The sequence below is a fragment of the Arcicella rigui genome, from assembly GCF_034929435.1.
Taxonomy (GTDB): domain Bacteria; phylum Bacteroidota; class Bacteroidia; order Cytophagales; family Spirosomataceae; genus Arcicella; species Arcicella rigui.
Genome location: NZ_JAYFUM010000031.1, coordinates 1 through 57,671, shown reverse-complemented (window position 1 = coordinate 57,671; position 57,671 = coordinate 1). Strand labels below are relative to the sequence as shown.

The window sequence follows — 57,671 nt, the reverse complement described above, 5'->3', positions numbered from 1 at the left end:
TCCACTTCCTGCCTGATACGAAGCCAAACCTTTGGCATGAGCTTTCAACAGATTCAATACTTCTGTACGACCGGGATGGTTTTCTGGTAAAACATCCAATAATTCAACCATCGTAAGAATAGCCCAACCATTGGCACGTCCCCAATGAAATTCTGGATGCGTTTCCATATCTGCTACCCAGCCGTGCATAAATACATTTTTTTGAGTATTAAACATTCGTTTTGAAAACTGCGATACTTGCTTTACGGCATCATCAAAATAGCGATTATCACCCGTTAGTTTTCCCATTTGTGCCAAAGCAGGCACACCCATAAATAAATCATCTAACCAAAGTGTATTGGCTTGCGGACGGTTACGGGCTAAAGTACCATCAGCAAAACGAAACTCTTTTGTACTGATGTAATTGATGTAATTATCAATCAATGGACGTAAATCTACTTTAGGAATATTAGCTCTCGTAGCTTTTATCATTGCCGAGCAGATAGCTCCGCAGTCGTCTAAAGCATGTGGCATAATTACCTGACGAAGCCCTTTGCTATTCGGGTTCAATTTCAATACTTCTTTAAAATAAGGGGCTTTTTGAGCTAAAAACTCCATTCTTTTACGAGCATATTCGCTAAAACGGCTATCGCCTGTGGCTTCGCTGGCTGCCAACATTCCAGAATAAGTAACGCCCCATTCGTAACTTGTTAGGCTAAAAGTACCTCTTTCAACCACTGCACTGGTATCAATTTTTGAAAAATCTGTGATGATTTTATTAGTACTTTTACTGATGACGTTCATTGGTGTAACGGCATCTAAGTACTGATGAATACGATTGAGGGTTTGGGTAATCTCTTCTACTTTGGGCGTAGTATAAGGCACTGGATAATCGGGCTGTGCCGTGTGAAGCATCTCGGAATGTAAAGATTTTTCCTGTGCAAAAGTAGAAAAGCTGGCTATACTGAGCAGTAATAGTGAGCTGGTTTTGATTAATTTTTTCATGTTTATATTATTATGTGATTGCTTTCAACATAAAGACAATTGGTGCAAAAATCTAATGAAGAATATGAGTTTATGTATGAGGTATGAATTATGAAAGATGGATTTTGCTTCAGAACTTCAATTTTATCCATAAAAAAAGACTTGATTTAATCCACAAAGTAGATTGAACCAAGTCTTTTTTAAATATAGTTTGAAAGAAATCTTTTACTCTGAAAGCTCTAACCAACGCAATTCTTTTTCATCAAGTTCGTCCGTAATTTCTTCGATTTGTTTTGCCCAAGCTGCCAAATCTTCGTAGCTACCGCCATTATTGAGTCTTTCTGTCAATTCAGCTTTTTTCTTTTCTAATTTTTCAATGGCTTTTCCCAAATCATCATACTCTTTTTGTTCTTTGAAAGAAAGCTTTCTTTTCGTCGTCGAAACCTGTACCGAAGGTTCTAATTTATGATTATTCGTAGAAACTGGTTCGCTTTTCACTTTTGGCTTTTCGCCTAAAGTAATTTCATTTTCTTCCAACCACTCTCTGTAATCAGTATAGTTTCCGGGGAAATCTCTGATTTGTCCGTCACCTTCAAAAACAAAAAGGTGTTCTACCAATTTATCCATAAAGTAACGGTCGTGAGAAACTAACAATAAACAACCGCCAAAAGCAATCAAGAAATCTTCCAAAATATTCAAAGTCTGAATATCAAGGTCGTTGGTAGGCTCATCAAGAATCAAAAAGTTTGGATTTTTGATGAGTACTTTCATCAATTGCAAACGTCTTTTTTCACCACCTGATAATTTATCAACGGCAGCATATTGTACTTTCGGTTCAAACTTAAAGTGCGTTAAAAACTGACTTGCCGAAATGGTTTCACCCGTTCCGACCGTAACAACCTCCGCAATATCTTTGATAACATCAATTACTTTATCGCCCGGTTTGAAGTCCAAATCGCCTTGAGTATAGTAGCCATACACAACGGTTTCGCCCGTGGTAATACTTCCAGAATCTGGTTGTAAATTTTGGGTAATCATATTCAAGAAAGTAGATTTACCGATACCATTTTTTCCAATAATTCCGATGCGGTCTTTACGTTGAAAAATGTAAGAGAAATTATCCACAATCTTTTGGTTTCCAAAAGATTTATTCAATCCGTCAATTTCCAAAATTTTACTTCCTTGACGAGACATTTTTACATTCAAAGTTACTTTTGAATCGTCTTTGGTTTGCGAAGCCTTTTCTTTTAGTTCATGAAAAGCATCAATTCTGTATTGAGCTTTCGTGCCACGAGCTTTCGGTTGGCGACGCATCCATTCTAATTCTGTACGCAAAGTATTTTTGGCTTTGTCGATACTGGCAGCTTCCGAAGCCTCACGTTCAGCTTTTTTCTCTAAGAAATAACTATAATTTCCACGATAGGGATAAATCGTTCCGTTATCTAATTCGGCAATGTTGTTACACACTCTGTCCAAAAAATAACGGTCGTGCGTTACTAAAAGCAAAGTAATATTTTGTGCCGAAAGCGTTTGCTCCAACCATTCGATAGTTTCCAAATCCAAGTGGTTGGTAGGCTCATCGAAAATCATCAAATCAGGTTCTTCGATTAATACTTTCGCCATTGCTACACGCTTACGTTGTCCGCCAGAAAGCTGAGAAATCTTGCGTTCAAAATCATGGATTCCTAATTTGCCCAAAATTTGTTTTACTCTACTTTCATAATCCCAAGCATCATGTTTGTCCATCATCTCCAAAGCCTCCGACAAAAGGTCTGAATCTTCAGGATTTTCCATTGCCCTTTCATACATTTTCAAGGCTTGGTTGGCAGGAGAATCGCCCGTAAAAAGCGTATCCATTACGCTAAGATTTTCGTCAAAATCAGGGTTTTGGAAAAGATAGCCAACCGAAATACCTTTACGGATACTTACTGTGCCTTCGTCAGAAGGAATCAAACCTGCTAAAATGTTCATTAAAGTAGTTTTACCCGCCCCATTTTGTCCGACTAAAGCTACTTTATCTCCCTTAGAGATACCAAAATTTATGTTACGAAACAACCAACGCTCGTTGTAGTTTTTCGAGATATTTTCTGCTGATAAATAATTCATAACACAAAGGTAGGAAGTAAAGCTGTAAAAGGGTAGATAGTTGGGAGAATTAGAAGATTAGATAACAAAAGTATTGTCTCAATGGATTCTTAAAAACCAAGGTCTAATTTCCCAAATACTTCATTAAAAGGAATATTGATGTCTATGATTTGAAATTGGGGGTTTGTTTCTTTTCGAAGGATATTATAAACACTTAAAGAACGAGCATCAGAGGTAACAAAATAATTGATGGTTTTATCTACGTCTGCTTGTGCAAATAGTTTAGAATCATTCGGAATGATTGTTCTTGGACTTATTGAAGTGTCTTTTGTTTTGCCTTGTGCATTAAATACTATTTTAGCAAACTCGCCAGTTCTTTTGGCATGGTCGAAATTAAAAGGTAAGATTTGGACATTATTGAGAGGCAATTCTGAAACAGAACCTTTTACACAATATTCTGCAATCGAAATGGTAGATATTTTTAATATGATACCTTCTTCGAGAAAATACCGAAAATATCCTTTTGCCTTCGTATGTAGAGGGTCTTCATCGTTTAGTAATCTGATAAAGAAACTGGTGTCGAGTAAAACGCTATACTTCATAAGTTCCTCTTAAATTTTGCAACCACTCATCGGTATCTATTCCATTCCAATTCTTTTTGGCTTTACCAATCAAACCATTCAAGTACGACTCGTCGTATTTGGGATTAAAGTCAATCAACTCCAAAAGGCTCAAAGAGCTTCTGTCAAACTCTCCTGTATCAATATTCTGTTTTCCGTGTACTCTTACTCCGTAACTTTTGTACAATAAGTTGTCTTCATGCCCTTGCAAAAAGCTTTTTGAAGTATCTATTGTTAATGAACCAAAATCAGAAGTGTCAATATGAATATTAGCTTTATTTTTTCCTCCTGCATTGATGAGCGTGCCATAGAAATACAGTTCTGCGTCAACCCAAATGTTATGTGTTCTGACAAAATTTGTCTTTGGATTAATGACCAATTCTGCTTCTGAGGACTCTTTTAAAGAAGTTTTAAAGATAAACTCATAGTTTTTCTGGATTGAAAGAGACTGGATATTCTCAATTGCTTGAGCTGTTTTAGGCTCTAAAAAATCAATAGAATTTACAAGATTGATTTGTGTTAATATAGCACTCAAGCTAATGACCGCTTGTAAACTTGTTCTAAAAATATTTTTGACTGAACCTTCTTCAATGTTGTAACTGATGAGAGGTCTATCTTTTTTGTTAATAGGATAGAGCAAATCTTCAACATTTTGAAGAAGCATAGTAATTTCTTTAATATCATAACTCTCTGGTGAAAGTTTGATATTACCATGATTACCAATAATCGTAATTTCTATGTGACCGAATTTTTCCATCTACTACAAAATTAAAAGATATATTCATCAAGCAATTCCCTTCACAAAAAAAACCTTACTCACAAAAAACAAATTACTGTTTTTTATGAATAAGGTTTATCAAATAAAATATTGTTGCCGAACTACGCTATTTCTAATAAAATCTCCGTAACATTCTCAGGAGAAGTTAAATCTACCCAATGGATATATACTTCTCTGGTCTGATTAGTCGGTTGGTGTCCTTGTGCAAAAAGTTGCTTGAACATTTCTTCATACACAGGCATCACATTACTGAAATCGCCCAAATGCGTATGAGCAAAAGCTTTGAATGCTGGATATTCTACTATTTCATATTTAGGTGGAATACTTACTTCTTCATCGCCAATCGGTAGAGCGATTTCTAATGTAAATGGTTTCGTGAGGTCGCCCGTAGCTCCCCAATAAATAAACTCAAGATTGCCAGCTACACTGAGTCCTAATTGTCCAACAGTGCCGTAAAGTACATCTACTTCACGTTCTGCAATGGCGTTTACATTTAAAAGGGTGGTTTCTGTACGATAAATAAAATACTTCTGTGCGGGTAATTCTTTTACTTGCATGATGAATGAATTTTGAGGTTATATTTTTTGATTAACAGCACAAAGTAAATCATCGTCACTGACAACAGTATGTCAGTGAAAAATCTTTTTTTAAAGATTTATTTTTAAATGCTTTTCTTGATGAATCCGTCCCCAACGTCTGATTTCTTTTACAATTGGATAAAGCGTTTCGCCGTACTCTGTCAGGGCGTATTCTACTTTTAGCGGTACTTCTGCAAAAACTCTTCTGCTCAAAATTCCATCAGCTTCAAGTTCGTCTAATTGCTTGGCGAGCATCCTTTCGCTAATGGTTGGCAAGGCTCTTTTCATTTCTCCAAAACGATTGATTCCCTTTTTAATCAGCACAATTAGCGTTGTTTTGCATTTTCCTTTGAGTACTTTCATAAATACATCCGAAGGACAATCCTGTTCGATATAGTTTTTTTCTACAATCATAAAAATTAAGTACTTGATTATCAGTAAAACTACACTATTTGTAAGTACCTGTAAGGAATGTAACTACTTGACTTTCAATATTTTTTTGTGGAGGTTTACAGCATAAATATAAGTGAATTAACAAAACAAACACAAAACCATGAGCCATTCTTTTAAAGCTTTACAGATTAGCGAAAGTCCCGAGAAACAATATACCCGAAGCATTATTGAAAGAAATATTTCGGATTTACCTGCAAATGAAGTACTCATAAAAGTAACTTATTCTTCTTTGAATTATAAAGATGCTTTATCGTCGGTTGGTAATAAAGGCGTTACCAAGCAATATCCACACACGCCCGGCATTGATGCTTCTGGCATTGTTGAAGCCAGCGAATCGCCTGATTTTCAGGTGGGCGATGAAGTAATTGTTACCAGTTACGATTTAGGAATGAATACTTCGGGCGGTTTGGCAGAGTATATCTCTGTGCCAGCCAAATGGATTGTGAAATTGCCTAAAGGTTTAAGTTTAAAAGAAGCCATGATTCACGGAACGGCTGGTTTAACGGCTGGCTTGTGTATCAACGCTTTGTTGAATCATGGTTTAAGTCCTGCACAAGGGAAAGTATTAGTAACAGGTTCAACGGGTGGAGTGGGAACTTTGGCTGTGGCGATGTTAGCCAAATTGGGTTTTGAGGTTGTAGCTGTAACTGGCAAGCCCGAAGCCGAAGTATTTTTAAAGGAAATCGGAGCAAGTGAAATTGTTAGTCGAGAGGTGGTCAACGACCAGTCGGGGAGACCATTATTAAAATCAACTTATGCGGGAGTAATTGATACCGTTGGCGGAAATATTTTAGCAACAGCGTTAAAATCTTTGGTTTATGGCGGTTCGGCTGCGATTTGTGGTTTGGTTGCTTCTACCGAATTGCACACAACCGTTTTACCTTTTATTCTTCGTGGAAATACTTTGTTTGGGATTGATTCTGCTGAATGCCCGATGCCATTGCGAGCCAATATTTGGCAAAAATTAGCCAACGAATGGAAACCAAACGATTTATCAATACTTGCCAAAGAAATTACTTTAGAAGAAGTACCTGCACAATTAGATTTGATGCTACAAGGAAAAGCCTTGGGGAAGACAATTGTTAAATTATAATTTGATAAACCGTAGCACGAGTTTCCAAATCGTGAATTATGATGATACGATTTGGAAACTCGTGCTACAGTTATTTATTTTTTAGCGTCAATATCTTTCAAAAGTGTATCTACTGCCACTTTCAATTGCTCGTCTGTTCCTTTAGCAATCCAATCTGGCGTATTTTCAACGATAATATCAGGAATGGCTGCACCTAATTCTTGGTTTTTATCGGTTGTTTTAGTGAACCAGCCTCTTCCCGGTAATCTTACAAAAGAGCCATCCATTAAAGATTTCCCTCCCGTAGAAATTACAGAACCATTGGTTGGCAAACCAACTAATTTACCAATGCCCAGAGATTTATAAGCATGCGAGAAAATCTCTGCGTTAGAATAACTTCCTTCATTACAAAGGGCAATGGAAGGTTTTGTCCAAGCGGCATAAACCAAACGCTCGCCGATTGGATAATACTCTCTGAATTTTTTCTTATCCTTTTCTAAATCAGTACTTGCACCTCTTGGAATAGTATAAGCGTGTTGTTTGTAATTCAGAATCGTCATTAAATAATCGGTTGTTGAACCACCACCATTATAACGAACATCAATCAAGATGCCTTCTTTGCCGTAACCAGCAGCCGTAAATTCTCTTTCAACTACTTCAAAACTTGGGAAATCCATTCCTTTAATGTGGATATACCCTAAACGACCATTGGAGAATTTATCTACTAATTTCTTTCTGCTGTCAACCCATTCGTTGTATAAATTATCGCTGATACTTTGTGTAAGACGAACTACAACTTCTCTGTTTTTTCCACTGGCATCGCTAACATTTAAGAGTACTTTTTCATTAGCCAAGCCATTTAATAAAGCATAAAAGTTTTCACTTTCACTTACTGCCTGTCCATTTACTGCCGTAATCACTTCTCCTTCGTTGATTAAGCTCTTACTTTTAGTCACTGGCGTTTCTGGCACTACGTGGTTTACTTTCATGCCTGTTGAAGTTGGAATCAGTTCTGTTCCTAATAAACCTGTAATTTCTTTTTGCGTTTCAGCACGGTCTGGTGCTGTTAAACCCATGTGGCTTGAGTTTAATTCACCCAATAGTAAATTAAACATATCTCTAAAATCATTTGAAGTACTGGCATTAATACAACGCTCTTTGTATTTATCATGCAATTGTAACCAATTATTTCCGTGGAATTTAGGATCATAAAAACCATCACGAATGGTTCTCCATGCTTCTTCAAATACTTGTGTGCGTTCTGCCAAATAATCAATTTTCATTTTCGCCACAAATGGCATCGCCTCAGACACGCCTGTTTTTACCTCAACACGAGAAAGTCCGCCGCCCGTTTTTGTATAATAAATGTACTTGCCTTCTTTATCGAGCGACAAATTGTTAGGGTTACTTCCGCCTTTAGTAATTTCTTTTAATTCTTTGCCATCCCATTTAATACTGAACAAATCTCTGCCTTTTGCCGAGCTACTTGTCGTGGTGTAAAAGAAGGTTTCGCCATCTTTTGAAATCACAAATTCGCTTTCATTACCGGGGAAATTTGTTACTTGTACTACTCTTTCATGAATATTGTCAAAATCAATCACAATGGGTTTTACTCCTTTTTTGTCGGGTTTAGCATCGACTGCTGGTGTTTCTTTTTCTTGCCAATCTTGTGTTTCTTTTTCCCAATCTTCTTTTTTCAACCAAACAAACCAAACATCTGCACTGCGAGCAGCACTTCTTTGTGAAACAAATCCTAATTTAGAACCATCGGCACTCCAAAACGGATTACTGTCGCCACGTGGGTGCATTGTTACGTTGACAGGCTTGCTTGAATTATCGGCAGTTCGGATAAATACTTCTTGGTTGAAATATAAATCCGATTGACTATAAGCCAAGTATTTACTGTCTGGACTCCAAGCAATATCACTCGGGCTGTTCCAGCCTTCGCTTAATATTTTTTCGTTTGTCAATTTTCCATCAGCACTGATGTCGGCTACTACAAAAGTTCCTCTGCCTTTAACGTAGGCTATTTTCTTATTATCTGGCGAAACCACTGGCGAAGATTCATCTTCTGTCGTCTTTGTAATTTGTGTGATTTGATGTTTCAGCGATTTAAAAATATTACGTTCTGAAGCATCAGATGAATTCACTGCATATAAATCAAAATTGCCATTGTTTCTATCACTTGTAAATAATAGCGTTGAATCATTCAGCCAAGCGGGTTCAATGTCACGAAAAGCGTGTTGAGAAACATTGATACTCTTCGTTTTTTCTTTGTCTGCTTCTTTGATAAAAATCTCACCACGAAGGCTATACGCTAACAACTTTCCATTGGGTGATACTTTATATTCTTCCAAGCCAGTCGCAAAAGTTTTTTGTTCGGTGGCATCAAAACGTTCATCGGCATTGATGTTTACATTAATTTTTGCAACCGAACCGCTCGCTACATTGTAAGTAAAAAGCCCCATTTCTTTTTCAAAAACAATGGTATTGCCATCTTTTGAAATACTGAAATGACGAATAGATTCATCCTTGAATTGCGTTAATTTTTTCGGACTTCCTTCCGCTTTTCCATCGCCAGAAATTTTGATTTGATAGAGATTATACGCACCATCAACACTGCTCAAGAAGTACAATAAACCATTTTTTCCCCATTGTGGAATAATATCATTGGTTTCAAACAAAGCAATTTTATTAAAGCTTTTAGCTTTGATATTATAAATCCAAATATCTCTGTTCGAGCTACCATTATAAGCCTGACGAGCAACAGGATTGATGTCTCCACGTACAAAAGCCATTAAATTTCCATCTGGAGAAAGTACAGGCTCAAAGCCTACGGCATCCAACATTCTTGATTCAGTTCCTCCTTTAGGATTGATTGCATATACTTCTTGCGGACGTTCGATTTGCTTAAATTCACGACTGGTAGAGAATAAGATTTTATCTGCCTGCGTCCAGCTTGCTACTAAATCCTGAGCCGAATGGAAAGTCAAACGTTTGGGTAAACCGCCCGTTGAAGGCATTACAAAAATATCATTATTGCCAAAGCGAGTACCCGAAAAGGCGATTTGCTTGCCATCTGGACTAAAAATTGGATTACTTTCATAAGCTTCGTGGATAGTTAATCGAGTAGCGTTTCCTCCCGTACTGGGTACTGTCCAAATATCTCCTTGATAAGAAAAGGAAACAACAGAACCATCATGATTAATACTTGGCTGGCGAAGTAATAATGGACTTTGTGCCAATGTACTGCCTGCTGAAAGCATTGAAAAAAATAGAAAAAGATGTTTTTTCATGGATAAAAAATCGTTTGATGAAGATTGAAGCTACAAATAAGTAATAATTTGCTGAATTATTAAAAGATTATTCGCCAAACAGCATTATTGGAATCCCGTATTGGTCAGTGAAGATGTTTCAACTTTATTCAGGTTGATAAATAGGCTTAATAAATCTGCTGAATCGTATTGCAAGAATAAAATTTGACTTAATAAAAACGACGAAGAACTGGCTTATAAAACTACTAAAACAATTACTAAAGTGATTGAGAATTTTGGCTTTATTAAATACTTTTTTGAACGTTTTTTAGTTAATATAATTAATTACACTCAATTGCTGAAATCAAAAAACTCAAATTCTATTAGCCTTTAAACCTTCGTAGCGTATTAATTTTCATTTGAAAATCATACCCTTTGCCTCAAGCCTTTTTTACTGTTTGTAAAAGTTTTTGTGTATTATTTATTTTTTTGCAGAAGTGATGAATACAATTTACTAATGCTTTTTGTGATATAAATGATTGATTGTTAGGATAGTTGCTAATCACTATTTAGCAATCAGGATTTACTGATTAATAAGCATTAAATTTATTGTAAATTTGTCATCTTTGTATCTATCCATTAATCTTTAAAATCAAGATGTACAGGCAGTTTTCTTTGTTTTTTCTCACACTTATCGTTCTCTGGCTGGCATTTGAAATGCCCGTAAGCGGAGAGTTTAACAACACGCTTTTACATTTCTTTAAGACTGAAAAAAAAGTATCAAAACCCCATAAAATCACGCACAAACATCATCAGCTAAACGCTCCAAGATTTATCAGCAATAGCCAGTTAGCGGAAAGTCTGTGGGTCGATAGCGTTTTTGCTTCGATGGACAACGACCAAAAAATTGGTCAGTTTTTTATGGTGGCAGTAAATCCCACACAAGGCGAAGCACACTTTAAAAAACTTGAGAGTCTCATTCAAAATAATTATATCGGCGGTTTGATTTTCTTTCAAGGCGAAAGCAACACTTTTGCGAACCTCAACAATCGTTTTCAATCTACTACCAAAATTCCTCTTTTGGTGGGCGTTGATGGCGAATGGGGTTTGGCAATGCGTGTAAATGCCACGATGGCTTTTCCTAAACAAATTACTTTAGGGGCAATCCAAGACAATGCTTTGATTTATGAAATGGGAACAGAGATTGCCCGTCAATGCAAACGTTTGGGCATACACCTCAATTTTGCTCCTGTGGTGGACATCAATTCTAATCCGCTGAATCCTGTGATTGGCTTCCGTTCTTTTGGTGAAATTCCCGAAAATGTAGCCGCCAAAAGTAGTGCCTACATGAAAGGAATGCAAAACAATCACCTTTTGGCTTGTGCAAAGCATTTTCCCGGTCATGGCGATACCCATAGCGATTCACATTTTACTTTGCCACAAGTATCCTATGATTTCGACCAAATGCACGACGTAGAATTGATTCCCTTCAAAAAACTGATTAGTGATTCTATCAAAACTATGATTGTAGGGCATTTGCAAGTTCCTTTTTACGACTGGCGACCTGCTACGCTTTCGCAGAGTATTATTACCAATCTTTTGAAAAAAGAAATGGGTTTCAAAGGTTTGGTGATTACCGATGCGTTGAACATGAAAGGCGTTCGTAATGGAAAAAATGTGACTTCTGCCGATATTGATTTGCAGGCTTTTATTGCTGGAAATGACATTTTATTGTATTCAGAAAATATTCCAGAAGGTATCAACAAAATCAAAGAAGCTGTTCAAGAAGGTATCATTCCACAAACTGAAATTGACAATCGAGTAAAGAAAATCCTTCATGCTAAGTACTGGGTTGGTTTGAATCAGGTGAAGTACATCGAAACCGCCAATTTGTATCAAGAATTACATACCAAAGAAGCCCAACAAATTAAAGAGACTTTGTTTGAAAATGCCATTACATTGGTAAAGGATACGCCTAAATTATTGCCTTTGAGCAAAGAAAATAAAAAAATGATTGCTGTGTCATTAGACATTGCCAGTAATAACCGTTTCCAACAAGAATTGAACAAGTACGGTACTTTTCAACATTTTACAAGTGCCTCGAAAACGGATGAAAGTTTCTATAATGAAGTAATGCGTAATGTGGACTCTTCGGCGACCGTTCTTGTGAATGTGCATAATGTGAACAAAAAATCAGCAAGTCGTTTAGATTTGAGTTTTTCTGTGCAAAATTTCATTAAACGATTAGAAAAGAAAACGCCTAAAGTATTGGTTTGTGTTTTCGGGAATCCATATAGTTTAAAATACTTTCCCGAAGTACCAAGCCTTGTTTGTGCTTATGAAGACGACGACGCAGCCTATTCAGCCGCCGCAAAGATTTTATTCGGACAAATTCCTGCTTTGGGAAAACTGCCTGTTTCAATTGAAAATTCCTATAAAGCAGGCGAGGGCATTACGCTGAACAAACAAATAGGGCTTATTAAAGCCACGCCCGAAAGTGTAGGCATGAACAAAGAAGTACTTGCCGGCATAGAACCGATTGTTCAGAATGCCATTACGCAAAAGGTTTTTCCGGGATGTCAAGTATTAGTTGCCAGAAAAGGGAAAATCGTTTACAATAAAAATTTTGGTACGCTTGGTTACGAAGCCAACAGTCCTGCCGTAAACGACCAAACCGTTTATGATTTAGCGTCAGTAACGAAAGTATCAGCTACGCTTCAAACGGTGATGTATCTTTTCGACCAAAAAGGCTTGACATTAGACGATAAAATCGTGCGTTATTTGCCCGAACTCAAAGGCACAAACAAAGAAAACATAACGATACGTGATATACTTTGGCATCAGGCGGGTTTGGTAGCTTATATTCCTTTTTGGGAAAAAACCAGAATTCCTTTGGGTTGGAAAAAAGAGTTTTACAGCAATACTCAATCAGCAGAATATCCTTTGCAAGTGGCAGATGGAATGTACGCCAAAGCAAGTATTCGAGATTCTGTTTGGAAATGGGTTATCAAATCGCCACTTATCAACAAGCGTGAAAAAGATGGTTCATATAGCTATGTGTATAGCGACTTGGGCTTGATGATTATGCAACAAATTGTGGAAAGAATTTTAGGACAAAGTTTAGATACTTTTACTTCTTCTTATTTCTACGAACCTTTGGGTATGAAAACCACAGGTTTTAATCCTCTGCGGAAAATGGATAAAAGTATCATTGCCCCAACTGAGGATGACCGACTGTTTAGAGACAGAGCTTTGCAAGGAACAGTACAAGACCAAACTGCCGCAATGCTGGGCGGAGTGTCGGGTCATGCAGGATTGTTTAGTAATGCCAACGATTTGGCAAAGCTTTTTCAAATGAATCTACAAAAGGGAGATATGAATCAATTCAATTTTTTTAGCGAAGAAACCATCAAGATTTTTACCAATAGTATTTCTTCAAAAAGTAATCGTGCTTTAGGTTGGGACAGACTCCCTGCCGATGGCGATAGTAATTATATCTCCGACAAAGTATCTTCCACTTCTTACGGACATTCGGGCTATACAGGCACATTGGTTTGGATAGACCCACAAAAAGAATTAGTCTTTGTATTTCTTTCCAACAGAGTACATCCTTCTGCCTCCAATAACAAAATCAATAGCCTAAAAATCAGGAGAAAAGTAATGGATGTAGTATATCAATCCATCAATCAGTAACACGGGTTTCCAACCCGTCAGGAAAAAAATAGATTGATTTGCAAGCCCTTAACACTCACGAGTTGGAAACTCGTGCTACGGTTTACCGTTTAATAAAATTAAGACAATATTATTTTATTTGAAAAATCATTTTTGTAGATTCATCTGCTAATCATCCGCTAATCAAATATTATAATGAGTCTTAATGTTCCTAAGATAGTTGAAGCCATTAAAGCCAAAAAATGTATCCTTGTTCTTGGCCCAGAAATTTGCTCCTTTAATCATCAAATCTTTTCGGGGGATACTCCACAGGATTTTGATAAGTCACTCGAAATGGCTTATCATTACTACAATACGAATGGTTTAGATGAAGAACTTGATAAAGACGGGCTTACTATTCATCCGATACAATTTTTTGAATACCCATTTTTAAAAGAGAATCTGCTGACCAATAACTTAAATGATGATGAGAATCATCTTTATAATTTTGTAAAATGGTATTTTAAGCAGACAAAAGACTGGGAACAGCCCTTTGCCAAAATTTCTCAAATACCTTTTCCACTTGTTTTATCGCTTTTGCCAGATACACATCTTGAAAAGTCTTTTGATAAAACCTTTCAGAATAACCCCAACGGTTATATGCTAAGTAGGTATTCAAGATTAAACAAAGAAGTACCTGCTATTGCTGCAAAACCCACTTGGGAAAAACCCTTATTGTATAAACTCTTAGGAGATTTAGAAGAAAAAGATTCAACCTTTACATTTGACCATTGGTTTGATTTTTTCAATCAGATTTTTAAAGATGAACCCGCCTTACCCACTCATGTAATAAATACCTTGAAAGAAGCTTCTATGATTTTATTTCTGGGTGTTCGACTTGAAAAGTGGTATATCCAATTATTGATTAGATTACTTTTTTCTTTAGGTTCTGTAAAAGGGAAAAAACTTGCCTTTGTGAATATGAAAGAAAATAAGATGGAAGAATTAGCCAAAAAAAGATTCAATTTGATATTTGATGAACAAAAACCTATTCAATTACTCAACGAACTTTATCAAGTCTGTCAACAAGAGGGATTATTAAGAACTACTTCAGAGACCACAAATCTTATCAATACAAAAGTTTTTATATCATATAATCATGCCGATAAAGCTTTAGCAAACCGACTAAAAGATGATTTAGAAAAAATAGGTATTGAAATTATTATTGATAGCGATAATCCTATCGGTTTTGATATTCCGACTTTTATTAATCAAAGTATCAATAAAGCTGAATTTGTCTTACAATTGATTTCAGAAAACTTTCTGAGTTCTGCTTGGGTGGCTCAGGAATCTATCAAAGCCTTTACTTTAGCTGAAATCACAGGCAAAGTAGTGTTGCCTTGTGAAATAGATGACGTTTTAAATAATAATGAATTTAGAACCCAAGCCATGAATAAGTTTGAAAGTCAACTTGGAAAGCTAAAAACTGAAATTGGTGAAAGACTTGATAAGGGAGAAAGCTTTGAAGATTTACAAGCTCAGTACCAACGAATTTTAGAATTAAAGAATAACTATGATAAAACTATTGCTGAGTTTAGAAAAAAGAACAGAGGCGATTTGCGTGGGAACAATTATGAAATTGGTTTAAAACAAATTATCAGCTCTATCAAAACCTATCAAGCAGGCAATGTCTAAAGCAAAAAACATCTATCGCTATCCCGGAGCAAACTCTTTTACTACTGAGCAAGCTCACTTGTTTATGGGACGTGAACAAGATAGGGAAAATCTTTATCAGCTTATTTTAGCCAGACAAATCGTAGTATTGTATGGAAAGAGTGGTTATGGTAAAAGTTCATTAATCAATGCAGGTATCATTCCGATGTTGGAGCAAGAGAGCTTTGAGAAACCCAAACACTTCTCTATCCGCTTGTACAACAAAGAACAAAGCATTGATGCTTTTTCAAAATCTCCCCTTAATACTTTTATAACAGCACTTTCGACAAATACAGAAGAATTGGCTTGGATGCAAGATTTTAAAAAGAATGCTTATCCAAGGGGGCTTTTGTGGTATTGGATAAAGCAACATCAAATTCAACAGCCAGAAGCTCCTATTATTTTATTCTTTGACCAATTCGAAGAACTTTTTACCTATTCTGAACAAGAAATAGAAGCATTTGCTGCGGAATTAAACTTATTGTTGTATCAGAGAATGCCCGACTTTTTGAGTAAACGAGAATACTTTACACAACTTGATAATCAGCAAACCAACTTTATTTTTACGAAACCTGATATAAAAATTGTTTTTTCTATTCGCTCAGACAGGATGTCTTTGTTGAATCGTCTTGCCAAATATTTGCCTAATATCCTAAAATTCAATTATGAATTAGATGCCCTTACTGAAAGCGAAGCCAGACAAGCCATTATCAAACCTGCTCAATTACAAGGGGAAGAATTTATCAACCCCACTTTTCGCTATGAAAACGCTGTAATAGATGCCATTATCAACAGAGTAAAAAATAGCTATGATGATAAAATAGAAACTGCCACTTTGCAGATTATCCTCCGCTTTATAGAAGAGCATAAAGTGCCTAAATTGGAAGGGAAGCCCATTACATTAGAACTTTTGGGGAATATCAAGGATATTTTCAAAGACTTTTATCAAACAAGCCTTAATAAACTTAGCAAAGAAGAAAAAGCCATTGTCAGCCAAACGATTGAGGAAAAGTTTATCCAAAACAACCAGCGTATCCCTTTTGCAGGCGACCACCTCAAACAAGAGTACCATTTAACAGATATTATGCTGGAGCAATTAGAAAAAAGCACCCTCCTCCGCAAAGAAAGAGACACCGCAGGACGCTTTATTTATGAAATTGGACATGATACCTTGATAGAACCAATTTTAGAATTTGCTAAGATTAGAGAACAAGAAGAAAAGCAAAAACGATTGCGTAAAAACATTGCCATTGTAGGAGCGATTGCTTTGGCATTTTTATTCATTATTTTTTATGTACTGCGTTTGACACAAAAGGCAGAACAAGCAAAAGAAGAAGCCCAAGAAGCATTATACCAATTGTATTACCAACAAGCCCAAACCGTAAAAGACAATGGCGATAATATTTTGCGAAATAAGGATACTATGACAGCCCAATATTATTATGAATCTGCCAGCGTAATATTAGAAAAAATACCCGAAACTGATAGCATAGCCACAGAGCTAAAAAGTGAACTACAAAAATTATTAAAAAAATGAGAATAGCCTTGATAATCCTAAGCATATTGCTCAACATGGCTGTATTGGCACAAAAGCCAAGTAAAAAGCCTAACAAAATTAGCTTTGAACATAAAATACAATTAGCCGATAAGCTTTTTAAAGAAGGCAAAACCATAGAAGCCATACAAAGCTATAATATAGCCCGTATTTTGGCTGGGACTGATAATGCTAAACATACAATTGTAGATAAAAGTATTGAAAAGGTATTTAATGCTATTGTTGAGCAGAAAAAAGATGCCATTGCCTATGAAAAAAGAGCAAAAAAAGCAGAAATAGAATCAAAAAATAATGAACAAAAAGCAAACTTAGCCAACAACAATGCAAAAGCTCTATTTTGGACGACACAAGCAAGTAAATTAAATCCTATACAAGGGTTAAGATTATTAGAAAAAGCCTCAAAAAAAACAAAAGATTCAAATACAATAAATAATATTAGGGAGGAAAGTAAAGCAATCTTTCAACAAAGTAATACTCATCAATGGAGAGAGAAGAAAAGATTTAATCAGAGTATTGTAGAAGTTAGCTTTTCTCCAGACACTCAATTGTTAATAACTAAAGATGAGAATAATATTTACAAAGTATGGGAGGTAAAAAGTGGTAAGAAGTATGATTTCTTAAAAGAAGAAAAAGGCATTATAGAAGTTATCTTTTCCCCAGATACTCAATGGTTAATAACTAAAGATGAGAATAATATTTACAAAGTATGGGGGGTGAAAAGTGGTAAGAAGTATGATTTTTTAAAAGAAGAACAAGGTATTCAAGAAGTCACTTTTTCTCCAGACAATCAATGGTTAGTTACAAATGATGCAAATAACATTCACAAAGTATGGGAGGTAAAAAGTGGTAAGATGTATGATTTCTTAAAAGAAGAAAAAGGTATTATAGAAGTTATCTTTTCCCCAGATACTCAATGGTTAATAACTAAAGATGAGAATAATATTTACAAAGTATGGGGGGTGAAAAGTGGTAAGAAGTATGATTTTTTAAAAGAAGAACAAGGTATTCAAGAGGTCACCTTTTCCCCAGACAATCAATGGTTAATAACCTTAAATGAGAATAATATTTACAAATTATGGGAAGTTAAAACTGGTAAATTTCCAGATTTTTTAAAAGAAGAACAAGGTATTCAAGAAGTCGCTTTTTCTCCAGATTATCAATGGTTAATAACCTTAAATGAGAATAATATTTACAAAGTTTGGGAAGTAAAAACTGGTAAAACTCCAGATTTTTTAAAAGAAGAAAAAGGCATTAAAGAAGTGACCTTATCCCCAGACAATCAATGGTTAATAACTAAAAATGAGAATAGTATTTACAAATTTTGGGAAGTGAAAACTGGTAAAGTTCAAGACTTTTTAAAAGAAGAAAAAGGCATTATAGAAGTGACCTTTTCCCCAGACAATCAATGGTTAATAACCTTAAATGAGAATAATATTTACAAATTTTGGGAAGTGAAAACTGGTAAAGTTCAAGACTTTTTAAAAGAAGAAAAAGGCATTATAGAAGTGACCTTATCCCCAGACAATCAATGGTTAATAACCTTAAATGAGAATAATATTTACAAAGTTTGGGAAGTAAAAACTGGTAAAGTTCAAGACTTTTTAAAAGAAGAAAAAGGCATTATAGAAGTGACCTTTTCCCCAGACAATCAATGGTTAATAACTAAAGATGAGAATAGTATTTACAAATTTTGGGAAGTGAAAACTGGTAAAACTCCAGATTTTTTAAAAGAAGAAAAAGGCATTAAAGAAGTGACCTTTTCCCCAGACAATCAATGGTTAATAACTAAAGATGTGTATAATATTTACAAATTTTGGGAAGTGAAAACTGGTAAAACTCCAGATTTTTTACAAGAAGAGAAAGGTATTCAAGAGGTCACCTTTTCCCCAGACAATCAATGGTTAATAACCTTAAATGAGAATAATATTTACAAATTATGGGAAGTTAAAATGGATATAATTCCCACTTTTCTGCAAGAAGTGAATATTTTCTTATTTTCTCCCGATAGTCAATGGCTCATCACTACAGATGGGAATGATAATTCCAAAGTCTGGTCAGTAGCAACGGGAAAATATTATGACTTTTTAAATGAAGAAAAAACGATTCGCTCCGCTACTTTTTCGCAAGATAGTAAATGGCTCATCACAACAGATCTGAATGATAATTCCAAAGTCTGGTCTGTAGAAACAGGAAAATATTATGACTTTTTAAAAGATGAAAAAAATATTTACACAGCTACTTTTTCCCAAGATAGTAAATGGCTCATCACAAAAGATTTGAATCGTAATGCCAAAGTCTGGTCTGTAGAAACAGGAAAATATTATGACTTTTTAAAAGATGAAAAAAAGATTAGCGAAGCTACTTTTTCGCAAGATAGTAAATGGCTCATCATAAGAGATGTGAATCGTAATGCCAAAGTCTGGTCAGTAGAAACAGGAAAATATCCAGACTTTTTAAAAGATGAAAAAAATATTTACACAGCTACTTTTTCGCAAGATAGTAAATGGCTCATCATAAGAGATGTGAATCGTAATGCCAAAGTCTGGTCAGTAGAAACAGGAAAATATTATGACTTTTTAAAAGATGAAAAAAAGATTAGCGAAGCTACTTTTTCGCAAGATAGTAAATGGCTCATCACAAAAGATGTGAATCGTAATTCCAAAGTCTGGTCAGTAGCAACAGGAAAATATTATGACTTTTTAAAAGATGAAAAAAAGATTTACACAGCTACTTTTTCGCAAGATAGTAAATGGCTCATCACAACAGATGTGAATTTTAATTCCAAAGTCTGGTCTGTAGAAACAGGAAAATATTATGACTTTTTAAAAGATGAAAAAAATATTAGTGAAGCTACTTTTTCGCAAGATAGTAAATGGCTCATCACAACAGATGAGAATCTAAATTACAAAGTCTGGTCATTGGCAAGTGGAAAACAAGCGGACTTTTTAAATGAAGAAAAAGAGATAAGTTCGGTCAATTTTTCAGAAGACAATAAAATTCTAAGTATCATCACTAAACACAAAGTAAAAACCTACGAAATAGCCACAGGCAAATTAATCCAAACTTTATGGTTAAATAAAGTGCCAACCCAAGCACAAATTATAGACAATCGCTATCTCTATGTCACCGTTGGTAAAGCCATTGTTAAAACAGATTTACAAACACAGCAGGGTAATTTAATGAGTTACGGCGATGGCGAGCCATTGGATTATAAATTTGAGGAAATACAAGAATGGATAAAGGTTTTTGGAGATAAATACCTCTTGCCTTTGGATGAAGAGATAAAGAAGAAATATGGAATCGATTGATTTGGGATTTGTGATGTCGGATTTCGGATTTGTTTTGAGTGTTGAGGATAATGCCATTTGGTATTAATCTCAACACTCGTTTATAAAAACCTCAATTCTCTAAAAATCTTAAAGCAAATAATCAAAAGTCAAAAAACTTATTTCTTACGTCTTTAATCTTCAAGTCCCAAAGTCTCAAAATAAATCTTTCTTCTTATGTCTTGCTTCTAAATATCTTCAAGTCCTAAAGTCCAAATTCCTAAAGTCTCAAAACAAAAAAATCTTGCTTCTTGTGTCTTGTCTCTAAATATCCTCAAGTCCTAAAGTCCAAAGTCCTAAAGTCCCCAAAATCAAAACTTAAACCCAAAATCCAACATCAACATCCCATTATTGGTAATAAGGTTACTAAAAGAATCAACATTATTGATTTTGCTAATACCTTTTTGATACTGCATCCCAAAGAAAAAAGAATCGTTACTTCCTTTTAAACAAGTTTCTCCCCCAAAGCCAATCATCACACTAAAATGGTAAGGTCTGAAAACAGCAGTAGCTTCTGGAAGTCTCTCTTGATATTGAGCGATAGGATTACTGCCTTTGTTTATGGCAGACTCTTTTACTTTCAAATTAAAAATCCCGCCAAACTGTAAATAGGCAGGGCAATCAGATAAAAGTCCATCGCTAAATACTTTTAAAGTAAGGGGTATTTGTAAACAGTGGAGGTTGAAAGCCGCATTGATATTCCTTTTTTCCTCAGCAGAAAGAGGTTTTTGATGAAACAATTCTTGTTTATAAAAACTAATAGTATCGGGCAAAGCGTAATCGACTCTTTTCAAAGTATAGAGCAAACCCGTACTCAGTGCGGTAGTTTCATTAAGATACAAATCGGCGATAGGGCCAATACTTCCGCCCAGTTTTGAAGAAACACTTTGCAGGCCTTTGAAGTCGCCAGAGGCATCAAGGCTATTCATACTTAGTGCTGGAGAAAACTTAAACCCAATACTTATTTTATAGAATCCCTCGTAAAGTTGGTTATAACGATGGTCATAACGAACACTTTGGGCATTGCCCTTCAGGAACAACAATAGAATAAAAAGGGTTAGAAATGCGTTTTTCTTCATAATTTTGTGTGCGTGATTAATTAATCTTAGGCAGATTGTTAGCTTCTTTGAATAAACGACAAATCTTTTTAGCAAAATATGCTTCAAAAATACATATACTTCCTTATTTCTTGCATGGCGATATTCCTTGGTGCTTGCCAAGCAGAACAAGAAACAAGCACAGACCCCGACGTTAGTAATATAGAAGTAAAGCTAAATATTCAACAACTTGATAAAGAATTACTTATCTGCAAAGATAAAGCTGATTTGTTGAATTTTTTCAAGAAACACCAAAGCATTGTTGTGAATTATTTTCAAACAAGTCCTGAAAATTTTGAAAAATTAGCCGACGATTTACTTCCAGTCATTACAAATCAAGCATTTAAAGACTTTTACGCACAGTCGCAAGAACCTGCATTTTTTGGCAATTCTCAGCTCCAAAATGATTTTCAGGAAGCTTTCCAACACTTAAAATATTACTATCCTGATTTCAAAGAGCCTAAAATTTGTACCATTTTCACAGGCTTTTATGGTCAGAATGTTTTGCCCAGTCCCGAAATTTTCGTTTCAGATACCTTAATCATCATTGGTTTAGATTATTTTATGGGCAAAAAAGGCAAGTTTCTTCCTGATATTTATGATTATCAATTAAGAAAAGCCAGTCCTGCTGCCATTGTTCCGCAAGTAGTTTTGCTATTATCAGCTAAATATAATGCAACCAATACAACTAACAAAACGTTGTTATCTGAAATGGTTTGGTACGGAAAAAGTTATGTTTTTGGGCATAGTATGATGCCTTCAAAAGCTGATAGCCTTTTTATTGGTTATTCGGATGCACAGTTGACGGATAGTTATAATTTCCAGAAAGAAATTTGGGCTCATTTTATCGACCATAAATTATTGTATGCCACCGAAGAACCCATCAAGGCTAAGTACGTAGGCGAGCGACCCAGTACGCCAGAAATCAGTGCTTCCTGTCCGGGAGGAATTGGGCGTTGGTTAGGTTGGCGAATTGTGGGTAAGTACTTTGATGAAAACGAAAAGCTTAGAATTCAAGATTTGATGAAAGAAACAGATGCCCAGACAATTTTTGAGGCATCAAAATACAAAGGATTACCAGATGAAGAATGATTTGGAGATGTTGGATTTGGGATTTCGGATTTCAGATTTGACTTTTTTGTATAAAGCTTAGAATTCACAATTGACTCAAAGCTCAAAGCTGATGGCTCAAAGCTACAAGCTGATAGCTAATAAATACATTTGACTCAAAGCTCAAAGCTAATGGCTGAAAGCTAATTAATAATTAAACCCAATAATGGCAAAGCGTAGTAGTAATTTTGGGGCAGAAGTGCCACCAGAAGATAAGAAAAAAGTAACGAAAGAAGGTTTTCAAAAAGCCTTAAAAATTTTCAGATTCACCCTTCCTTACAAAGGCACATTTGCAATTGGTTTTGTGTTTTTGATACTCTCACAGATTACTTCCATGAGTGTTCCCTTGTTGATGGGACAAATGGTAGGAGCAATTGTTTCTCCCGACCAAATGGCAACTGCTGGAGCAGGAATGAGTGGCGGAATGGTAACAGACAAACTTCAAAATGTTTTTCAAGAAGCACCCAAATTTACGCTGAATGAAGTAACCTTAATTTTTGTCGTTTTATTGATACTCCAAGCCGTTTTTTCGTTTTTCAGAGTATTCACATTTACAAGAGTATCGGAGCAATCCATGCGTGACCTCCGCAATGCCCTTTACTCTAAAATCATTACTTTGCCTGTGCCTTTTTTTGAAAAAAATCGTGTAGGTGAGTTAATGAGTAGAATCACGACAGACGTTTCGCAATTGCAAGATGTACTTTCCATTACTTTAGCAGAACTCTTTCGTCAGATTTTTACTTTGGTCGGCGGTATTATTTTAATCTCATATTTGTCGAGCAAGCTTACTCTTTTTATGTTGCTTACTTTTCCACTTTTGGTAGTAGCAGCAATCGTTTTCGGAAAATTCATCCGTAAAAATGCCAAAAAAGTACAAGACGAATTAGCCGCAACAAATATTATTGTAGAAGAAACTTTACAGTCAATCAACGTTGTAAAAGCATTTACCAACGAAAGTTTGGAAGCACATCGTTATGGATTATCGGTACAAAAAGTAGTTGATTATGCCTTGAAAGCGGCAACCTTCCGAGGGGGATTTATCTCTTTTATCATTTTCGTACTGTTTGGCGGTGTGGTAGGCGTAGTTTGGTATGGTGGTAATTTGGTTTTACAAGGCGAATTATCTTTCAAAGACCTTTTCACATTTATTATTTATACAGGTTTTATTGGTGGTTCTGTGGGAGGTTTGGGCGATATGTATGCCCAAATTCAGCGAACAGTGGGTGCTTCTGAACGTATTTTGGAGATTCTTGGAGAAGAATCAGAAGTAAAAATTACAGATGTTACCGTGCCAAGTAAAACACCTGAAACCCTAAAAACAGTAGCAGGAACGCCTAAAATTCAGTATCGCAATGTTGCCTTCCAATATCCTTCTCGCCCAGATATGCCTGTGCTGAAAGACGTTTCTTTATCGGTAAAATCAGGAGAAAAGATTGCTTTGGTAGGGCATTCGGGTGCAGGAAAATCTACGATTGTACAATTGTTGATGCGTTATTATCAGCTTGCTAAAGGTGAAATTTTGGTAGATGGTAAAAATATTAATACTTATGATATTACAGAACTGAGAAAGAATATCGCTATTGTGCCACAAGAAGTAATGCTTTTTGGCGGTACGATTTATGAAAATATCGCCTACGGAAATCCAGAAGCCAACGAAAGTATGGTGATTGAAGCCGCCAGAAAAGCTAATGCTTTAGACTTTATTAATTCATTTCCAGAAGGATTTAAAACTATTGTGGGCGAACGTGGCGTAAAACTTTCGGGTGGACAACGCCAGCGAATTGCCATTGCTCGTGCGATTCTGAAAGACCCAGCGATTTTGGTGTTGGATGAAGCGACAAGTGCTTTGGATTCGGAATCTGAAAAATTGGTTCAAGATGCTTTGGATAGACTAATGCAAGACCGCACAACGATTATTATTGCTCACCGTTTGGCAACGATTCGTAATGTTGATACCATTTATGTATTGCGAGATGGTGAAGTTGCCGAGAAAGGTACACACGAAGAATTGGTATTGATTGATGAGGGAATTTATGCTAACTTAGTAAAGTTGCAGTTTGACAATGCAATGTCCATAGAATGAAAGCAGCTATTAAAGATACTTTAAAGTCATATAACCTTCGCCAGACGGATTGTCGTGAAGGTATTTTGGATGTCTTTATGAGTAAAGAACACGCTCTTGCTCATGCCGACGTAGAGGCTCAATTAACAGAACAGTTTGATAGAGTAACGGTTTACAGAACATTAAAAACCTTTGTGGATAAGGGTTTGATTCATAAAGTACTTGATGATGAGGGAGGAGTGAAGTATGCTCTTTGTAAGGATAATTGCCATGCAGGCGACCACAAACACCACCATGATCACGTGCATTTTAAATGTACTTCTTGTGGACTCACTACTTGTTTAGACCACGTGGTGATTCCTTCGTTTATTCTTCCAGAAGGCTATAAGCGTGTTGAAACCAATTTGTTGGTGCAAGGGATTTGTAAAGAGTGTAATCTTTGAGATGAAAGACACAAGAGGCAAGATACAAGAAGCAAGAGATAAGAAGCGAGAGATAAGAAGCAAGATACAAGAGGAGAGTTACAATATTTAAGACTTTACCGAGATTAACTGTAAATCACCTCATTTAACTCTCACTTCTTGTTTCTTTAGTCTTACGTGTTGGTTCTTATCTCTTATCCCTTACTTCTTATCTCTTGTATCTTGGTTCTTGTATCTTGCTTCTTGTATCTTGCCTCTCTCTAACCCTCCATCAAATAAGCCTTAATAAACTCATTAATTTCTCCATTCAATACCGCATCCGTATTAGAAGTTTGGTAATTCGTTCGGTGGTCTTTTACTCGTCTGTCATCCAATACATAACTTCTGATTTGTGAACCCCACTCAATTTTCTTTTTACCTGCTTCTACTTCTGCTCTGGCGGCATTGCGTTTATCAATTTCGATTTGATATAATTTCGATTTCAAAAGTCGTAAAGCTACTTCTTTGTTCATCAATTGCGAACGCTCTTGCTGACAAGCGATGATAATTCCCGAAGGTCGGTGCGTTAAACGAACAGCCGTTTCTACTTTGTTTACGTTTTGTCCACCTGCTCCGCCCGAACGGAATGTATCCCAATCAATATCTGCTGGATTTACCTCAATTTCGATAGAATCATCCGCCAAAGGATACACATACACCGAAGCAAATGAAGTATGGCGACGAGCGTTTGAATCAAAAGGAGAAATTCTTACCAAACGATGTACACCGTTTTCAGATTTCAGGTTTCCATAAGCATATTCGCCGTCGATTTCTAAAGTAACTGATTTAATACCTGCCACATCACCATCGTTGTGGTCGGCTTCTTTTACTTTGAAACCATTTTTTTCAGCCCACATAATGTACATCCGCATCAGCATACTTGCCCAGTCTTGCGATTCCGTTCCACCAGCACCTGCATTAATTTCAAGTACTGCCGACATACTATCGCCTTCTTCAGACATCATTTTGCGGAATTCCAATTCAGCTAATTTCTCTTCTAATTTTGCTCCCTCGGCATCTACTTCTGCTTCGGTAGCTTCGCCCATTTCGTAAAATTCCCAAATGGTATCAAGGTCACCGACCAAGCCATTGAGCTGGTCGAAGCCAATCGTCCAGAATTTCAAAGCCCTAATTTTCTGCATGGTAGATTCTGCTTTTTTAGAATCAGCCCAAAACTCAGGGTCGAGCGTAATTACTTCTAATTCTTCAATCTGGAATTTCTTATTATCGTAGTCAAAGATACCCCCTTAAAGCCTCTACTTTGGCTTTCAGGTCATTGAACCTGTCTTTTGTCATGCGTTTAAATGTTAGTTTTTAAGAGATAATCAGATAGCCATTCGGTAAATGATTGTTGATGTTGTGGCTATTTTATAAAAAAATATCTGCAAAGATAGTTAGAAAAAACAAAGCCTTCTAAAATTATTGATTTAGAAGGCTTTGTCGAGAAATCTTTCTTGAGACTACAAATAAGGATTTTTAGGAAATTCGTAATATAGATAACCTTCATTTTTTAGCTTACTAATAGTTTCCTGAGTAGGCAACGTTTTGAAAATAACCGCACTGAGTACTTGATATGGCAAAATGCCTAATTTACAAAGTAAGTTATCTCTCCGAAGTTTCGACTGAATTTTACGAAATGCCGCCGAACGAGCGTCCGCTGTTTCAGTATCAAGTCCAGCCTTCCAATAGGAATTATTAATCCCTTTAAAAGCAATGGCAGGTAAATTCATTCCCATCGCTATTTTTTCCATTTCTCTGTCCGAAAGTTTGAAAACATAATTGCCCACTTCTTCAAAAGAATAACGGTTTTTCCAGAATTTCTGTAAAATAGTTGGGTCGAAACGGTCAAGAATATTTTTGATAGCCAGCATCAATGGCATTTTTGTAAGCGGGTCTTGTGGTTCAACCAAAATAATGGCTTTTTTCGCTACTCTAATCATTTCATAAACCCCCAAGTAAGCTCTCGGAAAATGATGATAGGCTTCTTTGCAAAAGACGTAGTCAAAAGAATTGTCTTCAAAAGAAAGTTTTTCAACATTTTCTACCGAAAAATCATCAATCAGTTTTTGTTCTTTTACCAAAGGCAAAAATGCTCCGCCGATGTCAGTAGCCATTACTTTACAACCTTTTCGGGCGAAGTAGTTGGCATCAAAACCGTAGCCATCGCCAACGGTTAGCCAATGGTCTTTAGAAGAAATAAGCGGATTTGCCAAAGCAAATAGACGTTCGTGCAACCAATACTCAGCGGTGTTTTGTTCAATACTTTTTTGCCATTTACGGATGGTGTTCAAGCGTTTCTCTTGGTCGGGGTATTGCTTGGCAAACCAAGATTCATGCGAAAGGTAACTGGTTTCTTCAAATGAGTTTTTTTCAACAGTATTTTTCATTGTGTGAATAGGGAATCATAAAATAGAGTTTATCGTTTGACTAATGTACAGGAATTTTTTTGGGGATGAGTATTCTTCATAAAAATAAAATTTAAAGAGATAAAGCTGAATGACTTATAGTTCATCTAAAAACTTCTTCATAACTCCCTTTCAATTCCCTGCTTATCCTTATCTTTGTGGTGAAATTTTGAAATTACCCTTAAAAAATAAAAATTAAATGGCACAAGTTTATGATTTAATCGTGATTGGCTCAGGTCCGGGTGGATATGTAGCGGCAATCCGTGCTTCGCAATTGGGTTTGAAGTGTGCGGTAGTGGAACGTGAGTCTTTAGGTGGTATCTGTCTGAACTGGGGTTGTATTCCTACAAAGGCATTATTAAAGTCTGCACAAGTATTTGAATACATCAAACATGCCGCAGATTACGGAATCACGGTTTCAGAATCTCATGCCGACTTTGGGGCAGTCATTAAGCGTTCTCGTGGTGTTGCAGATTCTATGTCAAAAGGTGTTCAATTCTTGATGAAAAAGAACAAAATTGACGTAATTATGGGTAACGGCAAAGCCTTGAAAAACAAAAAAGTTGAAGTAACGGCTGCCGATGGCAAAGTAACAGTTTATGATGCTAAAAACATTATGATTGCTACTGGTGCAAGAGCAAGAGCTTTACCAAATATTCCGATTGATGGCGTAAAAGTAATCGACTACCGTAAGGCGATGTCATTAGAAAAACAACCTAAATCTTTGGTGGTTATCGGTTCTGGTGCTATCGGTGTAGAGTTCGCTTATGTGTATGCAGCAATGGGAACGAAAGTAACAATTGTTGAATTCATGCCAAACATTGTTCCTGTTGAAGACGAAGATGTTTCAAAAGAATTAGCGAAACAATATAAAAAATTGGGTATTGATGTTCACACAAACTCTTCGGTAGAATCAGTTGATACTACTGGCGAAGGTTGTAAAGTATCAGTAAAAACACCAAATGGCAATATTACGATTGATTCAGACATCGTATTATCAGCAGCAGGTGTAATTTCAAACCTTGAAAATATTGGTTTAGAAGAAGTAGGCATCATTACTGATAAAGGTAAAATTTTAGTAAACCAATGGTATGAAACTAACATTCCGGGCTATTATGCTATCGGTGATGTTACACCAGGGCCAGCTTTGGCACACGTAGCTTCGGCAGAGGGTATCATTTGTGTTGAAAAAATCGCTGGACATAAAGTTGAGCCTTTAGATTATTCAAACATTCCGGGCTGTACTTACTGTACTCCTGAAATTGCTTCAGTAGGTTTAACGGAAAAGAAAGCCAAAGAAGCAGGTTACGAAATCAAAGTTGGTAAATTCCCATTCGTAGCGTCTGGTAAAGCTACTGCGGCTGGTGCAAGAGATGGCTTTGTAAAAGTAATTTTTGATGCTAAATATGGTGAATTCTTAGGAGCTCACATGATTGGCTACAATGTAACTGAAATGATTGCAGAAGTAGTAGTAGCTCGTAGATTAGAAACGACTGCTCATGAAATCATGACGGCGATTCACCCACACCCAACTATTTCAGAAGCTATCAAAGGAGCTACTGAAGCAGCTTATGGTTGTGCAGTTGACTTGTAAAAAATAAATAAGTATAAATAGATAGTTCAGAATCCCTTTTCCATCGGAGAAGGGATTTTTTTGTAAGACGGGTTTCCAACCCGTCAAAATAGACGAGTTGGAAACTCGTCCTACCAAAACCATAAACCTTTATCAAGCCATGAAAAACCTGTATTTTATCTTTTTATTTACTTGTACTTGCTTTTACTCTTTTGCCAGTAAAACGCAGTACAATACTGATGTCTTAATCGTTGGTGGCGGAACAAGCGGTGTTATGGCTGGTATTCAGGCAGCACGATTGGGCGTAAAAGTAATTATTGTTGAAGAAAGTGTTTGGATTGGTGGAATGCTCACCGCTGCAGGCGTAAGTGCTATCGACGGCAACCATGAATTGCCCTCTGGACTTTGGGCTGAATTTAGAACGAATATTGAAAAACATTATGGTTCAAAACAAGCATTGGCTTCTGGTTGGGTAAGTCAGGTAATGTTTGAACCCTCGGTAGGGGAGAAAATTTTGCGTGAAATGTGTGCCAAAGAGAAAAATCTGTCGGTGATTTCAGCGGTAAAACTATTGAACATTAAAAAGAAAGCTGATACATGGCAATTAGACTTTTCGGATGATATTTCAATTAAAGCTAAATTATTAATAGATGCCACAGAATTGGGCGATGTGGCTGCCAAATTAGGCGTAAAGTACGATGTGGGGATGGATGCTAAAGCTACTTATCAAGAAAGAATTGCTCCAGAAAAAGCCAATAATATTGTCCAAGATTTGACTTACGTCGTTATTCTCAAAGAATTTGATAAAGACGTAACGATTCCCAAACCTGCTTCTTATAATAAAAATGATTTTATCTGTGCCTGCGAAAAGCTTTGTCCCGATAAACAAATGCCTCGCCTATGGGACTGCGAAAAAATGAAAACTTATGGGAAATTGCAAAATGGCAAGTACATGATTAATTGGCCAATTAATGGCAATGATTTTTATGCCAATTTGGTAGAAATGAATGATTTACAAAGGAAAGAAGCCATCCAGAAAGCCAAAGAACATACGTTGAATTTTGTATATTTTATGCAAACGGAATTGGGCTGGAATACGCTGGGTTTGGCGGATGAATTTCCAACTGCCGATAAATTGCCGATGATTCCTTACCATCGTGAAAGTCGTAGAATTCATGGATTGGCTACACCAAACATGAATCATTTAGAAAAACCTTTCGACCAAGCTGAACCACTTTATCGCACAGGTATTGCCGTTGGCGATTATCCCATCGACCAACATCATGGCAAAAATACGGCTGCACCCGATTTGTACTTTGTGCCTGTTCCTTCTTTTAATATTCCTTTGGGAAGTTTAATTCCTGAAAATGTGGATAACTTAATTGTTGCCGAAAAATCTATTTCTGTTTCAAATTTGGTGAATGGGGCGAGTCGTTTGCAACCTGTGGTGATGGGAATTGGGCAGGCAGCAGGTACTTTGGCGGCGATTGCCGTTCAAGAAAAAAAGCTTCCTAAAGATGTTTCTATCAGAAAAGTACAAGATAAATTACTGAAAGCGAAGGCTTATCTGATGCCTTATTTGGATGTAAAGCCCGACCACCCTAACTTTGAAGCTATTCAAAGAATTGGAGCAACGGGTATTTTGAAAGGTGAAGGAAAAAATTACAAATGGTCGAACCAAACTTGGTTTTATCCTGATTCTGTAATGACTAACGGGGCTGTGATTGCCTCTTTAAAAACCTTTTTTCCCAATCTCAGTATGCAAGCCAATGAACAAGTATTGGAAGAAAAGTTGGTTGCTGATGACGCTTTTGAGATTTTAACCAAAATTCAGCCTTTGCCTGCTGATTATTTGCAACATCTTTTGAAAGATTATCCTAACAGAAACGAGCCAATCACCAGAGCAAAATTGGCTGATTTGATGGATAAAATCATTGACCCTTTTCATCGAAAAGAAGTGGATTTTAAAGGAAACTTTAAGCCTTGAGCTTTCAGTTTTTGGTCGTCGGCTTTAAAAGAAACTTTAATATTTTAGAATATGTTGATTAATCTTAGTGATAAATTATAAGAAAGTGACTCAGAATAAAAATGTAATTTTCCAGCATCTGGGATTAATAGATTATCAAACCGCATGGGATTATCAAGAGAAACTCCATGCTGAAATTGTTGAAATAAAGCTAAGAAACAAAACGCTTGCTGCTGAAAATCAAGAGCTAACGCCCAATTACTTGCTTTTTTGCGAACACCCTCATGTTTATACTTTAGGCAAAAGTGGCAAACCCGAACATCTTTTATTAGATGAAAATGGTTTAGAAAAATACGAAGCAAAGTATTATAAAATCAACCGTGGTGGCGATATTACTTATCACGGGAAAGGGCAATTGGTGGGTTATCCGATTTTTGATTTAGAAAATTTCTTTACAGATATTCATAAATACATGCGTTTTCTGGAAGAAGCCGTGATTCGTACTTGTGCTGATTTTGGGATTGATGCTGGAAGAATTCAAGGTTTAACAGGCGTTTGGATTGACCATCTCGAACAGAAAAATCCAAGAAAAATCTGTGCAATGGGCGTAAAAGCCAGTCGCTGGGTAACGATGCACGGCTTTGCTTTGAACGTTAATACTGACTTGAGTTATTTTAAACACATCGTTCCTTGTGGAATAGACGATAAAGCCGTTACTTCTATTGAACAAGAGTTAGGAAAACCCCAAGATTTCCAAGCCGTTTCGGATAGCATGGCGAAACATTTAAAAGATATTTTTGAAATTAAAGCCTTGAGCAGCGAGCGATGAGCTGTGAGCTTTTTGATTTTAAAATTAATATTGCATAGTAAAGTAAAAAAACTCACAGCTCATAGCTCAAGGCTCACAGCAAAATTAAATAATGAAAAAAGACATAGAATTTCCGAATGTTGAAGGCGTAAAGATTGCGATTGCCCAAAAAGTAAATGAATTAAACGAAGTAGAATGGGAAGTGTATTTGATTAACCGTTTGGCTGTTGCTTTAGAAACCGTTTTTGTAAATTCACGTGGATATGGTTTTGAGTCGGATGGAAAAGAAGTAAAAACTTCGCAGTTACGTCATTTTTATAAAGAAGTACCTGCCAAAGAAATTATTAAAGTAGAGATGATTTCACCAGAAGTTTTTCATTTGAATAATGAGTTTTGGGTGAGTTATTATATTGGTAATCAGATTTTTGATAAAAAATTTATCTTTGTTCCTGAATCTATCCGTGAAGAAAATCTTATACATATTCATCAGTTGGATTTGAAGGGAATTTTGCATGAGTAGGGTTTTGGACTTTAAGATTAAAGAGACAAGAAGCAAGATACAAGACATTTTATCTTTGGGGACTTTAGGACTTTAGGATGAAAGAGGAAAGAAGCAAGAGGCAAGATATTTTATTTTTGGAGACTTTAAGACTTTAGGACTTTAAGATGAAAGATACAAGAAGCAAGATATTTTTGATTTTAAGACTTTAGGACTCTAAGATGAAAGAGGCAAGAAGCAAGAGAGAAGACAAGATTTTTGGACTTTAAAACTAAAAAACAAGTAATTGTTAAATATAAATACTCAAAGCTGATAGCTCGTTGCTTACAGCTAAATAATTAACATCTACATTGCTCAAAGCTGATAGCTCACTGCTGACGGCTCAAAGCTCATAACTCACAGCTTATCATGGACTTTCAAAAATTTGCTAAAAACCTATTATTTATCGACATAGAAACTGTTTCGGGTGAAAGTGATTTTAATTTACTTTCCGATAGAATGAAGGCTTTGTGGTTGCATAAAGCAAGTTACTTGGCAAATCCAAATACTTTGAGTGATGAAGATTTTTACTTTGATAGAGCAGGAATTTATGCCGAATTTGGCAAAATTGTATCCATTGGTTTAGGCTTTTTTCATTGGAACGATGAGCAAGAAATTTGTTTGAAAGTAAAATCTATCAGCGGACACGACGAAGCAACGCTTTTGAATGAATTCAAAAATCTTGTTGAAAAAAAATATAAAGCTGATTTAGCCTTTTGTGCCCACAACGGAAAGGAGTTCGATTATCCCTATTTATGCAGAAGGATGTTGGTAAATGGCATCGAAATTCCGAGAGCTTTGCAGATTGCTGGCAAAAAACCTTGGGAAATTCAGCACTTCGATACTTTAGAAATGTGGAAATTTGGCGATAAAAAGCACTACATTTCACTGGATTTATTGGCTTGTTTGTTCAATATTCCCAGTAGCAAAAGTGAATTATCGGGCGATAAAGTGAATTTTACTTATCACAAAGAAAACGATTTAGCTAAAATCGCCACTTACTGCCGTGAAGACATTATTGTATTGGCACAAGTATTTTTGAAATACCAAAGTATGGATTTGGTAAAAGAAGAAAATATCGAAAGAATTTAAGATTTTACTTTTGTGTCTTCGTATTTCTTAGGGGCATACAAAAAACCAAAAGCCTCTGCACCTTCACGCTCATGTACTTTGTGGTGAATGTAATGAGCCTTCATAATGCGTTTCATGTAAGGATGTTTTGCCACAAACTTGATTTTGATTCTGCGATGAACAATTACATCATGGAAAATAAAGTAGAAAATTCCATATAAAGTAACGCCCAAGCCAATCCAAAATAAGTACCAGAAATCTGGATTAAAATTCCCCAAAGCAATCGTAGCGATTGAAACCGTAGAAAAAACTACTGCAAACAAATCATTTTTTTCAAGTACTTCATTGTGATGAACATGGTGCGAACGATGCCAACGCCACATAAAGCCGTGCATAATATACTTGTGTGTAAACCAAGCCGTGCCTTCCATCAAAATAAACGTCCCGAATAATAAAATAAGTTTGATAAGCATTTTGATTAAGTTTATGAGTTAGTTATTGGTAAATAGTGATTGGTGATTAGATTTTCAAGTCACAAACTAATTACAACAAATATGCAATAATCATATTTGTTACTCTCTTAACCAAATGTAGATATTTTTGTTTGCGTAACACAAACTTTTGAGTGCGGAGTTTTCTGAGTACTGAGTGTTGAATGCTGAGTGAGGAGTAACTTTACTTTTATTCCTCATTCAAAACTCCTCACTCCGAAACCTCCTCATTCAGCATTCAACACTCAGCACTAAAAACTATTCTAATTCCATCGGTACTTCCATCAATAATAATTCAACACCATTTTCGGTTTTGAAATTTATTGCTGAAATACCTTCCAATCCCAGACCGTCACGCAAGCTTAGTTCTTCGCCAGCAGTACTTACGCTGCCGTTTACTACCAAAATGTACAGGCCGTTTCCCTCACGGTTGATTTTATAAGTAAATTCTTTGCCAGCCTCAAATTTTCCCATACTAAAATAAGCGTCTTGATGAATGCCTAAAGTATTAGGAATATTGGCTTCGATGGGCGTTACCAACAACTGAAAATTGTTATGCTGTGCTTCCACATCAAACTTCATTTGGTCGTAGCGTGGCTTTACATTTCCTTTATTCGGGAAAACCCAAATTTGGAACAACTTTAAAGTTTGGTCACTAAGATGGTTAAACTCTGAATGATAAACACCCGTTCCAGCCGACATTACTTGCACTTCGCCTTTCGTAATAATACCATGATTGCCTTGATTGTCTCTGTGTTCAACCACACCTTCTGTCGGAATCGTAATGATTTCCATATTATCGTGTGGGTGCATTCCGAAACCTCTTCCGCCAGCAATTTGGTCATCATTCAATACTCTCAGTACGCCAAAATGTACTCTTTTAGAGTCGTAGTAACCCGAAAAAGAAAACGTTAAGCGAGTTTTCAACCAACCGTGGTCAGCCTGTCCACGAGTATCAGCTTTGTGTAAGGTTTTTTTGAGGGCTGTTCCGAATGTAGTTTCCATCTTTTTAATGATTAAAATTAGTTTTGAGCTGTGAGCTTTCTGCAATGAAATTGTAATTTTAAGATTTGCCATCTTTTCTGAAGTTGACAAATCTTAAATGATAAACTCACTAATTCACAATTCACGCAATCACAATTAATTACGCTTGTTTCACCAACTGAATATTCGCAATCAATTTTACGTCTTCACTTACCAAGGCACTTCCTGCTTCTGTGATTGCGTTCCAAGTTAAACCAAAATCTTTACGATTGATTTTACCTTTCAATTCAAAACCTGCTTTTACATTTCCCCAAGGGTCAGTGGCAGTTCCGTTATATTCTACTTCCAAAGTTACTGGTAAAGTAACATCTTTGATGGTTAAATCACCCACTAATTCAAAATCGTCACCGTCTTTTGTGAAAGAAGTAGATTTGAATGATAAAGTTGGGAATTGTTCAGCATCAAAGAAATCTGCACTTTTCAAGTGACCGTCACGTTGTTCGCTGTTTGTATTGATTGAAGCAACATTTGCTTCAAATGCGATAGAAGCACCATCAAAATCATCACCAGCTTCTACTGAACCGCTGAATTCTTTGAAGTTTCCTGTTACTGTTGTAATTACTAAGTGTTTTACTTTAAACTGAATTTCTGAGTGTGAAGCGTCGATTGCCCAAGTTGCATTTGCCATTGTATTGTTAGTTAAAAAGTTTTTTAAATATTTAATGTATATACATTTAATGTTATAACACACAAATATAGAATAGGTTCAATTGAATTAAAAATTTTTTGAAAAAAATAATTAAAAAATAAAATGCTACACATTCGCTCATCCGAAATCCCAAATCTCCAATCCGCCATTCATTACGCTTATTATATTGAAATACATTCCGTAATTTTGTTTGATTAATTCGCCAACACAAATTGTGTCCAAAAGTTTAAAGCTATTTTGGTAATGAGATTTCTGATTTCGGGAATTGGATAAAATGATATTATTTTTAATAAAATACGTAAAAAAAGAAATCCTTTAACAAAGCCGAAATCTAACATCTGAAATCCGAAATCAACAAAAAATACAAATGATAAATCAACAAATCTTTGTGCTGAAATTCACGTTGAAGTGGCTTTTAATGGCAGTACTTGTCGGTTTGGCAATTGGTTCTGCTTCGGCTTTCTTTTTAGTTTCACTCGATTGGACGACCCACTTCCGTGAAAATCATCCTTGGTTGATTTGGTTTTTGCCATTGGGCGGTTTGGCGGTTGGTGCTATTTATCATTACTTCGGACAAGACGTAGCAAAAGGAAATAATCAATTGATTGAAGAAATTCAGCATCCTGAAAAAACAATTCCTTTTAAAATGATGCCGCTGATTTTATTGACTACTTTGCTTACGCATTTGGTTGGAGGTTCGGCAGGAAGAGAAGGAACGGCTGTACAAATGGGCGGTGCAATCGCTGATTTTTTTACAAAACCTTTAAAATTCAACGACTTAGACCGAAAGATATTGTTGATGATGGGCATAAGTGCTGGTTTCGCTTCGGTTTTTGGTACTCCTTTGGCAGGAACAATTTTTGCTTTAGAAGTAGCTTTTATCGGGAAAGTACGCTACGAAGCCATTTTGCCAAGTCTTTTTTCAGCTTTGGCTGCGGATTATACTTGTCAAGTAATTTGGCAAGTCGGGCATACGCAATACGGCATTTCGGCAGTGCCACATTTAACCATTCCGACAATTTTGTGGGCGATGCTTGCAGGTATTTTGTTTGGTTTAGTCGGAATGTTATTTGCCAAAAGCACCCATTTTTGGAGTAATTTATTCAAAAGTAAAATTACTTATCCACCTCTGCGACCCGTAGTCGGTGGCGTACTTTTAGCCATTTTGTTTTTTGCGGTAGGTACTTCAAAGTATAATGGTTTGGGCGTACCAGTAATTGTTGAATCGTTTAGCGAAAAACTACCTTTTTATGATTTTTTAGCAAAAATCTTTTTCACATCGCTTACTTTAGGTTCAGGGTTTAAAGGTGGCGAAGTAACGCCCTTGTTTTATATCGGAGCAACGATGGGAAATGCTTTGACGAATTTTATTCCGCTTCCCATAGCACTTTTGGCTGGAATGGGTTTTGTCGGTGTTTTTGCAGGAGCTTCCAACACGCCAATTGCTTGTACTTTGATGGGCATAGAATTGTTTGGGGCTGATGCCGCTATTTATTTAGCTTTGGCTTGCGTGATGGCTTACGCATTTTCGGGTCATGCGGGGATTTATTCAGCTCAAAAAATAGCCGTGAAAAAATACCAAGAACCCGACGAAACTTTTTTATAAACAAAGCCATGAAAAAGATAATAATTACCTTGATGTTTATGATGAATGCCATATCAGAAAATTACGCTCAAAATTTAGGAAAAGTACTTCACGAAAATCACGATATTTTCCGTGAATCAACGGTTACAAAACGTAGATTCGGATACCAAACTTTGGTGGATAGAATTGAACTAATGAAAAAAAATCCTTTGTTTGAAGTATCAAAAGCTACGCAGTCGAGTGAAGGAAGAGATATTTTCTTGATAAAATGTGGAACAGGAAAAACCAAAGTATTGCTTTGGTCACAAATGCACGGCGATGAAGCTACGGCAACCATGGCTTTGATGGACATTTTTAATTTCTTGGAAAATAAAAAAAGTACTGCCAACGAAGACCAAACACTGACGCAATTGCGAACAGATTTGCTGAAAGAATGCACTTTTTATTTTGTTCCGATGTTGAATCCTGACGGGGCGGAAGCTTGGACACGCTACACTGCTTTGGGAATTGATATGAATCGTGATGCTTTGGCTTTGCAAAGTCCAGAAGGACGTTTATTGAAAAAATTAGTTTTTGATTTAAAACCTGATTTTTCATTCAATCTTCACGACAAAGGCAGACGTTACTCGGCTGGTAAAACGGGAAATTTAGCCACTATTTCTTTTTTGGCAACGGCTTATAACGAAGCTCAAGAAGTAAACGAAACCCGCAAAAAAGCCATGTTGATTATCGTCGGAATGAATCATGCTTTGCAATCATTTATTCCGAATGCTGTTGGAAAGTGGCCTTCAGATTTTGAACCAAGAGCTTTTGGCGATAATATTCAAAAATGGGGTTCGACTTTGATTTTGATAGAATCGGGCGGTTTCAAAGGAGACCCAGAAAAACAGTACATCCGAAAACTAAATTTTGTTTCAATCCTTACGGGTTTGAAAATGATTTCGGATAAATCTTACGAAAAAGAAAATATCAAAGAGTACGATGCAATTCCTGTAAACGATAAAGTGATTTTTGATTTAATTATTAGAAATGCCACTATCAAAAAAGGAAATAGTACTTATCAAGCCGATATTGCCATTAATCGAAATGAAAAACCTGTAAAAGGCAGAGACTATTTTACACAAAGTTCTGTAATTGAGGAGATTGGCGATATGTCGGTGTTTTTTGGTACAGACGAAATTGATGCCACAGGCTTGACATTCAGTGCAGAAAAAGAAATTGGTTTGGGGCAAAAAGCTGATTTTGAATTAGTAAAAGACGGAAAAGTAATTTATAAAATTAATAACGGAGTAAAATTGTAACTTGATTCAGTGAATCAGGAAAAATGTATGGAGAATCCAGTAATGATTTTAGGTGCAGGCGGTTTAGGAGCTGTCGCCCTTGATATTTTCAAGACAAATAATGTGGTAGTCTATGCTTTTTTGGACGACAACAAAGAATTACATAATACTGAAATCGACGATGTAATCGTGATGGGAAGTACCGACGACGAAGATTATACTAAATTAATCGGGAAAAGATGTGAAGTATTTATCGCTATTGACGAATTGAAAGTTCGTCAGAATTTGGTAGAAATGTTGCATAACGATAAAAAAGTACAACCTGTAAATGCAATTCACGAACAAACTGCCATTGCCGCTACTGCTACTATCGGTCATGGAAATTTGATTTCAGCAGGAACAATCATTAACGCACGTGCCGAAATCGGAAGCCATAATTTACTCCACAGCCGTGTGATTATCGACTATGATGCCAAAATAGGAGATTTTGTACAAATCGGCTCGGGAAGTATTATTGGTTCGGGCGTTTCTATTGACGATAACGTTTTTATTGGCTCAGGCGTAACAATTGTTTCAGGCGTGAAAATCGGAAAAGGAGCAAGAATCGGAGCAGGTTCGGTAGTGGTTGAAAGTGTGAAAGCTCGTGAAACAGTTTTCGGAAATCCAGCGAAGAAAGTATAAATTTTTGATAAAAATTGCATCAGCGGAACGGTTTATAAATCGTTCCGCTGATGTTTTATTTGAAGGAGAATTTATAACAAAAGTAGTTTTTTAAAAATAGATTCAATTATTTTTTGACAATTGAATCTCATAATTAATACTTCAAAACGCATATTTACATCAATACTTCTTGAAGGCTAACTTCTGTTTCTTGAATGTCTAAGTTTACTTGTCTTCCTATTGGCATAGTCCAATTTTCAGGTTCATGTCCCACAGGGAAATTATAGCAAACTGGAAACGAATATCCTGCAACGGCATCTTGAATAATTTCATTAGCAGTTTTTCCGAAAGGTACTGTATTGTCTTGCAAATCAGAAAAATGACCGACAATTAATCCTGCTAAATTTTCTAATTTCCCTGCTCTTTTTAGCTGAATCATCATGCGGTCGATGCTATACAAGTATTCATTAACATCTTCTAAAAACAAAATTTTACCAGCTGTTTCAATGTCAGATTTTGAACCAATAATGTGCGTCAAAATCGCCAAATTCCCACCAATTAATTGTCCTTGTGCTTTACCTATACGGTTTAGCGTAAGTGATGGAATGGTATAATTTAAAGATTCACCAAATAGTATTTTTCTAAGACTTTCTAAAGAAACTTCTCCGCCTTCTTGAAGAAATAATTTAGGCATTGTAGCATGAAGGCTTTCGATATTCAAGTTATGAATATGGCAAAGTACAGCAGTAATATCTGAAAAGCCAACGACCCATTTTGGCGATTGAACGAATTTCGTAAAATCAATTTGGTCTAAAATCCGAGAACTTCCATAGCCACCACGAGCCGAAAAAATGGCTTTGATGGTAGGATTGTCTAACATTTCTTGAAAATCATTTGCCCGAATTTCGTCAGTTCCTGCAAATTGGTGAAACTCACTTTTGAGTGAAGTACCCAAAACGACTTTGAGTCCCCACACATTTTCTAATATTTCAATCGCAGGGATTAAGGCTTGGAAGTCAACTTTACAAGCCAAAGCCAGTAAACCAACCGTATCGCCTTTTTGTAAATTTTTAGGTTGTATCATTCTTGAAAATAGAAGCTTTATTAAATAGAAGCTTCGGATGAAGGTAAATGTTGACTTACAAGAGGTACTTCTTGAATGTCCGATAATTTATTTAAGTCGAGCGTAATCACTCCAGCTCCTTGAACGTCGCTAAACATTGGAAGAAATTTAGCTCCCACGGTTACTTCTTTTGCATGAAAAGAAGTTCTTGAATTGACGGTTTGATTATAAGTTTCTTCCGTTGCTTTTATCAAGACTAAAAACTCTGCGTCGCAGTCCAATAACTCTTCTTTGCTTTTGCCAAAAATAGGACTTCTATCAGTAATCGGATGAACGATTGTCCAGTTTGCAGGGAAGAAATTTACCTTACTTCGTTCCAAATTCAAGCCATAATATCTTCTGACAAATTTCCCATTTTCTTGTTTTTCCAACATCGAAACCGCTACTTCTACTTGAATATCAATCAATTGTCGGCTTTGTTCATTTACAATTCTGAACATAAATCCAGTGATGTCAAGATAAGGAGCAATAATCGCTTTATTAGAATAAAGGATTTTTGCTACGGGTCTCGAAAAGCGTCCATACAGTAAACTGGTGGCTAAGGCAAAAATCAGTAAACCCAGTAAAGACTCAATGGCAGCCACTGTACTTGCCCAAAAACCAATAGGAGCAATCCGCCCGTAGCCAACCGTCGTAAGTGTTTGCGACGAAAAGAAAAAGGCATCCAAAAAACGGGAATGATTGTTAGTTTGGTCTGCACCCAACAAATTTTCGATACCAACTGCTTGATAAATAAACGCAAAAATTAAATTTAGGATTAAATAAAAAGCAAGAATAAGGCTAAAAAAACGTTTCCATGAACAAATAATTAGCTGGTTAAAAATATCAAACTGCCCCCAGAAAGAACCACCAACTCTTTTGACGTTAAAGCTTCCGTCTCGGTTCAATAGTCGAGTATCAGGGTCAGTAATCTGTGTGCCAAAACCTAAGTCTCTACGTTTTTCTTCGGCTTCAACAAGTACGTTCTTTTTATGTCGAAGTTTTTTCATTTATGTTCAAAAATCATTTAGAAAAATTAAAGATAGTACTTCGGTGTAAAACTCTTGACCGTTTGCTCAAATTTCTTTGTAGTTGAGCCAATCCTTTGGTAAATTGCATAGTAACTTAATAAAGAATATTTATTTGGTAGATTTTTTGTTGTGAATAGTTTATAAACACCCCGAATCTTTTAAAACAATTATCTTTGTAAAAAACAATTAGCTGGAAAGAATATGAAAAATATATTGCTTATCTTGATTGCTTCAACGACCTTTTTTATCAGCAATGCCCAAACTGCCACAAAACCGAAAATAAAATGGATGACTTTGGAAGAGGCATATACGGCTTCACAGAAAGAACCCCGAAAAATATTAATTGATGTTTATACAGGTTGGTGTGGCTGGTGTAAAGTAATGGACCAAAAAACCTTTACTGATGAGAAAGTAGCAGAATTTGTGAATCAAAAATATTATGCGGTGAAACTCAATGCTGAACAAAAAGAAGAAATCAATATTGGGAAGCAAAAATATATTTGGGAGAATGGGTATAATCAGGCGGGAGTAGCTTTACTACAAGGGAAAATGAGTTTTCCGACGATTGTATATTTAGATGAAAAGTTTAATATGATTCAGCCCGTGCCAGGCTATCAAGAACCAAAACAGTTTCATCAGGTGATTACTTTTTTTGGGGATGACCATTATTTAAAAGGCGACTGGGAGAAATATCAAAAAGAAACCTACCCTCAGCGATATGGAGTAAACAACAAATAATTGGGGTTTACTATTTCATAAGATTCTTGTTTGGAATTACTAAAATATATTTTCAGTAAATTCCCTAATTGTTCTTTATTCTCAGCAAACACAATGAAAAAAAGCCATTATGTTTTTTTGATTCTCGTACTTCTCAGCTCAACGGCTGCTTATCAACCCATTCAGGAAGATGACGAAGATTTAATAGAAACTTTTCAACAAATCAATGAAGAGGTTCTTGCCAATAGTCGTGCCTATGAAACACTTGGCGAAGCTTGTAAAGTAATTGGGCATCGTTTGACAGGAAGCTTAAATGGCAAAAAAGCAGAAGAGTATGCTTATACGCTATTAAAAAACTATGGAATAAAAGATGTAAAATATCAACCATTTCATGTAGAAGCGTGGTCGAGAGATACTGTGACTTTAGCGGTCGCTCCACGTAAAAGTGATAACTTCTATGATATTGAAGTTGTTTCCTTGGCCATGACACCCGTAGAAGCCAAAGTAACTGCTGAAATCGTAGATGTAGGAAATGGATTAGAACCCGACTTTCAAGCAGTAAAAGATAAATTACAAGGACGTATTGCTTTGGTAAATATTGGCTTATTAGCACCTTTCAAAGGAGTACGAAATTTACACCGTTCAGAAAAAACAGCCTTAGCCACAGAATATGGTGCAGTTGGAGTGATTTTTGTTAATACAGTAAAAGGTAATGTTTTACTCACAGGTACAGCTTCTGTAACAGGTAGTCTCATCGGCATTCCTGCCGTTTGTATTTCATTAGAAAGCGGTACTCATATCCGTGAATGGATGAAAGAACAACCTAATTTGATGGGAGTAATCGACATGAAGAACTTTAGTAAAATGATTAAAGCTCGGAATGTTATCGCTACAATCAAAGGAAGCCACAGTAAATACAGAGATGAAAAAATCGTTATTGGCGGACATTTAGATTCTTGGGATTTAGCCACAGGTGCATTAGATAATGGCATTGGTTCGTTTTCTATTTTGGATATTGCTCGTACATTTCAAGCATTAGATTTAAAGCCTAAAAGAACCATAGAATTTGTGATGTTTATGGGCGAAGAAGAGGGTTTACTGGGTTCTAAAGCTATGATTGAAAAAAGCAGAAGGAATAATTCTCTCGATAAAATTGCCTATATGTTCAATCTGGATATGGCAAACAACGCCAACGGATTTAATGCTTCTGGAAGAAATGAAATGGTGCCATTGCTAACAAAGTTTGGAGAATACATCCAAAAAGTTTCGCCAGAATACAAAAATATCGTTACGAACCAAGCAGGCTTACATTCCGACCACCAGAGTTTTATGCTCGAAGGTATTCCTACAACAAACCCTAATGGAGGTATTGCTCCCGAAGCACTGGGTTGTTATCATGCCAACTGTGATGATTTCAACTTAGTAAAGAAAAACGAAATGATAAACACCGTCAGATATACTGCAATGATGTTGTATGCCATGGCGAATGTTGATAAAATACCAGCGAAGAAGTTAGACTTTTATTCGACAAAAGACTTTTTTATTAAACAGAACCTAAAAAAAGAATTAGAACTTGGTAGAGAATGGCGATGGGGACAAGATGATTAATTCCCCGCAGTGATTTTTAATCATATCGCAATTTTAGTAAATTGATTTATCTCTTAACAATGATGTAATAATATGGATTTTTTTGAACATAATATCGAAATCTCATCTGAAACAAAAGGTAACATCATTAAAGTAATTGGTGTTGGCGGGGGTGGTAGTAATGCCGTTCGTCACATGTATGAAATGGGAATTGATGACGTTGATTTTGTAGTTTGTAATACTGATTTACAAGCCCTCAACGACAATACTGTTCCAGTAAAATTACAATTAGGTGAGATTTTGACAGAGGGGCTTGGGGCAGGTACAGAACCAGAGCAAGGTAGATTGGCAGCTTTAGAAAGTGAAGCTCAAATAAAAGCACTTCTTCAGCCAACAACCAGAATGGTATTTATCACGGCTGGTATGGGTGGTGGTACAGGTACAGGAGCAGCACCCGAAATTGCTCGTATTGCAAAAGAAATGGATATCCTTACGGTAGCAATCGTAACAGCACCGTATTCGTGGGAAGGAACAGAAAAAATAGAAGCGGCTAACCGTGGTATCGCAGAATTACAAAAAACTTGCGATACAGTACTGGTAGTGCTAAACGATAAATTACTCGAAATCTACGAAGACCTTAATATCTTAGAAGCTTTTGAACACGCCGATGACGTATTGGCAAATGCCGCAAAATCTGTTGCTGAAGTAATTACCAAATCGGGTAAAATCAACGCTGACTTTAAAGACGTTAAGAAAGTGTTGAGCAACGCTGGACAAGCGGTAATGAGTACGGCTGTTGCCAGAGGGCCAAATCGTGCGAAAGAAGTAATCGCTAAAGCATTAGATTCACCTCTGTTGAACAACCGTGATATTAAAGGTGCAAAACGTATTTTGGTAACGATTGCTACCAGCGACCAAAAAATAATGGCTGTAAAAGAACAAACAGCTATTACAGCTCATATCATCGAAGCCATCGGAAAATCACCCGCAGGATTCAAATTAGGTTTTATTATTGATAATAACCTTGGCGAAGATATGAGTATTACGGTAATTGCGGCAGGTTTTGATTTACCAGACGCTCCTCGCCAAACAGTACTTCCTAAAAATGGAGTGAATGGCGTTCATCCGAAAAAGACAGTTGCAGCCGTAGAAACACATACTTTCAAAGCTGTGGAGATTGAAGAAGCAGAAGAAATAGAGGAATTCATCGAAACAGAAAAGCACGTTAATAAACCTCCTGTTCATTACAGAGAAGACGATACTTTGAGACTAAAGAAAATGATTGAAGATTTTTCTCATAAGATGCCTTCCGAAGCAGACCTTGAAGCTCCTGCTTTTCAAAGATATGGAGTGAAATTAGTAGATATTTCAGAAATGCACGATATTGATTTCCAACAACATACTCTATGATAGTATTCATTTACTGTTTATAAAAAATCCTGCAAATACTTTATTTTTGCAGGATTTTTTTGCAAAAATGTTTCCCATATTATCTTGTTAAATGATGAAAAATACAACCTTCTTTTTATTGATTTTCTTTTTGGTTTTGGGGAATAAATTATTCGCTCAAGACAACATAAAACAGCTTTTAGAAGAAAGAGAAACGCTTCAACAGGAGTATAAAAAAACAGAATCGCTGTCAACAGGTTTGTTTGGAAATCGTTCTAAAGACGACATGGAAACAAGTATTCAAAAACTTGAAGAATTAATCGCCAAAGACAATCAGATTCTCGCCGAGTACGAGCATTTGAAAGCAAACAGTCAAGCTGAGTTTACCGAAAAATACAACGAACTCATTCAGCAAGTGAATGATTTATCGCAAAAAAATCAGGAATTACTTGAATTGACAGAAAAGCACAAAGGCTTTTCAAAAGAGAATCATGCGATGATAGAAGAAATCGAAAAAAATCAAGGATTGGCAATAGCACTTTTAGGAGTATCGGTTTTATTGGCGATAATTTATATTTCAAAATATTTTTCGCTCAAAGCCAAATACAAAAAACTTGAAAGAGAAATACTTAAATAAAAACTACGTCTTCAATCATTCTTTGTCCAACTTCTTTGTTAATCATTTCTATGATTTTGTTTTTTGCCATTACCAATTCGTTACGCAAAGGAGCAGAATCTAATTGAATGAACAATTTTTTGTCTTGAATGTAAATCTGAGTAGTTCTTGAAGCAATAGGTAAACCCATAATTTTTTCCCAGTAAGTCACAATATAGGTTTCATTAAATTTTGAACGGATTTTGTAAATCTCCAACATATCTTCAATTGCATCTTTCAATGATGTAGCACCCGTTTTTCTTCGAGCATTTTCTTTGTTGTAATGATATACCTTAGCCATTGCACACATTTTTTAGAATTCATGCCAAAGTTACATTTTTTTAGTTATCAAATAATTCATCCTTTAAACAGCTCAAATTAATGGATACACAAAAATTGTTTTTGCACATACAATTAGCGGAAGAATTAAATGAAATTGCCTTTCACAAACCAATTCTTAATAGGGTACAATCTTCACTTAAAAACATTCAAACTTTCGATATTGATAATTTTTCAGATGCCTCATTGGTTCAATCAACGCTATCACTTTTAGAAAGGTACGATCACGTTATCATCCTTATAGAAGCCAAACCTCAAGCAAAATTGAATTATTTGAGAGCTTTTTTTACAAATTTTATTGAGAATCCAAGAAAGTTGAAAATTCTATTAAGTGGAAATAATGAAGGGCTCGAAAAAATATTGAGTATTTTAAACTATCAAAGAATTCAAGAAAACACTCAAGAAACCGACCTAATTCAAACAATCCATAGTGAGTTTTCATTAAATAAATGAATACTTTGAAAAATCATATAAATTCTTTAAAAAATTAAATTCTTGAAATAGTACTGCAAAATACTTTTAAATAGCTTTAAATTATTGTTATAGTACAATATGTAGGTTTTGTTGAATATTTTTTTTAAAAAAACTTCATCAGTAAGGTATCATAATTAAAAGAATTTTGTGTTAGTTTTGTCATTACCTAAAGCAAGATATTTCAAAAGAATCTTTTGTGATAAGGTTATTTTCATTATTTTTATTTTAAAAATCACCTAAAACTGTTTTTTAACTTAAACCCAAAAATTACCAAACTAATGAGTACACAAGCAAAAACTCCAGCTGCTAAACCAGCAGCACCAGCTCAAAAAAAATCAGGCGGCATTTCAGCAGGCTTGGTTATTGTAATTCTTTTTGTTATTGCACAGTTATTTTTCCGTTTTGTGATGGGAGATGGTTCACGTTTTGAAGGCGGAACAAACGAAGGTCACCCACACCAAGGCGATTTTTTAGCTCTTGCATTTAAAGGTGGTGATATCGTACCAATCCTTTTAACTTGTTTCTTAACTGCTTTGACATTCTCTATCGAACGTCTTATCACAATCAGCAAAGCAAAAGGAAGTGGTGATGTAAACGCATTCGTTCGCAAAATTCAAGCTCTTCTTGACAAAGATGATACTGATGCTGCATTGAAAGAGTGTGACAAACAAAAAGGTTCAGTAGGAAACGTTACTTTAGCTGCTGTTAAAAAATACAAGCAGTTGACAACAGACGGTTCTTTGGACAAAGAACAAAAATTAGCTGCTCTTAGCAAAGAAGTTGAAGAAGCTACTTCATTGGAATTACCAATGTTAGAGAAAAACTTAACTATCATTGCTACTTTAGCTTCAGTTTCTACGCTAATCGGTCTTTTAGGAACGGTAGTTGGTATGATTAAAGCGTTCTCGGCTTTAGGTAACTCAGGAGGTTCAACCGACTCAACAGCATTAGCAAACGGTATCTCTGAAGCCCTTATCAACACGGCTTTAGGTATTGGTACATCAGCAGTTTGTATCATTGCATACAACTTCTTTACGTCTAAAATTGACGAATTAACTTACAGCGTTGACGAAATTGGTTTGAGCATTAACCAAAATTATGCAGCTCACCATAATTGATAGTTATTGCGTTAAGCACTAAGTTTTATAGGCTTAATCGCTTATAATGCTATCTAATAACTAATAACTAAACAAGATTATGCCAAAAGTTAAAGCAAAACGACAAAGTGTTTCTCTGGACATGACAGCGATGTGTGATGTGGCGTTCTTGTTACTTACCTTCTTCATGTTAACTGCAAAGTTTAAACCAGAAGAAGCCGTAACAATTGTTCCTCCAACATCCATTTCAGAGAAATCATTGAGCGGTGAAAAAGGAGTTATTACAATTTCTGTAGGCGGTGATGGTGCAATTTATATGGGCACTGACGATAAAGCGGCAAAGGAATATATGTTGGAAAGAATGGCAAACCGCCTTTCTATACCAGTAACAGCTGAGATGAAGAAGAATTATGATGCTTCTGAAATCGTAGGCTATCCAGCAGGTGCTTTACGCCAGGTTTTAAATATGAAACCATCAGATGCAAAAGCAAAAGGATTTTTGAAAGGAATTCCTTGCGATTCAGTAAATAATGAACTTTTCCTTTGGGTTAGCTATGCAAAGCTTTCTAACCCTGCTCTAAAGGTAGCTATCAAAGGTGATGCAAACTCTAATTACAAAGTATTTAACCAAGTTGTAGGTACTTTGCAAGACCAAAACATCAACGTATTTCAGTTGATTACATCACCAGAAGGTAGACCTCAATAGATTTTTATTTAGTTGTACTCAGTAGTTTTAACCCTGCCTCTCTTTGAAAGGCAGGGTCTTATAAGACTCCCTGAGTATCATTAACTACCAACAATTAAACCCCAATACAATGGCAGAAATTAGTCAAGACGGTGGGGGCAAAAAAGGTGGGAAGAAGCGCGCAAAGAAAGCGTCAACCAAGATTGACATGACGCCCATGGTAGATTTGGGTTTCTTGTTGATTACCTTTTTTATGCTAACTACGACGTTAGCAAAGCCCGTAGTAATGCAGTTGAATATGCCTGATAAAACAGAAAAAGATGAAAAATCAGAAGTTAAAATGTCTGAAACTTTAACTGTTTTACCTGATGCCGAGAAAGTTTATTACTATCAAGGTTTACCAACAGAGGCAGGAACACAACTTCAAAAAACAAATTATTCAAAAGACGGAATTAGAAAGATATTGTTTGATTATAAAAGACGTGTCGGTGATAATTTCACGATTGTAATTAAAGCAACTAAAGGAGCCAAGTATAAAAACATGGTTGACTTACTTGACGAATGTGCTATTACAAGCAACAAGCGTTATGCTATCTTAGAAATCGACCCAGATTCTGAGGCTTTAATTAAAAAATCTGGTCTTTAAAAAGAAATAGAACCAAGTTTTAACTAAAAAAATAGTTTAAAAATTTTGAAAACTATTTAATTAGTTTTAACTTAGCTCAATGAAAAATTAATTTGAAAACCTCACTCCTAAAAAGTATTTCAAATTAAGGAACATTAACAGTATTAACATCAGAAATTATGTCAAACGTAATTAGCCAGAATGCAACGTTGGATGACATTATTTTTAAGAATAAGAACAAAGAGTATGGTGCTTATATCTTAAGAAAAACGTATCCTAAAGTGGTTTCAAGGTCTCTGATAATCGGTATAGCTTCGGTTTCTTCTTTATTTGCCTTATCATTCATTTATAATAAAATCAATGAGCAATTAGAGAGAACAAAAACAGAGGTGACTGCCGAGGTGATGAAAATAGACCAACCACCACCAGAGAATAAAACACCACCACCACCACCACCACCACCGCCGCCACCACCACCAAAGGATATTCCTAAAGTGACGACGACGAAATTCTTACCTCCAGAAATTAAGAGGGATGAAGAAGTAACAAAACCTGAGCCTCCACCAGAAGAAGTAAAAGGTAACACTGCTACTGAAACTGTAAAAGGTGAAACTGAAGATGCAGGACCTCCTGTTGACCCAGATGCAAGAGGTAAAGTTGAGGAAGCTCCAGTTGAGCCACCTAAACCAAAAGAGGAAGAAATCTTTACAGCTGTTGAACAACAAGCTGAATTCCCTGGAGGTATGAGTGCTTTTGCTAAATTCTTGCAGAAAAACTTGAGATACCCATCTGCCGCTCAGCGTGCTAATGTTTCTGGAAAAGTTTACATCCAATTTGTTGTTAATACAGATGGTAGTATTCAAAACGTTGAAGTACTTAAATCAGTTGGTTTTGGTTGTGATGAGGAAGCGGTTAGAGTAATTAAATCAGTACCGAAATGGACTCCAGGTAAGCAATCTGGTCGTGCAGTTCGTTCAAGATTTACTGTACCAATTAGCTTCGTTTTATCTGAATAGTCTTTTATTCAAATGCCATACAATTGAAATGAAACCTGTCAGGTAACTGGCAGGTTTCATTTTTCAAAGGGTTTACGTTTGTTACTATGATAGAGTATGTGAATGATGGGATGAATAAATATCCTTTGAACTAATCATCTTGAATGAATTATCAAAAAATGCCCAATAGAATATTTGTACTCATAAATGTATTAATGGCTCTTTCTTATTCTGGAATTGGTGTACTATTAATCCTTTATCCAGAGTCTGCATTTTCACAAATGATGTTGCCTTCTTCTTATTATGCCTATGCTTTGGGTGGCGTACTGTTATTGTACGGTTTTTTTAGAGCTTGGAGGGTATATACAAAACTAAAAGAAGAAGATGATGACGAAGAGTATTCATACTACGATGATGAAAAGAAATAAACAATCACAAAAGCCATGAAAATTTTTTTGCAATTAGTTTGTTTGTCTGTGATAGCTGGAACAATCATTTCATGCAAAAGTACAGACAAAAATGGGAATGAATTGGATACTCCGGCCAAAGGAGAAATTACGGTAGCCGTTGATGAGTCTTTCAGACCCATTTTGGAAGCTGAAAAAATGGCGTTTGAGCAAACATTTCCTTATACAAAAATTAATTTAGTCTCTAAGCCAGAGGGTGAAGCTGTTGCTATGATGCTTAATGATAAAGCTCGAGTGGCAGTCATTACAAGAGATTTGACAAGCAAAGAAAAACAAGTATTTGTTCAGGATAAAATTACTTACAGAAGTTTTAAATTTGCAGGGGATGCCATTGCTTTGATTACGAATAAAGCCAATAATGATACTTTGATGACAGTAAATGAGCTTGGAAGTATTATGAAAGGAGAAAAGAAAAAATGGTCTCAGATTGGAAAAGGTGGTTCTTCAGAAGAAATTGTTTTGGTTTTTGATGGCGTAAATTCAAGTAACTTAACTTTTTTAGTGGATAAGTTTGGAATTAATAAAAAGGAAAAGGTTTCATTTTTTGCTACAAAATCAAACCAAGAAGTAATAGAGTATGTTAAAACCCACAAAAATGCCATGGGGGTAATTGGAACTAACTGGATTAGTGACGGTGACGACCCTGCATCTCTGGGATTTATCAAAGATATTAACGTAATGTCCGTTACTGAAAAAAGTAATCCTACGATTGACGACTATTATCAACCTTTTGGTTATAATTTGGCATTAAAGAGATACCCACTTACTCGACAAATTAAGTTAATTTTGAAAGAACCATATATGGGTTTGGGTACAGGATTCATCAATTATATGTGTTTGGAACAAGGACAGTTAATCGTTTTAAAAGGCGGTTTATTACCACTTACTCGTCCTTTGCAAATCAGACAAGTAAAAATGAATTAGTTTGAGCTTTGTTATTTAAGTTTTTCTTCTTTTATGGAATACTTAAAAAATAAAATTTTGACTTTTGCTTACAATTTTCTAATTTAATTTTTGTTTTGTTATAAAATCAAAAGATATTTTGGAAATTTGTTCTTTAAAGCGAATTACCTGTTTTTTATATACTTACTTTTTCATAACAATAATTACTTACAACTAAAACTTAAAAAAATGGAAGTAAAGATTAAATCTCTGTTGGTAGCTGCGAGCTTGTTGTTTACTATGACGGTAAATGGACAAACAGTTCAGCAGGGTTTGGCGCAGTTAGACGGAGACCAGCCAATTAAAGCAAAAACAACTTTTTCATCATTAGTAAAAGCGAGTCCTACAGGTGAAAATTATTACTATTTAGGTTATGCTCAATTACGTTCAGGCGAGTTGGCTGATGCAAAAGCAACCTTTGAAAAAGGGATTGCTGCTGAACCAAAACAACCTTTGAATGCGGTGGGTTTAGCTACTTTATTATTAGCGAACAAAGACGGAGCAGGTGCAAAAGCTGCTTTTGATAAGATATTGCTTGATACTAAAATGAAAAATGCTGAAGTAATGTTCCGCATTGCAGAAGCTTACACACTTTACGAGCATACAAATGACCCAGGTGAAGCTATTCGTTTGATTGATTTGATTCCTGAAAAAACGAAAAAGCCACTTACTGCTGATATGCAAATTGTAAAGGGTGATGCTTTCTTGTTGAAAAATGATGGTGGTCCAGCAGCTACGGCTTATGAACAATCTATCTTGGTTGAGAAAAAAGCTAAGGCTTATATCAAACTTGGTGTAGTGTATTTGAGAGGTAAAAACTACCAATATACTATCAATAACTACCAAAGTGCTTATGATACAGATTCATCTTATGCTCCTTATTACAAGCGTTTGGGTGAGTATTATATCATTTTCAACCGTTATAAAGAATCTTCTAAATTGTTTAGAAAATACGTTGAAAGAGCTGAGGCTACTCCAGCAATTTTGTTAGAAACAGCTAAATTGTTATTCTTGGCTAAAGATTATGAAGGTGCAATGCAATTCACTAAACAAGCTGAAGCAGGTGGTGCAACGGACAATGATATTTATAGAATGAAAGGTTACTCTAATGTTGAATTAGGAAACCCTCAGTTAGGTCTTGAAAGTTTAGAGCAAATGGTGAAAGCGGGTGTTAAGCCATATTACTTAGATAACGTTTATTTTGCAAAGGCTTATCAAGGATTGAAAAAAGACTCTTTGGCAATTGAATATTATTTGAAAGCTGCTCCTGAAGATACAATCAATAACCACTACAACACGGTTTATACAATTGCCTACGGACAGAAAAAATATGCTGATGCTGCAAAACACGCTTTGAAATCAATTGAGTGGAAGCAGAAAAAGAAAGTAGCTCTTGCAAGTGCCGACTGGTATAACGCTGGTATGTCATTATACTTTACTACTGCTTATACTCCAAGAGAAGATACGCTTGGAAGATATAATACAGGTATGAAAGCTGATAGTGCTTTTGCAAATGCTATCGCTATCAACGATAAATTTGCTCCGTTCTATTTATTCCGTGCAAGAACTAACAACTATATTGACTATACAGGTACAAAATGGTTGGCAGTTCCTTATTACGAAAAATTCTTAGGAGTTGTTGATTTAGCTAAAGCTAATAAAGAACAACTTTACGAAGCATACAGATATTTGGTAGGTTACCACGCAAACGTAACGAAAGATGTAACAAAAATTCAAGAATTTGTTGACAAAGCCGTTGCGATTAAAGCTGATGACCCAGATAAGTTGAAAGAGTTTTTAGCACCTGCTGCACCAGCAGCACCTGCTACTCCGGCAGCTCCTGCAAAACCTAAAAAGTAAAATTTAAAATTTGTTTGATTCAAGGCCCTGCCATTTGGTAGGGCTTTGTTAATTTTGGGCAAGTATAATCATCAAAGTTTGAAGATTCTGAGCGAATCTTCATCAATAAAAATATGTACGCATTAATTACAGGAGCCAGTAAAGGCATTGGTAAAGAAATTGCTGTTGAATTGGCAAAACAAAAATATGATTTATTATTAGTGGCTCGCTCGGAAGGACTACTCCGTCAGGTGGCTATTGAAATTCATGAAAAATATGGCGTTCAAGTTCAGTACTTGTCTGTTGATTTAGCTTCTGTTGATGTGGCTCGTCAGGTATTCGACTGGGTCGAGAAAAATCAATTTCAAGTATCTGTTTTGGTTAATAATGCTGGCTATGGTGCTGTTGGGAATTTTGATACTTATACCATTGAACAAAATAGAGATATGATGAATCTCAACATGGCTACTTTAACAGAGATGTGCCATGTGTTTTTGCCAATGTTGAAAAGACAACCCAAAGCTTATATTATGAACATCGCCAGTTCAACGGCTTATCAAGCTTTACCAAGAATGGCAGTTTATGCGGCTACGAAAATATTTGTACTGAATTTTTCGAGAGCCTTAAAGTATGAATTGAAAGATACTTCGGTTTCTGTAACCTGTATTAGTCCGGGAGCTACGGATACGGGCTTTAACGACAGAGCTTCTGTACCCGATAAAGCTCGTAAAGCAGCAGAGAAAGTAGCGATGACTCCGCAAGAAGTAGCAAAAATTTCTGTTGAAGGTATGTTTGCAAAGAAAACAGAAGTAATTCCAGGATTTTTGAATAAACTGGGAGCATTTTTAGCTTGGATTGCTCCTAAAGCGATTACTGAAAATGTTGCTGCTGGTATTTACCAGTAAGTAATTTATCTACTTTCTAAACACTTTTAGTTTGAACTATTGGTGTTTAGAAAGTACTAAATTTCCTTCAAAATCATAAGAAAGTATTCCTTCACCAATCATTTCTCTTAAAATATCCCTGAACAGTGCTTCATTGATAGGTTGCATAATTTGCATAATCAGCGAAAGACTCATCGCTCCATTGCTTAATAACTGTACTATTTTTTGTTGTGTATTTTTGATGAGTACTTCATTATGAGTACTCTGTTTTTCTTGCTTTTTTCGTTTTAGACAATTGTCACAAATGCCACATTCAATGTCTGAAATTTCACTAAAGTACTCTAATAATAATTGTGTTCTGCATCTGTCTGGATGCTCGGTGTAATGTCTTACCGCTTTGGCTTTTTGTAAACTTCTTTGTTTTTTTCTATTAATTTCAAGTACTTGTAGAGGTAGCGTTTGTGCATCGAATCTTGGTGTTAAGAAAGTGATTTGTGGTCTATCTTTTTGTTTATCATAAATTACAAGATTGAGCTTTTCTAAAGTAAGTAACATATTTTCAATTTCTTTTACAGGCAATGAGTACGCCTTTGCAAGATTTGCTTCTGAAATATTCAAGAAAGTACTAAACAATTCTCCACCATACATTCTTAGAACCAATTTGATAAAAGAATCATACTTTGGATTTCTTAACTGAAAATCATACAACTGGCGGTTATCAACTTTAAAAGTAATTTTTGAAGAACTATGAAACGAATCTGAAAGCTGAATAAAACCTTCGTTTTCCAATATCTTCAAGGCAAAATAAGTATCGGTAGGAGGGAGGTCAAAGCGTTTTTGAAACTCTACTAAATCAAAATCGAAACTTGAAAATTCTCCTGCACCCACTGCCAATTGGAAAAAATTACCCAAACACTGATATACTTTTCTGATTAAATCTATTGAAGGATAACTTTGCTCTACATTTTTTTCTAAACTTTCAACATCCACCTGATTGTATAAAACTACCGAATAGGCTTTTTCTCCATCTCTTCCTGCCCGTCCCGCTTCCTGATAGTAAGCTTCTAAAGTATCTGGTAAATCCAAATGAATGACAGTTCGCACATCGGGCTTGTCGATTCCCATGCCAAAAGCATTCGTTGCCACCATCACTCTAACCCGATTTTTTATCCAATTTTCTTGTCTTTCAGTTCTTTCTTTTGCCGACAAACCTGCGTGATAGAAAGTAGCAAGAACTTGATTTCGGTTTAATAAATCAGAAATTTCTTGTGTTCTGCGTCGATTTCGTACATAGACAACCGATGAACCTTGTACACTTTGAAGAATTTTAATCAGCCTACGTTCTTTGTCATCTTCTTTGAAAGCCGAGTACGATAAATTTGCTCTGGCAAAACTCTGTTGAAAAACAGAAGGATTACTCATCTCTAAACGAGATAGAATTTCTTCACGTACTTCTTTTGTGGCAGTGGCTGTAAGAGCAATGAGTGGAGTATTGGGAATTAATTTTCTGAATTCAGCAATCTGTAAGTAAGGTGGACGAAAATCGTGGCCCCATTGCGAAATACAGTGAGCTTCGTCGATTGCCAACAGATTTACTTTCATCTGTTTTGCTCTTTCAATAAAAACGGTGGTTTGAAGCCTTTCAGGCGATACGTACAAAAACTTGACATTTCCGTAAATACAATTGTCTAAAGCAATGTCAATTTGGTTTTTGTGCATTCCAGAAAAAATACCAATAGCCGAAATCCCTCGTCGTTTGAGTTGCTCTACTTGGTCTTGAATCAAAGCAATTAGTGGAGAAACTACAATACAAATTCCCTCATTCATCAAAGCTGGTACTTGAAAGCACAAAGATTTCCCACCACCTGTCGGCATCAAAGCAAGTGTATCTTTGCCTGCCAATACCGATGCTATGATACTTTCTTGTAGGGGACGAAAGGAATCATATCCCCAAAATTGCTTTAAAATTTCCTGTGCCGACATCGTGGATAATGGGTGAAAGACTATAAATTGTACTAAGTTATTTCTAAAACAGCTAAATAAATTTACCAGCTAATAATTCTTGTTTAACAGTTTTGATTCTTGAATTGAATGTAATATGTTCAAAATCAATACCTTCAACACAAATAGCATTTAAGAAATTAGTTACTTCTGGTTGATGATTAGTCTTTTTACCCGTTCTAACATCAATGTATTTTGAGGTTGTCCACAGTAAAGCTTTCAAATGAGTACAAGTTTCATCAGTCATTACAAATTCTGTCACTAAAGTATCATCATTGAAATAAATTGCAGAAGAAATAACGCCAATTCTTTCGCTTACTTTTGCAGAATTCACATAAGCGATTTGATGATTGTAAACTACCCATGAAGTTTTGTTATGCTCAAAGTAGTCATTATAATCAAATTCATAGATAGTCGCCACTTGGTCTTCTCGTGCATTAAAGAAATAGTCAAAGTACTTTGCATTATTCAAATGCTTCAAAGGGTCGCAGTCTTGGAATCTAACTACCGCTTTTGAATATAATTTTTTCGGATATTGCTTATTTGCATCTAATTGGAACATAATTTGTCAGTTTATAGCCACGAGCACATGGACGTTTAATGTAATTCTACACAAAAGTAGCAATAAGCAACGAATTGTAAATATTCATCAAAACAAGTACATTAGTGTCAAAATATAGTCCCCTCACACTTCATTGAAAAAAGAAAAAATTAATTAACGAATGACAAAAATATTATTAGTCGAAGATGACGATAGTTTAGGATTTGTAGTAAAAGACAATCTTGAGCAAGAAGGTTACCATATAGACCTTCAGATTACAGGGAAAGCAGGGCAGAAAGCCTTTCAAGAGAATCAATACGACATTTGTATTTTTGATGTAATGTTACCAGAAATGGACGGATTTACTCTTGCAGAGTTTGTTCGAAGCTCAGGTAGTGATGTACCAATCATTTTTCTAACAGCCAAATCTTTAAAAGAAGACCGTATAAAAGGACTGAAATTAGGAGCAGACGATTATCTGACAAAACCATTTAGCATTGAAGAACTTGTTTTACGCATAGAAGCCATTCTTAAAAGAACAGGTAAGAAGACAATCGCCGCTACCAATGTTCATACGATTGGAAAATATGTTTTCGATACAAAAAACTTAAAACTAAATTTTGAAAACGAAGTACAAGACCTTACGCATCGAGAAGCAGACCTTTTAGCTTTTTTGGTACAGAACAAAAACGAAACGCAATCCAGAGAAAAAATACTTATCGCAATTTGGGGAGATGATGACTACTTTAAAGGAAGAAGTCTTGATGTATTCATTACTCGTTTAAGAAAGTACCTAAATAAAGACCCCAATATCAAACTTACGAATGTTCATGGAGTAGGTTTTCGCTTAGATATCGGTTGAAATCAATATAATTTTTAGTTTTTTTATCTAAAGAGGTGAAGTATTTTATATATACTTCATCTTTTTTTTGTTTTGGTTTGTCTGTTTTTAGATAAATGTTGAATTTTTTTTGAAAATTTTTCAACATTTAATATTATCAATAAGTATTTGATTTTCATTGTAATTACGGCTTGTATTATGTTTTTTTTGAAAAAAACTTTTAAAAAGTTTTGTGAGATTGTTTGGTGATTAAAAATAAACCTTGCATCTTTGCACTCCCAAACGACGCCAACGGGTTGAGAGAGGGGAGTAATTAGGAAGATAGTTACTGACAAAATTTGGTAAGGTTAAGTATTAATCTTGCTTGATTAAAGAGTTCTTTGAGGTATTGATAGAGATATATGAATTATTATTAATTCTTAATAGACAGGTTGTTTTTTGTTATTGATTCTTTATTTAAGAATAGAGAGCATAGAGAGAACAACGAAACTAGAGTAAGATATTTACAATGGAGAGTTTGATCCTGGCTCAGGATGAACGCTAGCGGCAGGCCTAATACATGCAAGTCGAACGGTGGTAGCAATACCATAGTGGCGCACGGGTGCGTAACAC

The 57,671-nt window shown here is 35.8% G+C and carries 48 protein-coding genes and 1 rRNA gene (1 of these 49 running past the window's edge); 31 read left to right on the top strand and 18 right to left on the bottom strand.

The features are described from left to right. From VB248_RS21490 to VB248_RS21465, 6 genes are all read right to left on the bottom strand, one after another. Window positions 1-984 carry the 5' portion of a glycoside hydrolase family 88/105 protein gene (locus VB248_RS21490; protein WP_323298897.1) on the bottom strand. 360 nt of this gene lie to the left of the window's left edge, so 984 of the gene's 1,344 nt are visible here — the first part of the coding sequence; it begins with the start codon at window positions 982-984; the stop codon falls past the left edge of the window. A gap of 204 nt (window positions 985-1,188) precedes the next feature. Continuing rightward, window positions 1,189-3,069, bottom strand: a complete 1,881-nt coding sequence (locus VB248_RS21485) for an ABC-F family ATP-binding cassette domain-containing protein (RefSeq protein ID WP_323298896.1) — start codon at window positions 3,067-3,069, stop codon at window positions 1,189-1,191. An 89-nt stretch (window positions 3,070-3,158) separates the two neighbouring features. Further along, complete coding sequence (locus tag VB248_RS21480; RefSeq protein WP_323298895.1) at window positions 3,159-3,650, bottom strand: type II toxin-antitoxin system VapC family toxin; 492 nt, start codon at window positions 3,648-3,650, stop codon at window positions 3,159-3,161. Then, the gene (locus VB248_RS21475) at window positions 3,640-4,425 is read right to left on the bottom strand and encodes a hypothetical protein (RefSeq protein WP_323298894.1); all 786 of its coding nucleotides are present in this window, start codon (window positions 4,423-4,425) and stop codon (window positions 3,640-3,642) included. Before VB248_RS21475 ends, VB248_RS21480 begins: the two co-directional genes overlap by 11 nt. 122 nt (window positions 4,426-4,547) lie before the next feature. Continuing rightward, on the bottom strand, window positions 4,548-5,003 hold the full coding sequence (locus VB248_RS21470) for a hypothetical protein (protein WP_323298893.1): 456 nt from the start codon (window positions 5,001-5,003) through the stop codon (window positions 4,548-4,550). A 90-nt stretch (window positions 5,004-5,093) separates the two neighbouring features. Beyond that, window positions 5,094-5,438 carry a winged helix-turn-helix transcriptional regulator gene (locus VB248_RS21465; RefSeq protein ID WP_323298892.1) on the bottom strand — a complete coding sequence of 115 codons (345 nt, stop codon included), beginning with the start codon at window positions 5,436-5,438 and terminating at the stop codon, window positions 5,094-5,096. Between the two features lie 139 nt (window positions 5,439-5,577). Here VB248_RS21465 and VB248_RS21460 point away from each other — a divergent pair, with 139 nt between their 5' ends. Beyond that, window positions 5,578-6,570 (top strand): YhdH/YhfP family quinone oxidoreductase, encoded by a 993-nt coding sequence (locus tag VB248_RS21460; protein WP_323298891.1) that lies wholly within the window; start codon window positions 5,578-5,580, stop codon window positions 6,568-6,570. Between the two features lie 74 nt (window positions 6,571-6,644). On the opposite strand, the gene VB248_RS21455 is transcribed toward VB248_RS21460, so the two are convergent. Then, window positions 6,645-9,845 (bottom strand): S41 family peptidase, encoded by a 3,201-nt coding sequence (locus VB248_RS21455; protein ID WP_323298890.1) that lies wholly within the window; start codon window positions 9,843-9,845, stop codon window positions 6,645-6,647. 615 nt (window positions 9,846-10,460) lie between these two features. On the opposite strand from VB248_RS21455, the gene VB248_RS21450 reads away from it, so the two are divergent. From VB248_RS21450 to VB248_RS21435, 4 genes are all read left to right on the top strand, one after another. After that, entirely contained in the window at window positions 10,461-13,496 is a 3,036-nt protein-coding gene (locus VB248_RS21450) for a glycoside hydrolase family 3 N-terminal domain-containing protein (RefSeq protein ID WP_323298889.1), read from the top strand. A gap of 174 nt (window positions 13,497-13,670) precedes the next feature. Beyond that, on the top strand, window positions 13,671-15,149 hold the full coding sequence (locus VB248_RS21445) for a toll/interleukin-1 receptor domain-containing protein (RefSeq protein WP_323298888.1): 1,479 nt from the start codon (window positions 13,671-13,673) through the stop codon (window positions 15,147-15,149). Further along, complete coding sequence (locus VB248_RS21440) at window positions 15,142-16,704, top strand: nSTAND1 domain-containing NTPase (RefSeq protein WP_323298887.1); 1,563 nt, start codon at window positions 15,142-15,144, stop codon at window positions 16,702-16,704. The genes VB248_RS21445 and VB248_RS21440 overlap by 8 nt, the downstream gene beginning before the upstream one ends. A gap of 35 nt (window positions 16,705-16,739) precedes the next feature. Beyond that, window positions 16,740-20,030 carry a WD40 repeat domain-containing protein gene (locus tag VB248_RS21435; RefSeq protein WP_323298886.1) on the top strand — a complete coding sequence of 1,097 codons (3,291 nt, stop codon included), beginning with the start codon at window positions 16,740-16,742 and terminating at the stop codon, window positions 20,028-20,030. A 329-nt stretch (window positions 20,031-20,359) separates the two neighbouring features. On the opposite strand, the gene VB248_RS21430 is transcribed toward VB248_RS21435, so the two are convergent. Further along, window positions 20,360-21,127, bottom strand: coding sequence for an outer membrane beta-barrel protein (locus tag VB248_RS21430; RefSeq protein ID WP_323298885.1), 768 nt, complete (start codon window positions 21,125-21,127; stop codon window positions 20,360-20,362). Between the two features lie 114 nt (window positions 21,128-21,241). Between VB248_RS21430 and gldB the strand changes: the two genes are divergently transcribed. The 3 genes from gldB to VB248_RS21415 all read left to right on the top strand — a co-directional run bounded on the left by gldB (window position 21,242) and on the right by VB248_RS21415 (window position 24,760). Beyond that, window positions 21,242-22,237, top strand: a complete 996-nt coding sequence (gene gldB, locus VB248_RS21425) for a gliding motility lipoprotein GldB (RefSeq protein WP_323298884.1) — start codon at window positions 21,242-21,244, stop codon at window positions 22,235-22,237. Window positions 22,238-22,421: 184 nt separating this feature from the next. Then, a complete protein-coding gene (locus tag VB248_RS21420; RefSeq protein ID WP_323298883.1) occupies window positions 22,422-24,338 on the top strand; it encodes an ABC transporter ATP-binding protein in 1,917 nt (638 codons plus the stop codon). Then, window positions 24,335-24,760, top strand: coding sequence for a Fur family transcriptional regulator (locus VB248_RS21415; protein WP_323298882.1), 426 nt, complete (start codon window positions 24,335-24,337; stop codon window positions 24,758-24,760). The genes VB248_RS21420 and VB248_RS21415 overlap by 4 nt, the downstream gene beginning before the upstream one ends. A gap of 239 nt (window positions 24,761-24,999) precedes the next feature. Here VB248_RS21415 and prfB read toward each other — a convergent pair. Then, window positions 25,000-26,074 (bottom strand): peptide chain release factor 2 gene (gene prfB, locus VB248_RS21410; protein WP_323298881.1). Its coding sequence is split into 2 segments (ribosomal slippage): window positions 25,000-26,013 and window positions 26,015-26,074, totalling 1,074 coding nucleotides; the frame shifts between segments, so codons are not numbered across the junction. 164 nt (window positions 26,075-26,238) lie between these two features. Then, window positions 26,239-27,165 (bottom strand): class I SAM-dependent methyltransferase, encoded by a 927-nt coding sequence (locus tag VB248_RS21405; RefSeq protein WP_323298880.1) that lies wholly within the window; start codon window positions 27,163-27,165, stop codon window positions 26,239-26,241. 217 nt (window positions 27,166-27,382) lie between these two features. Between VB248_RS21405 and lpdA the strand changes: the two genes are divergently transcribed. From lpdA to VB248_RS21380, 5 genes are all read left to right on the top strand, one after another. Further along, entirely contained in the window at window positions 27,383-28,777 is a 1,395-nt protein-coding gene (gene lpdA / locus VB248_RS21400) for a dihydrolipoyl dehydrogenase (protein ID WP_323298879.1), read from the top strand. Window positions 28,778-28,916: 139 nt separating this feature from the next. Next, entirely contained in the window at window positions 28,917-30,743 is a 1,827-nt protein-coding gene (locus tag VB248_RS21395) for an FAD-dependent oxidoreductase (protein ID WP_323298878.1), read from the top strand. 85 nt (window positions 30,744-30,828) lie between these two features. Next, on the top strand, window positions 30,829-31,551 hold the full coding sequence (gene lipB / locus VB248_RS21390) for a lipoyl(octanoyl) transferase LipB (RefSeq protein WP_323298877.1): 723 nt from the start codon (window positions 30,829-30,831) through the stop codon (window positions 31,549-31,551). A gap of 91 nt (window positions 31,552-31,642) precedes the next feature. Then, window positions 31,643-32,050 carry a hypothetical protein gene (locus VB248_RS21385; RefSeq protein ID WP_323298876.1) on the top strand — a complete coding sequence of 136 codons (408 nt, stop codon included), beginning with the start codon at window positions 31,643-31,645 and terminating at the stop codon, window positions 32,048-32,050. A gap of 387 nt (window positions 32,051-32,437) precedes the next feature. After that, entirely contained in the window at window positions 32,438-33,160 is a 723-nt protein-coding gene (locus tag VB248_RS21380) for a 3'-5' exonuclease (RefSeq protein ID WP_323298875.1), read from the top strand. Here the strand turns inward: VB248_RS21380 and VB248_RS21375 are convergent. From VB248_RS21375 to VB248_RS21365, 3 genes are all read right to left on the bottom strand, one after another. After that, window positions 33,157-33,612, bottom strand: a complete 456-nt coding sequence (locus VB248_RS21375; RefSeq protein ID WP_323298874.1) for a sterol desaturase family protein — start codon at window positions 33,610-33,612, stop codon at window positions 33,157-33,159. The genes VB248_RS21380 and VB248_RS21375 overlap by 4 nt on opposite strands. A 276-nt stretch (window positions 33,613-33,888) precedes the next feature. Continuing rightward, a complete protein-coding gene (locus VB248_RS21370) occupies window positions 33,889-34,635 on the bottom strand; it encodes a pirin family protein (RefSeq protein ID WP_323298873.1) in 747 nt (248 codons plus the stop codon). A 139-nt stretch (window positions 34,636-34,774) separates the two neighbouring features. Then, a complete protein-coding gene (locus tag VB248_RS21365) occupies window positions 34,775-35,302 on the bottom strand; it encodes a YceI family protein (protein ID WP_323298872.1) in 528 nt (175 codons plus the stop codon). Between the two features lie 388 nt (window positions 35,303-35,690). Here VB248_RS21365 and VB248_RS21360 point away from each other — a divergent pair, with 388 nt between their 5' ends. The 3 genes from VB248_RS21360 to VB248_RS21350 are packed head-to-tail and all read left to right on the top strand — an operon-like array spanning window position 35,691 to window position 38,869. Continuing rightward, entirely contained in the window at window positions 35,691-36,929 is a 1,239-nt protein-coding gene (locus VB248_RS21360) for a voltage-gated chloride channel family protein (protein ID WP_323298871.1), read from the top strand. Window positions 36,930-36,937: 8 nt separating this feature from the next. Beyond that, window positions 36,938-38,209 (top strand): M14 family zinc carboxypeptidase, encoded by a 1,272-nt coding sequence (locus VB248_RS21355; RefSeq protein ID WP_323298870.1) that lies wholly within the window; start codon window positions 36,938-36,940, stop codon window positions 38,207-38,209. 27 nt (window positions 38,210-38,236) lie between these two features. Continuing rightward, complete coding sequence (locus tag VB248_RS21350) at window positions 38,237-38,869, top strand: NeuD/PglB/VioB family sugar acetyltransferase (protein ID WP_323298869.1); 633 nt, start codon at window positions 38,237-38,239, stop codon at window positions 38,867-38,869. Between the two features lie 154 nt (window positions 38,870-39,023). Here the strand turns inward: VB248_RS21350 and VB248_RS21345 are convergent, their stop codons facing one another. Then, entirely contained in the window at window positions 39,024-39,932 is a 909-nt protein-coding gene (locus VB248_RS21345; RefSeq protein WP_323298868.1) for a S66 peptidase family protein, read from the bottom strand. 20 nt (window positions 39,933-39,952) lie between these two features. Beyond that, complete coding sequence (locus tag VB248_RS21340; RefSeq protein ID WP_323298867.1) at window positions 39,953-40,960, bottom strand: ion channel; 1,008 nt, start codon at window positions 40,958-40,960, stop codon at window positions 39,953-39,955. Between the two features lie 222 nt (window positions 40,961-41,182). Here VB248_RS21340 and VB248_RS21335 point away from each other — a divergent pair, with 222 nt between their 5' ends. The 4 genes from VB248_RS21335 to VB248_RS21320 all read left to right on the top strand — a co-directional run bounded on the left by VB248_RS21335 (window position 41,183) and on the right by VB248_RS21320 (window position 45,311). Beyond that, entirely contained in the window at window positions 41,183-41,719 is a 537-nt protein-coding gene (locus tag VB248_RS21335; protein ID WP_323298866.1) for a thioredoxin family protein, read from the top strand. Window positions 41,720-41,812: 93 nt separating this feature from the next. Further along, on the top strand, window positions 41,813-43,306 hold the full coding sequence (locus VB248_RS21330) for a M20/M25/M40 family metallo-hydrolase (protein WP_323298865.1): 1,494 nt from the start codon (window positions 41,813-41,815) through the stop codon (window positions 43,304-43,306). A 72-nt stretch (window positions 43,307-43,378) separates the two neighbouring features. Beyond that, window positions 43,379-44,695, top strand: a complete 1,317-nt coding sequence (ftsZ, locus tag VB248_RS21325; RefSeq protein ID WP_323298864.1) for a cell division protein FtsZ — start codon at window positions 43,379-43,381, stop codon at window positions 44,693-44,695. A gap of 94 nt (window positions 44,696-44,789) precedes the next feature. Further along, entirely contained in the window at window positions 44,790-45,311 is a 522-nt protein-coding gene (locus tag VB248_RS21320) for a hypothetical protein (RefSeq protein ID WP_323298863.1), read from the top strand. Here VB248_RS21320 and VB248_RS21315 read toward each other — a convergent pair. Continuing rightward, window positions 45,304-45,630, bottom strand: coding sequence for a DUF721 domain-containing protein (locus VB248_RS21315; protein ID WP_323298862.1), 327 nt, complete (start codon window positions 45,628-45,630; stop codon window positions 45,304-45,306). The genes VB248_RS21320 and VB248_RS21315 overlap by 8 nt on opposite strands. An 80-nt stretch (window positions 45,631-45,710) precedes the next feature. On the opposite strand from VB248_RS21315, the gene VB248_RS21310 reads away from it, so the two are divergent. The 9 genes from VB248_RS21310 to VB248_RS21270 all read left to right on the top strand — a co-directional run bounded on the left by VB248_RS21310 (window position 45,711) and on the right by VB248_RS21270 (window position 53,697). Next, the gene (locus VB248_RS21310) at window positions 45,711-46,121 is read left to right on the top strand and encodes a hypothetical protein (RefSeq protein WP_323298861.1); all 411 of its coding nucleotides are present in this window, start codon (window positions 45,711-45,713) and stop codon (window positions 46,119-46,121) included. 299 nt (window positions 46,122-46,420) lie between these two features. Beyond that, complete coding sequence (locus tag VB248_RS21305; protein WP_323298860.1) at window positions 46,421-47,260, top strand: MotA/TolQ/ExbB proton channel family protein; 840 nt, start codon at window positions 46,421-46,423, stop codon at window positions 47,258-47,260. 79 nt (window positions 47,261-47,339) lie between these two features. Beyond that, entirely contained in the window at window positions 47,340-47,945 is a 606-nt protein-coding gene (locus VB248_RS21300; RefSeq protein ID WP_323298859.1) for an ExbD/TolR family protein, read from the top strand. 109 nt (window positions 47,946-48,054) lie between these two features. Continuing rightward, window positions 48,055-48,570: an ExbD/TolR family protein gene (locus VB248_RS21295; RefSeq protein WP_323298858.1), complete on the top strand. Its 516-nt coding sequence runs from the start codon at window positions 48,055-48,057 to the stop codon at window positions 48,568-48,570. A 158-nt stretch (window positions 48,571-48,728) separates the two neighbouring features. After that, window positions 48,729-49,565 carry an energy transducer TonB gene (locus tag VB248_RS21290; protein ID WP_323298857.1) on the top strand — a complete coding sequence of 279 codons (837 nt, stop codon included), beginning with the start codon at window positions 48,729-48,731 and terminating at the stop codon, window positions 49,563-49,565. A gap of 158 nt (window positions 49,566-49,723) precedes the next feature. Next, window positions 49,724-49,972, top strand: coding sequence for a hypothetical protein (locus VB248_RS21285; protein WP_323298856.1), 249 nt, complete (start codon window positions 49,724-49,726; stop codon window positions 49,970-49,972). 15 nt (window positions 49,973-49,987) lie between these two features. Then, entirely contained in the window at window positions 49,988-50,935 is a 948-nt protein-coding gene (locus VB248_RS21280; RefSeq protein WP_323298855.1) for a PstS family phosphate ABC transporter substrate-binding protein, read from the top strand. Window positions 50,936-51,142: 207 nt separating this feature from the next. Continuing rightward, the gene (locus VB248_RS21275) at window positions 51,143-52,813 is read left to right on the top strand and encodes a tetratricopeptide repeat protein (RefSeq protein WP_323298854.1); all 1,671 of its coding nucleotides are present in this window, start codon (window positions 51,143-51,145) and stop codon (window positions 52,811-52,813) included. Between the two features lie 113 nt (window positions 52,814-52,926). Next, entirely contained in the window at window positions 52,927-53,697 is a 771-nt protein-coding gene (locus VB248_RS21270) for an SDR family NAD(P)-dependent oxidoreductase (protein ID WP_323298853.1), read from the top strand. A 36-nt stretch (window positions 53,698-53,733) separates the two neighbouring features. Here VB248_RS21270 and VB248_RS21265 read toward each other — a convergent pair whose 3' ends face one another. Together VB248_RS21265 and VB248_RS21260 are read right to left on the bottom strand one after the other, a co-directional pair. Next, entirely contained in the window at window positions 53,734-55,659 is a 1,926-nt protein-coding gene (locus VB248_RS21265) for a RecQ family ATP-dependent DNA helicase (RefSeq protein WP_323298852.1), read from the bottom strand. A 52-nt stretch (window positions 55,660-55,711) separates the two neighbouring features. Continuing rightward, window positions 55,712-56,239, bottom strand: coding sequence for an acyl-CoA thioesterase (locus tag VB248_RS21260; RefSeq protein WP_323298851.1), 528 nt, complete (start codon window positions 56,237-56,239; stop codon window positions 55,712-55,714). 160 nt (window positions 56,240-56,399) lie between these two features. Here VB248_RS21260 and VB248_RS21255 point away from each other — a divergent pair, with 160 nt between their 5' ends. Together VB248_RS21255 and VB248_RS21250 are read left to right on the top strand one after the other, a co-directional pair. Beyond that, entirely contained in the window at window positions 56,400-57,080 is a 681-nt protein-coding gene (locus tag VB248_RS21255; RefSeq protein ID WP_323298850.1) for a response regulator transcription factor, read from the top strand. Between the two features lie 484 nt (window positions 57,081-57,564). Next, window positions 57,565-57,671: ribosomal RNA gene (locus VB248_RS21250) — 16S ribosomal RNA — on the top strand; the annotation flags it as partial.

Coding starts and splice junctions, on each gene's coding strand:
- VB248_RS21485 (WP_323298896.1), bottom strand. CDS start 3,069: ATGAATTATTTATCAGCAGAAAATATCTCGAAAAACTACAACGAGCGT.
- VB248_RS21480 (WP_323298895.1), bottom strand. CDS start 3,650: ATGAAGTATAGCGTTTTACTCGACACCAGTTTCTTTATCAGATTACTA.
- VB248_RS21475 (WP_323298894.1), bottom strand. CDS start 4,425: ATGGAAAAATTCGGTCACATAGAAATTACGATTATTGGTAATCATGGT.
- VB248_RS21470 (WP_323298893.1), bottom strand. CDS start 5,003: ATGCAAGTAAAAGAATTACCCGCACAGAAGTATTTTATTTATCGTACA.
- VB248_RS21465 (WP_323298892.1), bottom strand. CDS start 5,438: ATGATTGTAGAAAAAAACTATATCGAACAGGATTGTCCTTCGGATGTA.
- VB248_RS21460 (WP_323298891.1), top strand. CDS start 5,578: ATGAGCCATTCTTTTAAAGCTTTACAGATTAGCGAAAGTCCCGAGAAA.
- VB248_RS21455 (WP_323298890.1), bottom strand. CDS start 9,845: ATGAAAAAACATCTTTTTCTATTTTTTTCAATGCTTTCAGCAGGCAGT.
- VB248_RS21450 (WP_323298889.1), top strand. CDS start 10,461: ATGTACAGGCAGTTTTCTTTGTTTTTTCTCACACTTATCGTTCTCTGG.
- VB248_RS21445 (WP_323298888.1), top strand. CDS start 13,671: ATGAGTCTTAATGTTCCTAAGATAGTTGAAGCCATTAAAGCCAAAAAA.
- VB248_RS21440 (WP_323298887.1), top strand. CDS start 15,142: ATGTCTAAAGCAAAAAACATCTATCGCTATCCCGGAGCAAACTCTTTT.
- VB248_RS21435 (WP_323298886.1), top strand. CDS start 16,740: ATGGCTGTATTGGCACAAAAGCCAAGTAAAAAGCCTAACAAAATTAGC.
- VB248_RS21430 (WP_323298885.1), bottom strand. CDS start 21,127: ATGAAGAAAAACGCATTTCTAACCCTTTTTATTCTATTGTTGTTCCTG.
- gldB (WP_323298884.1), top strand. CDS start 21,242: ATGGCGATATTCCTTGGTGCTTGCCAAGCAGAACAAGAAACAAGCACA.
- VB248_RS21420 (WP_323298883.1), top strand. CDS start 22,422: ATGGCAAAGCGTAGTAGTAATTTTGGGGCAGAAGTGCCACCAGAAGAT.
- VB248_RS21415 (WP_323298882.1), top strand. CDS start 24,335: ATGAAAGCAGCTATTAAAGATACTTTAAAGTCATATAACCTTCGCCAG.
- VB248_RS21405 (WP_323298880.1), bottom strand. CDS start 27,165: ATGAAAAATACTGTTGAAAAAAACTCATTTGAAGAAACCAGTTACCTT.
- lpdA (WP_323298879.1), top strand. CDS start 27,383: ATGGCACAAGTTTATGATTTAATCGTGATTGGCTCAGGTCCGGGTGGA.
- VB248_RS21395 (WP_323298878.1), top strand. CDS start 28,917: ATGAAAAACCTGTATTTTATCTTTTTATTTACTTGTACTTGCTTTTAC.
- VB248_RS21385 (WP_323298876.1), top strand. CDS start 31,643: ATGAAAAAAGACATAGAATTTCCGAATGTTGAAGGCGTAAAGATTGCG.
- VB248_RS21380 (WP_323298875.1), top strand. CDS start 32,438: ATGGACTTTCAAAAATTTGCTAAAAACCTATTATTTATCGACATAGAA.
- VB248_RS21375 (WP_323298874.1), bottom strand. CDS start 33,612: ATGCTTATCAAACTTATTTTATTATTCGGGACGTTTATTTTGATGGAA.
- VB248_RS21370 (WP_323298873.1), bottom strand. CDS start 34,635: ATGGAAACTACATTCGGAACAGCCCTCAAAAAAACCTTACACAAAGCT.
- VB248_RS21365 (WP_323298872.1), bottom strand. CDS start 35,302: ATGGCAAATGCAACTTGGGCAATCGACGCTTCACACTCAGAAATTCAG.
- VB248_RS21360 (WP_323298871.1), top strand. CDS start 35,691: ATGATAAATCAACAAATCTTTGTGCTGAAATTCACGTTGAAGTGGCTT.
- VB248_RS21355 (WP_323298870.1), top strand. CDS start 36,938: ATGAAAAAGATAATAATTACCTTGATGTTTATGATGAATGCCATATCA.
- VB248_RS21350 (WP_323298869.1), top strand. CDS start 38,237: ATGGAGAATCCAGTAATGATTTTAGGTGCAGGCGGTTTAGGAGCTGTC.
- VB248_RS21345 (WP_323298868.1), bottom strand. CDS start 39,932: ATGATACAACCTAAAAATTTACAAAAAGGCGATACGGTTGGTTTACTG.
- VB248_RS21340 (WP_323298867.1), bottom strand. CDS start 40,960: ATGAAAAAACTTCGACATAAAAAGAACGTACTTGTTGAAGCCGAAGAA.
- VB248_RS21335 (WP_323298866.1), top strand. CDS start 41,183: ATGAAAAATATATTGCTTATCTTGATTGCTTCAACGACCTTTTTTATC.
- VB248_RS21330 (WP_323298865.1), top strand. CDS start 41,813: ATGAAAAAAAGCCATTATGTTTTTTTGATTCTCGTACTTCTCAGCTCA.
- ftsZ (WP_323298864.1), top strand. CDS start 43,379: ATGGATTTTTTTGAACATAATATCGAAATCTCATCTGAAACAAAAGGT.
- VB248_RS21320 (WP_323298863.1), top strand. CDS start 44,790: ATGAAAAATACAACCTTCTTTTTATTGATTTTCTTTTTGGTTTTGGGG.
- VB248_RS21315 (WP_323298862.1), bottom strand. CDS start 45,630: ATGGCTAAGGTATATCATTACAACAAAGAAAATGCTCGAAGAAAAACG.
- VB248_RS21310 (WP_323298861.1), top strand. CDS start 45,711: ATGGATACACAAAAATTGTTTTTGCACATACAATTAGCGGAAGAATTA.
- VB248_RS21305 (WP_323298860.1), top strand. CDS start 46,421: ATGAGTACACAAGCAAAAACTCCAGCTGCTAAACCAGCAGCACCAGCT.
- VB248_RS21300 (WP_323298859.1), top strand. CDS start 47,340: ATGCCAAAAGTTAAAGCAAAACGACAAAGTGTTTCTCTGGACATGACA.
- VB248_RS21295 (WP_323298858.1), top strand. CDS start 48,055: ATGGCAGAAATTAGTCAAGACGGTGGGGGCAAAAAAGGTGGGAAGAAG.
- VB248_RS21290 (WP_323298857.1), top strand. CDS start 48,729: ATGTCAAACGTAATTAGCCAGAATGCAACGTTGGATGACATTATTTTT.
- VB248_RS21285 (WP_323298856.1), top strand. CDS start 49,724: ATGCCCAATAGAATATTTGTACTCATAAATGTATTAATGGCTCTTTCT.
- VB248_RS21280 (WP_323298855.1), top strand. CDS start 49,988: ATGAAAATTTTTTTGCAATTAGTTTGTTTGTCTGTGATAGCTGGAACA.
- VB248_RS21275 (WP_323298854.1), top strand. CDS start 51,143: ATGGAAGTAAAGATTAAATCTCTGTTGGTAGCTGCGAGCTTGTTGTTT.
- VB248_RS21270 (WP_323298853.1), top strand. CDS start 52,927: ATGTACGCATTAATTACAGGAGCCAGTAAAGGCATTGGTAAAGAAATT.
- VB248_RS21265 (WP_323298852.1), bottom strand. CDS start 55,659: ATGTCGGCACAGGAAATTTTAAAGCAATTTTGGGGATATGATTCCTTT.
- VB248_RS21260 (WP_323298851.1), bottom strand. CDS start 56,239: ATGTTCCAATTAGATGCAAATAAGCAATATCCGAAAAAATTATATTCA.
- VB248_RS21255 (WP_323298850.1), top strand. CDS start 56,400: ATGACAAAAATATTATTAGTCGAAGATGACGATAGTTTAGGATTTGTA.